We start from the raw sequence: 57671 nt of genomic DNA on the forward strand, positions 1-57671 counted from the left end.
GACGTCGCGATTCAACCGCCCCTTGTCCCGCAGCGGCCGATCGAAAGCGAATTGCTGATTGAGCATCGCGCCGCCGTAAGCGCGCAGCGCACACCCTTTTCGTTCCAGAAAGCGCAGATCGTTGCGGATCGTCACCGTGGATACCGCAAACTGTTTGCTGAGCTGCTCCACGCGCACGCTGCCGTGCTCGCATAACAGATCGATAATGTGTTCACGTCGCTTTGCGGTATTCACTGGCATGAGCTGCGGTCCTCAGGTTTCCGGCATCGCCGGGGAGAAGATGGCTTTCGCTCTACTGCGCAGGCATTACAGCAAAGCGAAAGCAATGAAATTGTGATCGGGCTTACAGCCCGGTTTTAGCAAAAAAACCGTCAAAAAACCTTTCGAATCGAAACGGATCGAAAAGCCCAAAAGCGGAAGGGAGAAAAAGTGAAATGCCAGGATGGGCGAGAAGCCCGGAGCGCCGAGGTGCGGGCTGCGAGGAAAGCGAAAGCGGCGCCTGGCGCGCCCCGCGCCCTGACTTTTAGTTCACTCAGTGACCAGGATCACATAATGGCAATTATCCTGCGGCCGGTGGGGGTTAACCGCCGCCATCCCGCCGGGCCATCCCCTTGTCAGCGCGCGCCATCTTCCCTACACTTGCGATCGTATACCGTCGATTTGTCGGTACGTAAGCGTTAACGTCAATCAACGCATCATGCCATGCAGCACTGATTGACTGCATGCCCTGGTGCGAGGAACCCATGCCGCAACCCGCTTCACCCCCAGCGTCCACCGCGATCCCGCGTCGCCGATTGCACCGCCCCGTTCTGCTGATCGTCGGCATTATGCTGATCGCGGCCAACCTGCGCGCCGCCCTGACCAGCGTCGGCCCGCTGCTGGAACAGATCCAGCAGCAGCTGGCGTTGTCCGCCACCGCCGCCGGCCTGATCAACTCGCTGCCGCTGATCCTGTTCGCCATCCTCTCGCCATTGACTCCGGCGCTGGCGAAACGCATCGGCATCGAGCGCACCCTGGGTCTCGCCCTCGCGCTGCTGGTCTGCGGCATCGCGCTGCGTTCCCTGCCGCAAGACGCCATGCTCTGGCCGGGCAGCATCCTGATCGGCGCCGCCATCGCCTTCGCCAACGTGGTGCTGCCGACGCTGGTGAAAAGAGATTTCCCGCATCGCGCCGCCGCGATGATCGCCGCCTATGCGGCGGTGATGTCGCTGGTTGCCGCCATCGCCTCCGGCCTGGCGGTGCCGCTGGCTGCCCTGGCCGACCTCGGCTGGCGGTTCTCCTTACTGTGCTGGGGGTTGCCCGCGTTGCTGGCGCTGCTGGTGTGGCTGCCGCAGCTGCGACGCTCAGCCACTCCCGCCGCCAAAGCGCCGCAGCCGACAGAGCCACAGCGCTATCGCTCTCCCTGGGGCAGCGCGCTGGGTTGGCAAGTGGCGATGTTCATGGGGCTGCAATCGATCGCCTTCTACACCATCATCGGCTGGTTCAGCGCCTTTGCCGCCAGCTACGGCACCTCAGCTCAGCAGGCAGGTTTCGAGCTGTTCATTTACCAGGTGGTGGCCATCGTCGCCAACTTTGTCATGGTGGTGATTTTGCCGCGCGCACACGATCAACGGGCGATAGCGCTGGGCAGCTCGCTGCTGATCTTTATCGGCGTCGGGGGATTGTTGGTGCAACCCGCCAGTTCACTGGTGTGGCTGACGTTTGCCGGACTGGGGGCGGGGAGTTCGCTGGTGCTGGCGCTGTCGTTCTTTGGATTGCGCAGCCAGCATCATCATCAGGCGACGCTGCTGTCGGGTATGGCGCAATCCGTCGGTTATCTGTTGGCGGCGCTGGGGCCTACCCTATTCGGCCTGCTGCACGATCTGACGGCAGGTTGGCGTTTGCCGTTGATCGCCCTGCTGTGCCTGACCGTCTTGCAAATGCTGTTCGGCGCGCTGGCCGGCCGCCGCCGCGTGATCAGCTAACGCGGCTGCGCGATGGGGGCCGCGGCGGCTCAGAGTCGGTATCCTGCCATAAGTCTTCAATAAAGGCGCGCTGCTCATCGCTCAGCACCCATGACGGCGGAATTTTGGACTGTGCGCGACGCTCAGCGCCCTCACGGTTTTTAGCCTGCTTCTTGTTCACGAATCGCCTTCCTGCTTAACCTGCTAACTCAGTAACCAGTAAATCACGGCGGCGGTTAACAGCCAGAACAGCCCGCTACCGATAAATACACACAGCCATGCTCTACGTTTGATATCTGATCCATCCTTGCTCACCACAGCGCCCTCAACCAATAGATTAAACCATTCAAACCGTGATTATCGATCTATTTTAACGATCAATAAAGTGGCTTTTTCCTATGGAAATTTAAAAAACAGCTGCCAGCCATAGGCCTGCATCACCGCCTCAGTAAGAACGACACCGTGGATATCACTGTTATCGGCAGGCGATAACTTGTATTGATAGGCGAACGAAGGTGCAGTGTGCCATACCTTGGAAGGTCGAAATTAAACCACTGGTAAATAATTCAACTATCAATTATTTGACTGGCCGTAAGCCAAATCGGCAACAGGCAGCGCTGGAGACGGGGGAGAAAATGAAGCGATGTACTGGGATCATGCGGAGAGAAGCACCGGCCCGTTTTGGTCTCACTCGGGCCGGCGTGAGTTAACCGATTCTGCTGACGGAATCCCGGCTGGCGTGTTCACGTTCGCTGCCGGTCAGCTCACGTAAATGGCCTGAGCGCATCTCAAGCAACCGATCGGCGTGTTCGAAATAGTGATCGTCATGGCTGATGGCAAACACCGTTTTGCCCATCGCGCGCAGCTCCGGCAATAGTTCACGATAGAAAGTGCGCCGAAATTGCGGATCCTGATCCGCGGCCCATTCATCCAACAGCAAGATATCGCGCTGTTCCGCCACCGCCAGCAGCAAAGCCAGACGTTTGCGTTGCCCCTGCGACAGTTGCGGATTGGTCACCCTGGTGCCGTCAAACTGCAGTTTGCTTTTCATATTCAACCGCTCGAGCCAGATGGCGACCAGATCCGCATCCGGTTCGCCGCCTTCCGGCCCTTGCAAGCGATCGAACTGATGAAAATCGGTGAAAATCGCCGAAAACAGCCGCCGGTAGTCCGGCATATCCGCTGCGCTCTGTGCGACGCCATCCAGAACGATATGGCCGCTCACCGGCCGGTACAACCCGGTCAACAACATCGCCAGCGTTGACTTGCCGCTGCCGTTGCCGCCGATCAGAAAGACCAGCTCACCACGCCGCAGCGTCAGATTGAGCGGCCCGACGGCAAAACCGGGCTGCTGTTCCGTATCTGCATAGTGAAAAACCACGTCGCGCAGCTCCAGCGTCTGCCAGGAGCGACCAACGGCGGCAGGAAACGCCGGTTGATACTCGGCCAGGCGCAGCGTCTTCAGCTTGTTAAAGGCCACTTCGGCGCTGACCAGCGTCGGAAACGCTCCGACCGCTTGCAGTAATGGCGTGCGCAAAAACAGCAGCGTCAGTGAATAGGTGGCGGCCACCGCCGAGTCCGCCCATCCCAGACTGTTGGCCATAAAGAACACCAGCCCAATCGCGCCCAACATCATGATGTTTGACCAGTTGAGCGCGCTCAAATGGAAGGTATCGGCGCGAATGATGTGGTGGCGATAAGCTTGCGCATCGGGCTGATAGGCCTGTTCGTACAGCGCCTGCGCCCGCTTGCGGTTCAACGTCAGTTCCTTGCGGCCGTCAATCACCGACTCATAACGATGATAGAGACGTTCTTCCGACTCACGCAAACTGGCCATATGACGATAAACCCGTGATACCAGGCAGCCGCTGCCCACGACGGTCACCGCCACCCAGACTGCCGTGACCGCCAGCATTTTCGGCGATAGCCACCCCAGATAGGCCGCTGCCCCCAGGGTTAAAATCCCCCCTTGTACCAGTTCAGGCAGGCGCACGAAGGCGACGGTGATATTGCGGATATCGCTGGACAGGCTGGCCAACAATGAGGCGCTGCCCAATTGTTCGAGGCGTTCAATATCGGTATCCAAAATGCGCTTCACTAACTGCCCACGCAGGCGATAGACGAAGTAATGGCCCAATGTCGTCAGCGCCAATTGCGAACCCAAGGTGACCGCTATCAACAATGCCAACAGGGCGAGAAACACCGGCAGCACGGCCAAGGCATCGCCGCCGGCGTCCATCAGGTATTGATTGATAAAAGCAATGATACCGATACCTAAGCCGGCGCTGGCCATGGTCAACGCCATGACAGCCAGAAATGGCCAACGATACTGGTGATAAACCACCCGTAGCAGTTCCATGAAAAAACCTCTGAAGTCGCGATCTGGCAGGCATTGTAAGCGGCGTGAGTATGAGATCAAGACGAATTCTCAACACAGTTTATCAAGCACCGTTCTGAGAGAGGCGGTATCCCCGTGGTCATCTGACGGGGGCAAAATTCCCATACGGCTCTTACAGGACGCTCAATATTCGCTGATTAAATAGCTTCCCGAAATAAATTAAATAAACATATATGAATCAAAAAGCCATTCACTTGAAAAATAAAACAATAAAAACCCATGCATTCACAAATGAAATTATTTATTTTCTTTGCCGCCTATTATGTTCCAATGCTTTAATAAAACATCATAATAGAAATCGCCAACATCTAAGACGCAGGAAGGGAAAATGAAAAAAAGGAAATTTCTTAGTCAGGTTGAAATTGAGCAATTGATTGCCGCTGTGAATGAAGGAAAAAATAGCATTCGAGATCGTTGTTTACTATTAATGTGCTTTATTCACGGCTTGCGGGTTAGCGAACTGCGTGCATTGCGCCTTCAGGATATTGACCTTACCTCCAATAGGATCCATATATCCCGGTTAAAAAACGGGTTTTCCGTTCAGCACCCCATTCAACCGCGAGAACGGCAGGCGCTGTTAAACTGGCTGGCCCAACGGGCGAACTATCCTGACGCTGAAGCGCCATGGCTATTCCTGTCGCGCCACGGCGGGCAGATATCACGTCAGCAGCTCTATCGGTTGATGAGAATGTATGGCGAGATGGCCGGCATTAGCGTTCAGGTCCATCCTCACATGTTGCGACATTCCTGCGGTTACGCCCTTGCGGATAAAGGGATCGATACGCGTTTGATTCAGGATTATTTAGGGCACAAAAACATCCAGAATACGGTGATTTACACCGCGACCAACGTAGAGCGATTCCGCACGATCAACATTTAACCTCACGACGAGAATAATTACGCAGCCCCGTCCTCCGTTAAACAACACATCGAGTGCTATGCAATATTCAGATGGGAGAGGCAGCCCGGCACGTCATCAACGGCCTACTCAGCAATATTTTAACGCCGAGCTGCTTTTCATGCATCGGCGCCAGGGATAGGCCACGCTGGGTAAGCTTTTAACGGCAAGCCTGCCGATAAATCATAGCCCATACCGTTTCATTAAAGGTTAGGTGCCTTTTGACCATTTCCCCCCCAATTGCCGCGCAATATTGGCGTGCAGAGAAAACAGTTCGCTGTCATTCTTCACCTGCAGTTTACGCATGGCGCTGCATTTATGCGCGCTGATCGTCTTGATGCTGCGCCGTTGCAACTCGGCGATTTGCCGCAGGCTCATTCCGTTGAACAAAAAGGCCAAGACGTCGCTCTCACAGCGGGTCAACTTTCGCGTTGCCGCCTCCTCTCCGCTAACGGAGGGCGCCAGAAAAGCGCCTATCTGCGGGCTCAACACGCGTTCCCCAAGCAGCACGCGATTAAAAAACTCCGCCACCAGCGGTAAAGCGTCATCTCTGGCTACGATGCTGATATTGGGCTGGTTCAACAGACGCCCCACCTCTTCTGCATTCTGGCAACGGGTATAGACGATCACCCGCAATTCGGGCAACTGCGTGCACAAGGCAAGCAACGTTTCCCTGCCCTGAGCGACCGTTTCATCTTCACCATCCATCTCGCTAATCAGCACGTCAGCCTGCTGATAGACCACGCTATCCGCCACCGCGCGGACGCTGGTTTCCTTTACGACGACTTTTGCCTGGGTTGGCAGCGTTTTTAAAAAACTCGCCAACCCCTCCAGCGTTAATGGGCATCTGTCCATTAATGCTATGTTCAGCGGCTGCTGACGCCATGAATGCATAATCTGCTCCTATGCTTGCTTACCCCAGAGGCATCGCACGCTTGCCTAGCGAACAAAAGACGAACCTTGCGCAGCCATCCATTTCCCCTGAAGATACAATTCCCCATCGCTGTGAAATCCCAACTTCAACATCGCATTGCGTTTATGCGTGCTGACGGTGCGAATATCACGGCACATCGTTAACGCCACGCTGGTCACGCTTTTGCCGGAAAACAACTGGGTCAGCACATCCAGTTCCTTCGCCGTCAGAGGCTTGTCGGCTGTCGCCTCATGCAATTGACGCTGACGCACCCGATGGCTGAAACTGCTGCAGCCCGCCAAGACCTGTTGGACGCAATGAGTCAACGCAATGGCCGGCTCTTGCTTCAACATCAGGCCGCGGATGCCGGATGCGATCAGTTGCCGCAGCAGCCTGGGCTCATCCAATGCCGTACAAATAATTATCGCGGTGTCCGGCGAGCTTTCACGCACATCGGCAATCAGCCTGAAGCCGTCCAATACCAATTCTGATTTGCCGCACAAATCCATCACCAGTAAACGATGCGTGTGCTGAGTGAATAAGGCTCTCAGCGCCACCAGGTTCGTCACCTGTCGAACGTTGTCGGGCTGTAGACCGCAGGACTCAATCAATCGGTTTCTCATCCCCAACGCCGTGAGGGGGCAAGGTTCCATGATAGCCACGGCCCCCGTCGCCGCATTGCCGGCCGCCAAGGTTGTTCCATAGGGATAATTAATATTCATATCATCACCTTAAATCTGTCGTTAACCTTCCATCTAGGGCAGCCCTTTGTCTACTGATAGACGAAAGTGACCTGCAGAGCCCCTTCTATCGAACCGGGCGTTGAACCGCCATTGACGCTGAATGCCCGCGCCCGCAAATTGAATTTGGCTTCATTCGTCGCCCGATTAACTAACTGGGCCATACTCTTGCCATTGCCCAGGTTTGCCCCCTGGCTATTTTGCAATTCAATTTGCACTCGGCGAGAACTGCCGGTGCTTTTGTACAAGCTGGCACCTTCATCCGCAGCCGTTCCGCTGAAGGTCGCGACGACCGACGTGGTGGTGCTTGGGCAGTTTTTTAGCGTCAAAGGGAACTCCACCCACGGGCTAAAGGCACCGGAGGTCGCCAGTACAGCGGCAGAAATATCGTCCCCCAGATTGACCGAAACCGTGCCGTTCGCGCCGTCGATTTCGCAGGGTGCCGCTTTGATGTTGCCGGTAATCACTATTTTTGATACGGCATGCGCCGACGGCATCGCCAGGAGAAACAGGCCCGCCAGCGCCAATTTGCAGCCAATACCGCTAAAAACCTTCCCCATAATCTGCTCCTTCTCGTTTAACGCCGGGCCCCCGGCGTGCTACCGTTGAAAAATCCGTTATTGAATTTCTGCCTGAATGGTCGCCGTTGCATTGAACTGCCCCACGGCAGGAGGTCGGCCGGTGGTGTTGATCGGATATACGCTGATCCGTGAGCTGCCACTCTGGTTGGGATATTGGAAGTTATCGATCGGCAAGCGCCCGCTCTGAGGCCGAATAACATTGCCCTGCATATCCTTAATCATCACGCCAATGTCGCGATTGCTGGTCTTCAGAGCCTCGGGCATGCTGCCGTCCGCCTCACCGCGAAATGACAGGCTGACCTTGACGCCGGCGGAAATATTGCGGCAAGCCAGCGTCAGCGTTCTCTCTTCTGGCGTGACGCCGGACGCCATAGCCCCCTTGGTTTGAATATTCGACGTCAAGATATCGCCAAAATCGATCGTGACCGTTTGCGGACTGATTTCACAGCTCTGCGGCACGGTGACGGTGCCGCTCATGGAGATAGTGGAGACCGGCACATCGCTTTTCACCCCGCTCACCACGGAGACGTAGGTGTCTACCAGGCGGGTGCTGGGGATTGTGGTCACGCCAACGAAAGGGCGGCGGAAATACAGGTGAATTCGCCCGCGAGCACCGCTGTTGTAGGGCGTGCTGGCACAGGATTCGTCATCACCATCCATATCGGTCTTAAAGTTAGACTCATTGGTGAATGGTGCGGCAATAAACGCGTTGCGATACCCCGCAACGAAAACTTCGCTGGCCACGCCCAGGTATTCATTCAACGCGTAATACGTTAATCCCCCGCTGCTGAATACCGGCTCGCTCAGCAGCATTTTGGCGGTGACATAAGACGCCGTACGCGTCTGACATTCGCACTTCACCCGATAAGAACCGGGCAAATTCCAGTTGCCGCCGTCAGCATTCTTAATAATCCGCCCCACCACGTTTTGCGACGGGTCGGTTAAAACCGGGGAAAAAAGGAATGAAAACCCATGGGTCCCCGAAATAGGAACACACTGCCCGAAAGCCGCCTGCACCTGTGGTGCGCCCAACGTTGCGCACGCCAATAGCCCACCGACGATGATCCCTCGTTGAATCGATATTCCTGTCGCCATCATATGCACCTTATAAACACTGCCCGTTAACGAGGCGAATCCCACCGCTCTCGGGCTGATTAGCCAATTGATAGTTGGCCTGACATTGCTGAGCCGCGTCATTGCCCCACTTAACCCGCAACCGCCCGCTATCCGCCAGGCCAGCCAGATAAACCTGGCCGCCATCACCGACGATGGCTGCATTGTCAGAGGGGCTGTTGAGAGTGCTGACGGTGGCGCCGAACGGCACCGGAGCGCCGCTGCGCGTCAGCAAGGTCAGCAACACGCGGGCACCGACGTCCGGATTAAAGCGGGCGCGCACCACGGCGCCGCGAGTTGGGATCACCGTTTGGCTACTCAGCGTCATGTCGACGTCCTCTGCGAAAGATTCACCGTCCAATCCGACGATGTTGCGCCGGTAAGGCGTCAGGTAAGGCACAACCGCATAGCCACGCCAGTCGGTGCTGACTCCGGTCTGGTTCAGGACATTCACCCCTGAAGCACCAGGCGCTTGCACCAGCGCCACCGTATCGCCCAGCGGTTGGGAAAGCGTGATGCCGTTTTGGTGCACCAGAACGCCGCCCTGCACGCCGTAGTTCACCTGCCGGCGATGGCGATCGTAGCCGTACCCCAGGTTCAACTCGGCGAGAGAGCCTTTATAATCCGCCTGAATATTGCCGTTCGCCCCCACATCCCTGCCGGTATAGCCCTGGCTGATGCTGTAGTTCAGATTGTTTCCCGGCAACGCCGTACCGCTCAACCCAAGGTTGTTGCTGGTGGCACCATTGCGACTGGCGTTCATACTGTAGGTGGCGTAGCTGCCCGGTAGCCATTTGCTGAGCGGTACGCTGACGTTGAAAGCCACGATATGGTCACGAATACTGCTGCGATTGCCGTTACTGTCATAACCGTTCTGGTTGAACGTGTAATTCAGCCCGTAACTGACCGCTTCCCAGCTGTTGTTGTAGCTGAGGCTGACAGACTGCGAACGGCGATTGTTATCCCAGTAGTCTTCGTTAAACAGGCTGAGCGACAGCGTTCCTCCCCGCTCCCACAGGCTTTGGCTCATCGTCAGCTCGGCGCGGCTCTTCTTGTGATCGCTATAGACGGCGCTGTTGCCGCCATAGCTCTCCAGCGCCTCCTGCAGGCTATAAAAGCCGCGCGTAGAGTAGCGGTAACTGGCCAAACTAAAGTTGGTGCCGGTTTCAATGAAGTTTTTACCGTAACGCAGACGCCATGATTGCCCCTGTTCCTTCGGCCGGGTTTCCTGCTTGCTCCAGGCTTGGGTGACATCGGCAGACAGCGCGCCTACCGCCCCCATGTTCTGCCCCCATCCCAGCGCCAAAGACTGATATTTACTGGCCGCCTGCACGCCGCCATACAACGTGGCCCCCCAAGGCAAACCGTAGATCCCGGTTGCCTGGCTGAACGGGCGTTCATCAACGCCGCCGCTGTATGACCGGTATTTCCCGCTGGTCAGGCTGTATTTAAACCGCCCTTCGCGCTGCAATACCGGCACCACGGCGTACGGCACCACAAAATGCTGCTCCTGGCCGTCTGCCTCACGCACGTTTACATTCAGGTCGCCGCTGCCACCCGTGGGATACAGATCGGAAATTTCAAACGCCCCCGGCGGCACATAGCTTTGATAAATCACGTAGCCGTTTTGCCGGATTATGATTTGCGCATTCGTGCGTGCGATCCCGCGCACTACCGGCGAGTACCCTTTCATGCTGTCCGGCAGGATATCGTCCTCAGAGGCCAACTGCCCGCCGCGGAACTGCACGCTATCGAACACATCGCTGGATGTTGTGCTGTCACCCAGGGTCAGGCGGCTTTGCAACGCAACGATATCGCGCTGCAGGTAGGTATTGATTGAGCGCCAGGAAGAAGAACCACCGGAGTAATGATTCCAGATCGAATAGTTACGCAGGCGCCAGGCGCCCCAGTTGATGCCCGAGCGCAGATTGAGGTAATAGTTATTGTTGTTTTGCCGTTCGCTGGCGCGCATCTGGCTATTGGCGCCGCTGAAATTGTAATTGACCAACAGCGCCGGTATGCCGGAATCCCATTTATCCGGGGAAACGTAGTCGCGCGCATTCAAGCGCAGCGCCGCCTGCGGGATGCTCAAATTCAGCCTCAACTGATTGAACAGGAATGTCGAAGAGGCTTGTGGAATGGCCTGCGCCAAATTGACGCAACTCTCCCCAGGCACCATCGCCGGAAACATGGCAACCCTCACGCCCAATTCAGCCAATTTCTCAGTACTGAAACAAGGTTGCAGCGTTTGTTTACCGCCGGCCCCTGGCATAAGCCGGAACTCGACGTCGAGGCTGTCTATCTGTTCGCCGTTCAGGTAAAGATCGACCCGATAGTTCCCGGGCGCCTGGCTGCTGTTCTCCTCAAATACGGAGAGATCGGCGCCGCGCAGCGCCGGATTATCGATTTCCAGCAACGCCGGGTTGAAATAATCGCGCGCATAAGCCGTGCCGATCGGGCTCAGCAACGCCACCTGGCAAGATATCAGGCCGGCAAGAACCGATCGCGCCCCTGGTAAACCAATGCAATTCGGGTTATTCATCCTTTTAACTCCCTGTCCCGATTGGCTCGGCCCGACGAAAAGCCAGGTAAGCCGAACACCTGCTCCAGCGTTATTCCGGAGCAAAAAACACGTACCGCAGCCCGGTTATAATGTGCTGGTGAAGGTCTGGCCGGTGCCGCCATAGTCATTGATGATTTGCCAGCTCAGACCGCCTCCTGCGCCATTCGCCGTCGGCAACGGGAAACTGGCGCTCGCCTGCGGCGCTACCATGGTGTTGCCGGTAATGGCGCGGCCATTCAGCTTCAAATTGAAAAAGGTGAGGTAGTAGGGTGAAGGGTTGGTCACCTGCAGACGATCGCCACTGCGCCGCCACGTCACTTTACCGGCCGCCTCCTCCAGATTGCCGGTGAGCCCTTGCGGGCGGTAAATCAACTTGATACGGGTCTTGATGGCGATTTGCAGGGTATTTTCTTTCTTTTCCACCGAGGGGATCGCCTTCACATTCAGCCAATACAGCGACTCTCTGTCCGTCGGTAAATTGCCGCCCGCACGTACCACGCGCAGCAGGTTATTTTGGCCGCCATCCAAGCGAAATAGCGGCGGTGTAATGATAAAAGGCGCTTTCGCGCTATCGCCTTCTTGCGCATCGACCCAGGATTGGATCAGATAAGGCATCGCATCCGGATTACTGATATTCAGAGCAGACTCTTTTTTGCCGCCGTCGTAGATCAGGCGCGTTCCCCCCACTACTACACCGGCCCGTACCGGAGTCCAAAGCGTCATCAGCAACGCCGCCGTCAGCACAAAGTATCCCGCTTTCATTCTCTTTCTTCCCGTTTCCATCACCGATGAATAAGAGCCAGAGAACACGCTCTCTGGCTCATTTTTCTAACTGTTCCGCCGCCGTAACGGCATGGCCTTACTGATAAACGATGGTGAAGTTGGCCGTAGCGTTGGCGCTACCGACGGAAACGTTGTCATAAGCGAAATAGCGCGCAACAAAGCCCAGAACGTTGTCTTTGTTCTCGGCCAGGGTATAGACGCGGGAATCGTTGCCGATATTTAACACGTTGCTGCCGTCGTCCAGCAGTTGCACGCCAATGCCGCCCGCGACCCCGGCGGTGCCGGCGCCGGTCAGTTGCAGCAGCCCGGACTGCCCCTGCACCTGAGTGCCGTCAAAACGCACGGTGGCGCCGGTGACGGTGGCCGGGCAATTTTTCAGCACCAGATTGAACGCCTTGGCACCGGCGGTTTTGGACAGGGTGAACGCATCTTTGGCGATCTTGCCCAGAGCGACCTGCTTGTTTTTGGAATCCGCATCGACGGTGCAAGACTGATCGGTGATGGTGCCAGTAATATTCAGCGCGCCGTCGGCGGCAAATGCAGAAGTGGTAAATGCGGACGCGGTCAATATAGCTACAGCCAACAGATTCTTTTTCATCCTACTTTCCTTAAAATTATGCAAAATGTGCATGGGTTTATTTCCGACATATCCTTAATGTCATTCCTTTTATTTAGTTCCATGAATGGGAAACGTCTTAAGCCAAGTTGATTGATGGATTCTGGCTTATTCACCCAAACGATTCATTTTGAACTAAAGTGACTCCTTTGGATTTTTAAACCAATAAACAGACATTTGTCGGAATTTAAAACCAACCAATTGATGAATAACTGATAAATCAGACTAAAAAACCGAGGTGATAACGCAGTGATTTAAAATCGTGGGGTTTTGAGTAGGATTTTACTTAGATTTCCAGGGATGACACGGCATGCACAAAAAACACAACACATTGTTTTTAAATGATATTTATCTTTATCCTGGAAAGAAGGCATGGGAATATTGACATTGTTTTTACGCGTCCTTACAGTATGTTTCAGTTTAGTTCAAAGTGACTCCTTAACGTTATTAACTTAAATCACACTTACCAAATTTCCTTGAAGCGCTGCGCATTGCTGGCGGTATAAATCACCGTATTCTGGATATTTCGGTGCCCGAGGTAATCCTGAATTAAACGGGTGTCGACACCGCGATCCGCCAATGCAAATCCGCAGCCATGCCGCAGCATGTGCGGGTGCGCATTGACCTCCAATTTAGCCACCTTGCTGTAATGGCGAATCAACCCGTAAATACGTTGACGCGACAGGCGGCCGCCGCGATTGGAAAGAAACAGCCACTCCTGATCTGCCCAGCGGTGCCGCTGACGTTTATCCAACCAGCGCCGCAAACATTGTCTTTCGCGCAGATAAAGCGGATGCACGGTGGAAAAACCATTTTTCAACCGATGCACATAGATATTACCGCCTTCCAGATCGATATCCGACAAACGCCATCCCCCTATTTCACTGGCGCGGCACCCATGAATAAAACACATATAAATCAAACAATAATCGCGTTCTGGATTCTTTCCATGCAGCGTGACCTCAAGCAGTCTCTCCACTTCAGAAGGCGTCAGATGTTTACGATTAGACATACAACCTCATTACTTTGATAGGAAAAATGTGGCTGTCATTTTCCTTTTACATCACCACAATGGACACTCAGGGCAGCCCCTGACATATGGATAGGTTCCTGCATCCAGCGCGGAGTATAACGGATTTGCCGAATGCGAACAGCGCGACAACCGTTATTCTCGCGGCCATCAATCGCCCCTGAGAATCGCTATCGTGAATAATCTGCGCAGCTTTCCGGCCGTATCATAAATAATGAGGCCGCACTGCCGCTATTTTCTTTAGCTTGCATTATCACTTACAAGCGCGATGTAGAGTGAGATTGATAAATTAACCGGCAAAACAAAGAATATTCCTAAAAAATATCGCCACATAATTAACACTCATCATTCATAACATCGCCAAAGGTTGAATAAAAAAACGCCATCCCTGACCATATTAACCTGACGGATAAGCATTAATATTTATGGATATCGATAACTGAGTGAAGCAGGATGCGAAAAGAATGGAATGGACGTTACAACAGACGAAAAACCCAGGCCAGACCCTAGCAAGCGATCGCCTGGGGGGATGAAATTATTGACGGGTTATCAGGTGGCACAATTCGCCGAGGGTCAATTCAGGATGCTCGATAAGCATTTCCGCAGTGAGCGTAATGCCGAATTCTCGCCGAACCAACAACATCAGCTCCATATAATCCAGGCTGTCCAGCCCAAGCTGCTGTAGCGGCATGTCTGCCGACAGCAGCGTTCTCTCCAGCCCTCGGGCTTCATGCAACATGCCGCAAATCGTCTCATATAACCGATGATATTTTTCCATGCGTTCTACCGTTATTCATAGTGATTGCCAAATACCAGCGCCGCATTGGCGCCGCCGAAACCGAAACTGAGGCTCATGACATTACGCAGACGACCATGCCGATGTCCTTCGCGAATATAATCGAGATCGCATGCGGGATCGGTTTCGTGCAAATGGCAGGTTGCCGGCATCATTTGCTGCTGTAACGCTTGCAGGCAGACGATCGCCTCAAAGCTGCCGGATGCGCCAAGCAGGTGCCCGGTATAAGATTTCGTGCTGGAAATCGGTGTGCGATAGGCATCGCACCCCAGCGCCGCCTTGATCGCCTCGGTTTCGTTCACGTCGTTTTGCAACGTAGACGTGCCATGCGCATTGATATAGTCGATTTCATGGCTGCCGAGCCCCGCCTGCTCCAAGGCCCGTCGTAGGGTTTTCACCTTGGCCTGAGGATCCTTCGACGGCGCGGTAAGATCAAAAGCGTCTGAAAAGTTGCCGTATCCTTTGATTTCGCCCAAAATCGTCGCACCGCGCGCTAAAGCCGCTTCCCGTTCCTCAAGGCATAATACGGCGGCCCCTTCCGCCAGGACGAAACCGTTGCGTTCCCGGCTAAACGGGCAGCTGGCTTTGGTGATATCCTTTTGCTCCCGGCTCAACAAACGCAACGCATCCATATTCCAGATCGCGCCGTTGCCGCGCAGCGACTCCGAGGCACCGGCCAGCATCATTGAAGCGCGGCCGCTGCGTATCACCTCAAACGCATCGCCAATCGCGATGCCGCCGGTCGCGCAGGCCGCCGCCGGCGAGCCTTGATAGCCCCGTAGCAACCAATGCTGGCCGCATATGGCGGTCGCGATATTGGGCATCGCGTGAAAACAGCCAAACAGCTGCCCCAATCCGGATTGCAGATAGTCCGCATTGTTTTGCATGATCTCATCCTGGCCGCCCCAGCCACTGCCGATAATCGCTCCGCACTCCAACGACGAATAAAAGTGCGCGGGCCCCACAAAACTGGATGAAAACGCCATTTCGATCGCCTCCGCGGCGGCGGCAAGCGCCAGTCTGGCGAATCTGGGCAAGCGGCGGCTTACCCGTGCGGCAACGCCCTCCAACGGCGGTTCGGCCTCCAGCAAAGCAAAAAAGCGCGCGTGGATCCCCGCCGCCGATTTATCGTGATAACGATAGGCCAGACGGCTGGCCATGATAGCCTGCCAGCTTTGCTGCGCGTTGCCCCCCAGCGCGGTGACGGCACCGTAACCGGTAACCACTACGCGTCTTGTTTTCTCCATGCTTATTCTCCTTGCCCGGATGCGAAAGCCTCGTTGCCGCCCAGCGCCAGCCAGAGTTGCATCGTGGCGTTCAGATAGCGGAATTGCAGTGCCGACAGCGAATTCTCGCTGGCCAACACCGCCTCTTGCGCATCCAGCAGCGTTTGCAGCGCAACGGAACCAGCCTGATATTGATGTCGCGCCAACGCCACGGCTTGTCGACTCATCGCCAGATGCCACCGCTGATTGCCGATTTGCCGCTGTGCTTCCAGGCGTTGTCGCATGGCGTTGTCCACATCGGCCAGCGCACGGTAGACCGCATCGCGAAATTGAATCTCCGCCCGCTGCGCCTGCAACGCCGCTTTGTCGCTGGACAAGCGCATCTTGCGCCATTCGATAAACGGCAGCGTCAACGTGGCGCCCAGCGAGCGCGAAGGTTCACTGAACCACTGGCGGAAAAGTCCGCTGCCGGCATCCAACCCGGCCTCCAGGCTCAGCGCCGGATAAAAACTCAATCTTGCCGCCTCGGCACCGACCAGCGCCGCTCTCAGACGGCGTTCTGCTGCCTGAACATCCGGCCGGCGCGCAATCACCCACGCCGGCTGACGCTGCGCGACAGCTACCTCGTCAAGCGGCAACGAACGCCGTTCGCTATAGCGCAGCAGCGGCGATCGCCCGAACAACAGTGCCAACGAGTTACGCGCATCTTCCCGCTGCCGCTCCAGCTCATGCAGCTGATTCTCTCGCGCCAACAAGCTTTGCTCCGCCTGCAACAGCTCGAATCGGCCAACGTCGCCGGCGGTGTGACGTGCCGCCACCAGCCGCAAAGTTTCACGCGCGATCGCCAGCGCCTGTTGCTGATGGAGGACTTGCTGATTCAAGTCGGCAATCTGCCAGTACCCGCGCGCGGAAGCACCGATCAAGGTCAACGCGGTATTGCGCCGATCCAACTCCGAGGCGACGGCCAGCCATTCGGCCTGTTCACGAATGCGCGCCAGCTTGCCCCATAAATCCAGTTCATAGCTCAGAGAAAGCCCTGCACGGTAGCTTTCCTGCGGCGTAGACGCGCCCCGCAACGCTCGGGTATTGCGGCCGCTCAGGCTGGCGGTGAAATCCGGCGTCAAGTTGCCCTCCGTTAATCCGGCCTCCAACATGGCCTCGCGCCACTGCAATCCGGCCAGCGCCAAATCCTGATTCGCGATCAACACGCCATCGATCAGCGAGGAGAGTTGCGGATCATTGAAGTTTTCCCACCAGGCGACGCCCGCCCGCAGCGAACCGGAACGCTCATCGACCACGCGCCACTGCGGCGGCAGCGACGGTGGCGCCGTGGCGTCGATCGGCCGCCCTCCGCAGGCGCTCAGCGACAGCATCACCAGCCCGTAAACCCAAAGTCGGCTCATTCTCGCGCCAGCGCCTCCACCGGCTGCAGGCGCGCGGCGGTGCGAGCCGGAAAGAACCCGAACCCGACACCGATCAACGCCGAAAATCCACAGGCCAGGAGCAACGGCGGCCAGGTAAAGATCATCGTCACCTGCGGCGCCAATCCGCTCAGAACCCCTTTGACCAGCGCGGCGCAGGCGATCCCCAATACGCCTCCCAAGCTGCAGATCACCACCGCCTCAATCAAAAACTGCCGCATAATGTCCTTCTCGGCGGCGCCCACCGCCATTCGAATACCGATCTCATGGGTCCGTTCCGTCACCGAGACCAGCATGATGTTCATCACCCCCACACCGCCCACCAGCAGCGAGATGGCGGCAATCGCGGTAATCAGCAGTTGCATGGAGCCTGAGGCGCGCTGAATGGATTGCGTCAGCTGATCGTCGGTCAACGTGAAGAAATCACGCCGCCCGTGTTCTACGATCAAACGCCGGGTCGCATCCCGTCCTGCCTCTTCCAGCGTCAGTTTTTCATTCACTCGCATCACAATGGATTCCAGCGGCATATCGCCGGCGATGCGGCCGGTCAGGGAGGTATAGGGCAGCCAGGCAAGCGGTTGAGAGCCGGCGTATTGAGCGCCGCGGCGCTGCGCGACGCCGATCACCCGATAAGGCACGCCCGCGATCAGCACTACCGCGCCTATAGGGTCTTGCCGGGAAGCAAACAGCGCCTGTTTCAGCAAGGGATCAATCACCGCTACCGGTGCGCGCTCACTCAGATCCTGCGCGGTAAACAAGCCGCCGGAAAGCAGGCGAATGCCCTGCGTGCGGAAATACCCTTCGCCGACGCCCATCACGGCAAGCGGCACCTGTTTGCCTTCGCGAACGGCCAGCAGTTGGGTGCCGATCACCGGCGAAACGCTGTCGACGTAAGGCAGCGCAGCCAATAATGCGGCATCCCGCTCGCTCAGCGAGCGCGCAAGGTCGGGCCGCGGTTTCTCCCACCCGAGGCCTGGGCGAATCTCCAGCGTGCTGGTGCCAAGCTGGCTGATTTCCTTGAGAATATTACGCCGCGTGCCTTCTCCGATGGCGATGGCGGAGACCACCGCCGCAATGCCGATAATGATGCCGAGCATCGATAGCAATGCCCGGACCCGGTGCCCCAGCAATGCCCGCCAGGCCATGCCGACGGCCTCTTTCAACGCCGCGCCCGGCGCCATGCGTTTCAGCGGCGCCGCCAGCGGTCGTTCGAACGTAGAAAGATGTCGGGAGGCTTCATGGCGACGATCCGCCACGATCTCGCCGTCGCCGATCTCAATGATCCGCCGCGCCTGTTCGGCGATCCGCCGATCGTGTGTCACGATGACGACGGTATGCCCGATAGCGTTCAGCTCGTGCAAAATGGTCATTAACGCCTGACCGCTGGCGCTATCCAGCGCACCTGTCGGTTCGTCGGCCAAAATAATTTCCGCGCCGTTCATCAGGGCTCGAGCAATACTGACCCGCTGCTGTTGCCCACCGGAGAGCTGCGCCGGACGATGACCGCCGCGCTGCGCCAACCCGAGCCGGGCCAGCAAATGCGCTGCCCGCAGGCGGCGTTCGGCGGCCGGCATGGCGGTATACAACGCCGGGATCGCCACATTCTCACCGGCGGTCAGATAGGGCATCAGGTGATAGCGCTGGAAGATAAAGCCGATATGCCGGCTGCGAAGCTGCGCCAGGCGATCGGCGTCGGCTTGCCCAATAGCCACCCCGTTGATGTGCACGTCGCCCTGAGAAGGTTTGTCCAGACAGCCGATGATGTTCATCAACGTCGATTTTCCGGAACCGGAGGCGCCGACGATAGCAACCATTTCCCCCCGTTGAATGCTCAGGGAAACGCGCTTGAGGACCGCAATTTTCTGCTCCCCCGCCTGAAACTCGCGCGAGACGTTATCCAACGCAATGATGGGAGCGGTGTTAACTGACATCAGCGCCCTCCTCCACATCAGGCTGTTGCTCCAGCAGCACCTGCTCTCCTGCGTTCAGCCCTTCCAACACTTCGGCATAGCGGCGATCGCGGGTACCGATACGCACGCGGCGCACCACCGTTTGCCCGCCTTCCAGCACCTTGACCTGATAGCTTCCTTCATCCAATGCCGCGCCCAGCGCAGCCATCGGTACCCGCACCACCCCCTGTGCGCGTTCGGTCATGATGAATACCTGCGCCGTCATCGAGGTGCGCAATCGACGCTCGCCGTTGGCGACGGCAAACACGCCGTTGTAATACACCGCCGCCGTTTGCTGGCTTGAATTCCTGCCCAGCGGGTCGGTTTCCAGCGCCTCCGCCGGCGCCTGCTGTATCGCGCCCATCGCTCCCTCATAGCGGCGGCGGGGATCGGCGGCGACGTAAAACCACAGCGGCTGCCCCGTCTTCACCTGCAAGATGTCATTTTCCGATATGCGGGTATGCACCATCATCGTATCCACGTCTGCCATCACCAAAATGGTCGGCGCGCTTTGCGACGAGACGATGGTTTGCCCTTCCTGGGTGACGATGCCCAGCACCTCGCCGTCGATAGGGGCGGTAATACGGGTAAAAGCCAGATTGGCCCTGGCGGTTTCCTGCGCCACTTCGGCCTGGACGATCTGCGACTCGTTCACTTTCAACTGCGCCAGTTGCGCGTCGTGCTGCGCCTGCGCTTTTTCCAAATCGCTGGCCACGCCGGCGCGGTCTCGCGCCAGCGCTCTTTGCCGCTTCAGCTCCAGCTGGTACTGCTTCAGCTGTGCCTGGCTCGCCAGTTTCTGCGCCTGTGCGCTGCGTAATTCAGCCTGTGACTTGCGCAGTTCGTTAAGCTGCAGCGTCGGATCGATCTCGGCCAACAGCTGCCCCTGGATCACCCTGTCACCCTGTTTGACATACAGTTTTTTCAACTGCCCGTTGACCTGCGCGCCCACGTTCACCTGCCGAAGCGGTTTCAGAATCCCGGTCGCCAACACGCTTTTTTCGATGTCACCGCGCTCAACGCGCGCCGTTTGCGGTGGTTGCGTGTCAGGGGGCCGATTCAGCAACGACAGCCCGCCAAGCAACGCCGCCAAAACGACCATCGCCAACACCACTCGCCGCCAGCGTCTCTTTCCGGGCACCTCACTCCACCTCTGCACAATCATTCATCCTGGCGTCGTCGGTGGGCTCAGCCACCAGCCGCCCCTGCGACATGCGCAAGACCCGATCGAATAACGGCAACAGCCGCGGATTATGGGTGACCGTCACCAGGGTTTTACGGTTTTCACGGCAATGCGCCACCAGAGCCGACATCACCGCCGCCGCGGTCTTTTCATCCAGATTCGCCGTCGGTTCGTCCAGCACCAACACCGGGCAACGGCTGTACATGGCGCGCGCCAGCAACAGACGCTGCCGCTGCCCCAGCGACAGCCCGGCATGGCTCTCCCGCACCAGGGCGTTCACGCCCCCCGGCAGCTGCGCCACCGCGTCCGCCAGCCCCAAACTGCGCAACGCCTGTTCCACCTGCCGTTGCTGGCCCGGCGCCGACGGCGCGAACAGCGTGATGTTCTGCAACACCGAGGCGTTGAACAGAATGTCCTCCTGGCTTTGCAGGAAGAACAGCCGCTGCGCGGCGGCACTTGCCAGTACGCGCCCATCCAGCGTCAGCTCCCCCTGCTGCGGCGTCAGCAGGCAGGCGAGCACCTTCAGCAACGTGCTCTTGCCCGCGCCGGAACCGCCGCAAATGGCGATGCACTCGCCACGCTCCAGCGTCAGCGACAAATCGCGCAACACCGGTTGACCGGCGTCGTAAGCGAAGGCCACCCCCCGATACGCCAACCGCGCGGCAAAATGGCTCACGCTTTCGTCCGCAGACTGGGCCCGAGCGGATACCGCAGGAAACAGATCCCGCGCGCGTTCATCGATGACGTGCAGCTGGTTTTTCTGCAAAACGGCAAAAAAGATCTTGCTGCTGTACGAAGTAAAGATTTCGCGCAAAAAGCTGTAGGCGAAGAATGCCCCCAGACTGAGTTCGCCCTCCTTGAGCAGCGGCAACGCCAGCAGCATGAACAACACCATCTCCAGACTGCCGATCAGCTGGTAAATGCTGCCTTTTATCTGTTCATAGATCTTTTGCTGCTGCAGGCAATTGAACAGCGAGCGGGCATGTTCGGCGAACCCTTCCTGCCGCTGGCCGGCCAGGCCGGCTGATTTGATGGTCGAAAACCCCTGGATGGTTTCCAGGATGAAGTCATTTTGCACCGCGCCTCGCACCTGCAGCTGCTGGGTGTAATGCCGATCGCGGTAGATGGCCCATACGCTGACCGCCCCCATCAGCAGCACGCCGACAACCGGCACCAGCGCCAGCATCGGGCTCAGGTAGCACATCACCGCCAGCGCGATGGCGCCGATGATCCAGTCGGTGCGCAGGCCGTTGTCCAGTTCGATTTTCTGGCCGGCGGCCATCTGCCAGCTGGTGAAACGGCTGAAGATCTCGCCGGGGGCGCGCTTGCTGAAGAAATTGAGTGAGTTTTCCAGCAGGCGAGAAAAACCGGCGGCGCCGTGCAACAACACGAAATTTTTGATGAAGCGTTCGGTGAGGGTGCGCGCAATCAGCGCCAACGCCGTGGACGCCACAAACGCCAGCAGATAATAGGCGTAGGGGAACGCGACCTCGCCGGCCATGGCGAACACCTGATTGATCGCGCTGGCGACCATCATCGGCATGATGAACAGCGTCAGTGAGATAAAAAACGTCATCGCCGCCAGGCGATAGATGCCGGCGATGCCGGCGGTATCCTTCAGGCTTAAGCTGGCGAAAGCGCTGCGGCGGTGGCTGCGCCGGGCCGGGACGGTGGCCAGCAAATCATCGCGATCCAGCACCAACGCATAACCGCTGATTTCTGCTTTCAGAGCGGCGTACGGCAGCAACTGCTGCCCCAACGCCGGGTTCATTACGCACACGTACCCCCCCTGGCGATACGCCAATAACACATAGTGGCCCGCGCCGTAATGCAAAATGGCCGGTAACGGCAGCGCCGCCAGATCCCGGTGCTCGAACGCCACCGGATAAGCCGGTAGCGCCAGCTCTCCCAAAATGGCGCACAGCGTCGCCAGCGAAGTGCCGTGCTGCGAAGCGGGATAACGCTCCCGCAGCTCCGTCAACGGTGCGCGAATGCCCTGAGTTTCCGCCAGCATGGCGATGCAGGCCAGCCCGCACTCATTGATTTCGCTCTGCAAGACCGGCGTAGGAAGGGTATTTTCCATACGTTGTGATATCCCTGACTTATTCGTTAATAAAAAATAAAGAGTGCGAATGCCATAGCAGCCAATCATCCGCATGCCGCCGGAGGGTTCGCTCGACGATCGCCGGCATGGCGCGGCCGACCCGATCTGCGGCGACAGGTTCTTCAATGTGAATGCGGATGCCGCGATCGAAATAAAGCGAATAGAACACCACCTGAGCCTGCAACGCCCGGGACAGCCGAACGATGCCGCTGTGCAAATGCGCCGGCCGGCCGAACAAATGACAGGCCAATTTGGCCGCCACATCCTGATTGCTGTGCAGGGTGTAATCCGGCGTGATGTCGGGGAAGAGGATGATGTTGCGCCGATGTTCCGCCGCTTCCAGCATCGCCTGCGACAAGGTGCCGGCGATGTGCCGCGGGTCGTCGTGAATCGAGCAATAGTCGAGCCGCTGCCGCCATTCGTCTTCCGGCGATCGCCGCGCAAACGCCTGCACATCGCCGGAAACGATCACCGTGGCCCGCCCGGGATAAACGCCCGCGCCGACCAGCGTCGCCAACACGTCGGAGACCGTATGCATCGGCGCCAGCAGCACCGGCACGCCCGCGCGATGCAGCGGTTCCACGACCTGATCAAGCTGCGCGGAACAGTGCGCCAAATGCTTCATCAGCGCCGCATTGCGGGCAGAGACCGCCGCCATGTCGAGCCACTGCCGCCGCTGCATCAGCCAGGCGAAGTCCAGCTTGCCTTCACCCAACAGGCTTTGGCGGTTCGCCAGCGCTACCGCATGCCGGTGGCGAAAGCGGCGCTGCGGCCTGCTTCCCCTCAACCGCCGGCGCACCGCCAGCCACAGGCGATAGTCCACGCGCCGCAGCAGGGCACACGTCAGGCGGTTGCCCATCCCGGCACCGGCAGCCGATAAGCGGGCCATCGCGTCCAGGCCGTTGCGCCAGGCCAAATACCCCCGAACCGCGAGCAGGCGCATCAGGGGACCAGCGGTTTATCGTGCTGCAACAGCGACAGCAGCTGCCGGCTGAAAGCGGAAAACTCGCGATCTTGCAGCGCCAGCCATTTGCGATTGACGATAAAACTGGGGGTCGCGTTGATCTGGTAATAGCGGCTTACCGCCGTCATATGCGCCAACAACGCCTTGACCCGCTCTGACTCTCTGGCCTGCCGATAGGCAGCCTCATCGATACCGTTGGCCGTCAGCCAGGCGCTGAGCTGCTTGTCGTCCGCCAGGTTGAGGTTTTCTTTGATAATGGCGCGATAAGCGGCGGGGCGATGCTGTGCTTCGATCCCCATGATCGTCAGCGTGGCGAACAGGGGCGCAAAGGCCGCCATGCCGGCTTGACTGTCGTCGCTGAGGTGCAAGCGCACCAATTTGGCGCCCGCCGGCAAACGTTTTTCCAGCTCTGCCACGCCGCTTTCGTTGACTTCACAATAGTGGCAGGCGTAAGAGAAGACTTCGACAATGGTATTATCGTCTTGCAACGGGCTTTGTTCGATTTTTTCCGGGGAGATAAAACTCAGGCTTTCCGCCTCCGCCGGTTGCATGACGTAATGTTGAAAATAAAATGCGGTCAAAAAAGAAGAGGCAAAAATAATAACGAGCGTGTAGCCGATAAAAAGCAAGGGACGTTTATACATAACGGACGCATCCTGCGTATATATTAATATTCACCCGGCAGAGTGAATACATGAAAAAGAGTTAATGCCGTAAATAATGAGAACGTAAGACGACTTTTTCGCCGGTATCAGGCGGGACAGCGCGAACGCTGCCCGCCTGCCCACCGCTAATCTAAATGCAGGGGGTCAACCCGCATCAGCTTGGCGTGGTTGGGTTAGACGGGCAGCTTGCTACCGGCGCCGGGTAATAAGACTTCTGTACGCCACCGAATTTGTTCGCACAGGTTTTCACCAGCTGGCAGGTGCGGTTGTTGCCGCTGCCCACCCAGGCAAATTCCTTGGTACAAACAAAAGTACCGCCGACGATGTTTTCCGCTTCTGACAGATTGATTTTTTTCATTACAATATCCTTATTTATATTAAAACATAAACACACTACCCATTACCCTGTCGGCAGACAGAGCAATCCTTCAATACATTTCAAAACTATTTAACCAATAACAATGAGAGCGCTTCGGGAAAAAGCATAGCCATCCCAAACGAGCAGATCAATACAATTATTTACACTGCAAGTTAAAGTTAATCGAATAAGTAACGCTCGATTACAGGACTATTCCAATTTAAATAAGACTAAAAACAAGAAAAGTAGACTAAAACCGGTTACAGCAAGAAAAATAAAAAAGGATAATTCTCAGTAAAATGAAAAAACAAATAAGAAAAATTCAGATCCGACCAGTTGGTGACGACGTGCGACACGCTGAAAAGATTGCTTCCTGGCGCGCCGGATTTACACTGGGACAAAAGGACTCTCACTCTACAGGATGCCCATGCTCGCCACCCACGAATACGCCAACGACCTGATTCTGTTCGCCCTGATCGTCGACTGCGGCTCGTTCAGCAAGGCCGCGGAGAGCGCCGGCATCACCAGCTCGGTGGTCAGTAAACGCATCGGGCGGCTGGAAAAATCGCTGGGCGCCCGTCTGCTGTACCGCACCACGCGCAGCCTGACGCTGACCGAAAGCGGCCAGGCGCTCTACCAGCAGGCCAAAGAGATTGGCGCCAAAGTGCAGGAGGCGCTGTACGCCGTCAGCGAAAAGAGCGAAGAGTTGACCGGCACCATTCGCATGTCGGTGCCGACCATTTCGGGCGAGCTGCTGCTGAGCGAGAGCGTGGCGGAATTTTGCGCTCTGCATCCCAGCCTGAAAGTCGAGATGCGGCTGGAAAACCGCTTTGCCGATCTGGTGGAAGAAGGCATCGATCTGGCGATCCGCACCGGCACCATGCCGGATTCGAGCCTGATTGCCCGGCCGATCTTCGATTCCCGCTGGGTGATCGTCTGCTCGCCGGGGTATCTGGAAAGCCACCCGGAACCGCGCTGCGCCGAAGACCTGCTCGGCCACAACTGCCTGACCTACACCTATCAGGAGAGCGGCACCGCCAACTGGCTGATGAAGCGGCCGGGGCGCAACGACATCTACGAGCTGCAGGTTAACGGCAACCTGTCGGCCAACAATGCGCGGGCGATCCGCAAAGCGGTGATCGGCGGCCACGGCATCGCCATGGTGCCACGCTGCATGGTGTATGAAGATTTGCAGGACGGCAAACTGACGGAGATCCTGGCCGGCCACTGCGGCAAGGTATTGGGCATTTACGCCGTCTATCCTTACACCCGCAATCTGCCGTTAAAAACCCGTCTGCTGATCGAGCATATCATCGGTTCCTACCAAAATATCAGCCACTATTTTTGAATTGTCCTCGCTGATTATTTCCCCGCGGCCGCAAAAGGCCGCGGAGATTACGGCATTTTTGGACATAATCTATTGAACATTACCGCTTAATTAATGTGAACCTGCGCATTCATCACACAATAATACTTTCTATCAATCTGATTTTTAAGCAGTTAATTCACCCCTTCTATCGGCAATGTTTCCACGGCCGGCGCCGTTCGCCGATGTTAAAAAAAATACCGCATGGCATCGTCGTCGACGTTGTGATTAGAATGAAATGTTGCGCTAATTAACCTTTCAGCTACATATCTCTGCCCATAAAAATAATAACCCTGAGGATCTTATGCCCCTGTTTTTCAGTATTGCGCCCATCGTCCTGCTGATTTGGATGATGACCAAAAGGAATGGCGTGCCCTCTTATCTCGCCCTGCCGCTGACGGCCGCCGTGGTCTACGCCGTACAGCTCCTGTGGTTCGATGCCTCGCTGCGGCTGCTGCATGCCAATATCATCACCGCGCTGGTATCGACGCTGACGCCGATCACCATCATCGCCGGCGCCATCCTGCTCAACAAACTGATGCAGGTAAGCGGCGCGGAGAACGTAGTGCGCCGCTGGCTGGAAACCATCAGCCCCAATCCCGTGGCCCAGCTGATGATTATCGGCTGGGCGTTCGCCTTTATGATTGAGGGCGCCAGCGGCTTCGGCACCCCGGCCGCCATCGCCGCGCCGATTCTGGTCGGGCTGGGCTTCAACCCGCTGCGCGTCGCCCTGCTGACGCTGGTGATGAACTCGGTGCCGGTCTCCTTCGGCGCCGTGGGCACCCCCACCTGGTTCGGCTTTGCCAACCTCGGCCTGTCGGACGCCAGCCTGCTGGAGATCGGCCGGCAGACCGCGCTGATCCATTTTGTCGCCGGCTTCGTCATTCCTCTGCTGGCGCTGCGCTTTATCGTTTCCTGGCAGGATATCCGCCGCAACCTGCCGTTTATCCTGCTCAGCGTGCTGAGCTGCACCCTGCCCTATCTGCTGCTGGCCCAGGTGAACTATGAATTCCCGGCGCTGGTCGGCGGCGCCATCGGCCTGGCGCTGTCGGTGCTGCTGGCACGCGGCGGCATCGGCCTCGCCCGCAGCGACAAACCGCAGAGCGCCGGGCAGGCGGTGCCGTTCTTGCAGGTGGTCAAGGCCATGACCCCAACCCTGCTGCTGATTGCTATCCTGATAGTGACGCGCATCCATCAGCTGGGCCTGAAGGCGCTGCTCAACAACACCGCGCTGCTGTGGCAGGAAAACCTCGGCTGGCTCGGGGAGCTGCGCATCAGCCGGGCGCTGATCGTCGAACTGCAGCAGGTGCTGGGTACCTCCGCCGCTGCCGGCTACAAAACGCTGTATGTCCCGGCGCTGATCCCGTTCCTGCTGGTGGTGCTACTGTGTATTCCGCTGTTCCGCCTGAATGGCGACCAGGTGCGGCAAATGTTCAGCGAAACCGGCGGGCGCGTCGCACGGCCCTTTATCGCCCTGTTCGGCGCGCTGGTGATGGTCAACCTGATGATGCAGGGCGGCGACAACGCGCCGGTGATCCTGATCGGCAAAGCGTTGGCGGCGCTGACCGGCGAGAGCTGGCTGCTGTTCTCGTCGTTCCTCGGCGCGCTGGGCTCGTTCTTCTCCGGTTCCAATACCGTCTCGAACCTGACCTTCGGCGGCATTCAGCAGTCGATCGCCCAGAGCAGCGGCCTTGACGTCAATCTGACGCTGGCCTTGCAGTCCGTCGGTGGCGCCATGGGCAACATGGTGTGCCTGAACAACATTATCGCCGTCTGTTCGATCCTCGGGATCGGCAACGCCGAAGGCAAAATCATCAGAAAGACCGTGCTGCCGATGCTGGCGTACGGCGGGATTGCGGCCGGTATGGCAGCGATCCTCACGCTCTGACTGAACACTCGTTATCGCAAGCAAGACAAGAAGGTAAACACTATGATCATCTCCGCGTCAACCGACTACCGGGCCGCCGCCCAGGCCAAACTGCCACCGTTTCTGTTTCACTACATCGACGGCGGGGCCTACGCGGAGCATACGCTGAAGCGCAATACCGCAGATCTGGCCGATATTGCCCTGCGCCAGCGCGTGCTGCGCAATATGTCCGAACTCAGCCTGCAGACCACGCTGTTCGGCGAGCAGCTGGCGATGCCGGTGGCGCTGGGGCCGGTGGGGCTGACCGGCATGTACGCCCGCCGCGGCGAAGTACAGGCCGCGCGCGCCGCGGCTAAAAAAGGCATTCCGTTCACGCTGTCCACCGTGTCGGTCTGCCCGATCGAAGAGGTGGCGCCGGCGATCGATCGGCCGATGTGGTTCCAGCTCTACGTGCTGAAAGATCGCGGCTTTATGCGCAATGCGCTGGAGCACGCCAAGGCCGCCGGCGTGAAAACGCTGGTGTTCACCGTCGACATGCCGGTGCCCGGCGCCCGTTACCGCGACGCCCACTCGGGGATGAGCGGCCCTAATGCCGCCCTGCGCCGCGTGCTGCAGGCGTTTGCGCATCCGCAGTGGGCCTGGGATGTCGGCCTGCTCGGCAAGCCGCACGATCTGGGCAACGTCTCGGCCTACCGCGGTAAACCGACCAGCCTGGAAGACTACATCGGCTGGCTGGGTGCCAACTTCGATCCGTCGATTTCCTGGAAAGATCTGGAGTGGATCCGTGAATTCTGGGACGGCCCGATGATCATCAAAGGCATTCTCGATCCGGAAGACGCCAAAGACGCGGTGCGCTTCGGCGCCGACGGCATCATCGTCTCCAACCACGGTGGCCGCCAGCTGGACGGCGTGCTGTCGACCGCGCGCGCCATGCCGGCGATCGCCGACGCGGTGAAAGGCGACATTACCCTGCTGGCCGACTCCGGCATCCGCAGCGGCCTGGACGTGGTGCGCATGATCGCGCTGGGCGCCGACAGCGTGCTGCTGGGCCGCGCCTTCGTCTATGCGCTGGCGGCGGCCGGCGAAGCCGGGGTGGCTAACTTGCTGGATCTGATCGACAAGGAAATGCGCGTCGCCATGACGCTCACTGGCGCGAAAACCATCGCGGAAATCAACGCCGGATCGCTGGTCAGAAACGCCTGAATCAAAGCGGCTGCACGCCTTCCGGGTAGGCGTTATAGCTCATCTTGCTGATGAAGGCCCCGGCCGGTGACACCAACACCCGGCCGGCGGCGTCCAGCCCGAGGAAGGTGCCGGTGCAGCGCCCGGAAATAAAGTCGAAGAAGAACACCGAGCACACCGGGATGATCTTTTCCCGGAAGGTGAACAGGAACATCTCGTCCTCAAACTTGTAGTAGGTGGCGTAGTCCATGTCGCCGTGGCCGAATTGTTCGCCGCGCAGATTTTGCCAGGCGTAGCGCTCGGTGTTGACATAGAAATGTTCGTAATAGTGGTTGGGGCTGTAGACATTCAGCGTGCGATAGCCGATAAGCTCGCGGGTCAGATGCGGCGCGACGCCACCCGGCGTGGCGCCGACAATCCGGCCGACGTGGAAGCTTTGCTTGAGGCGGGATCCCTTTTCCACCGCCTGTTCCGGCAACAGCGTGCTGCGCACCAGCAGCGCCCGGCCGCTGTCACGATTGAGTACCAGCGTCAGGCACTCGTTGCCCGGCGACTGCAGCGGAATATTGAAGAAATAGCGCGCGGCGGAGGTTTGCACCTCTTCGTAAGCGTCCTCGCCGCTCTCCCCGCCCCAGGCCCACAGCACCCGCTGCCGATCGGCGCTGAAGCGCAACGTGATTTCCCCGCTGCTTTCAAAAGCGATCTGCAGCGTTTTGCCGCGCCAATCCTGAGTGCCCGGCAGCCGGTTAGTGTCGATACCGCGCGCAAAATCGTCGTAATTCTTCCAGTCCGGTTCGGCATTCTGATTCAGTACGGATTGTTCTGCTGACATCTTCGCTCTCCTTGATTGAATGGGATGAAAACCGCCTCAAACGTCGGCGACGCCCGCCGGTTTCACCGCTCTGCGGCTCACCACCGCAGGTGCAGTTTCATCGAGAAAACAACTCAGTACGCCGGCGCACACGGCGCCGGTAGCCGCCAGCCACATCACGCTGACCAGCCCATAGCGATCGGCGATCAGCCCGGCGATAAACGGCGCCAGACAGCCGCCAATCACCTCGCCAATCCCCATCACCAGCCCCAACGCGGTGGCGATGCGGGCCGGCGACACCGTTTCAGACGGGATGGTGGCCATAAACAGCGTGAAGCAGCCAAGGCCGGTATAAGACAGGAACACCAGCACGCCCAGCAGCCACGGGTTATCGACGTAGCTGAGGAACAGCGGGCAGCACACCGCCAGCAGCGAAAAGAAGATCAGCGTCGGCTTGCGGCCAAGGCGATCGGAAATCGCCGGCACCGCCACGCCCCAAAACACCCAGGCGGCGCCGATGGCGCTCATGATGCCGCCCATCGTGCCCTCGCTGAAGCCGCGGTCGGTCACCAAAAAGTTGGGGGTGAAGGTAATGATGATCATGAACCAGGTGACGAACACGCAGGAGATCAGAATGCACAGCGCTACGTTCTTGATTTTAAACAGCTCGCCGTAAGCGCCTTTGTTCGCCGCCTTGTCGGCCGCCGGCGCGGCGCTGAAAGCGGGATCCTTCTTGCCGTTCACATAACGATAGATCAGCCACGCCAGAATGATGCCCGGCACGGCGGTCAGGTGAAACGCCATGCTCCAGCCCCACTTCTGCGCCAGATAGATGATCAGCGGCGGCGCGATAATACCGCCCAACAATCCCGGCGCCGCCCCCTGGATCAGCCCCATATTGAAGCCGCGGCGCTGCGGCTGCGATTTTTCCACCATCAGCGATTGCGCGATCGGCAGCACCGGCCCTTCGGCGATCCCCATCAGCCCGCGGAAGATCAATAACATGGCAAAGCCGCTGACCAGCCCCGACAGCGCGGAGAACAGCGAAAACACCAGGATCGACAGGATCAGCATCGGTTTGCGGATATTAAAGCGATCGGCAATCGCCCCCAGCCCCGCGCCAGATAGCGCCCAGGTCAATGCCAGCACCGCCGACAGCGTGCCAAGATGCACGTTGCTCAGCTTCAAATCGGCGGCAATCATCGGAAACAGAAAAGAGATGGTCAGACGATCGACGAACACGCAGCCGAAAACGAAAAACAAAATGATCAGCAATCGGTTCTCTTCGCTCAATCGCGAGCGCTGTCCTGGCGAATTATTCATAGCGTCATTGGTCCATAAGTTAACTTATAAATGGCGAGCGGCCATGGCATAAGTCGGTTAAGCGCTCGGCCAAGAGAGATATTGGCCATCGGTCACGATAACAACTCATTAACATGTTAATGATATAAACTTATCTCAAGCTACGGGCATGTCAAACAGCCGTTGAAAACGGCGACGGAGAGGCAATTCAGGTATTTTTCACAGAACGCGAATGACATGAAAATAAATCAACATCATGTTTTTAATGATTTAAATAAAATTAAACGGCACTTTTTACTTTTATCGAAAAAGCCAAAACGCGCTGATTTATAAACAGGTTAATAAATAAAACTTAACTCCTGCTTATAAATGGACGGTATTTCCCTTTTCATCAGCCGCATTACCCCGTCCTCTTTATTATTTGAATCCGTTTGCTTTATAGCGGCTATAACGAGAACTATTAACTCCATTGTGTTAATCAATAATCACGCAATGACATTATCAATGCTGAATGATAATAAAAGCGCAGGCCGTGACAGGAATCACAAACAGACCGCCCCTTAACGCCCTGGTAGCGGGTTATTACCGGCGCGGCTAGCTTATGCCAACTCGATCCAACCCCGGATGGGAAAACAACGGCATGATAAGCGGCAGGCAACCAGCAAGGAGATGAATATGACGACAGCATTGACAAAAGCCGGTTTCTGGCGCAAAACCGCCGACTCTTCATCGCTGCGTGAGCCGCGCGTGCTGATTCGGGTCTACGTTGGCGAAGGCGAAATCGACCGCGCCATCGCGTTTTACGAGCAGCTGCACGGCGTAACGGCGGACATGCGCTTCGATTTTCCCGAACATCGGCTGGTATTGGCGGCGGTGGGGCCGTTTCTGATCCTGGAAGGGGCGGAAGAGCAGTTGCGCCCTTTCCGCAGCACCGTCGGCACGCTGCTGGTCGATGACATTTATCCCTACCACCAGCGGCTGCTGGCCGCCGGCGCCGAGATTTTCTTCGGCCCGGTGGAGGTGCCCACCGGCGCCTGTTTCAATGCGCGCCTGCCGGACGGCACGATTGTCGAGTACGTGCATCACCGGCCGCGCGCGGGCGAATAAACCGCCTCAGGGCAGCGCCGGCTTCATGGCGTAACGGCGCAGATCCTTGCGCAGGCTGATCATGTACAGCACGATCACCGCCGAGAAAGGCAGGCCGCACAGCACCACCGCGGTCTGCATCGCGCTGAAACTGCCGGCGTACAGCAAGCCGGCGCATACCAACGTGGTGACCGCTGCCCAGAACACGCGCAGCCAGGCCGGCGCGTCATCATGGGCGGAGCCGCCCTGGCAGGAGAGGTTGGCTATCATCAGCGTGCCGGAATCGACCGGCGTCAAGAACAGCACGAAGCTGATCACCACCACAAAGCCGGCGGTCAGTTGGGTATAGGGCAAGTATTCGAACAGCTTGAACACCGCCATCGGCGGATCGCTTTGCGCCACCTGCCCCAGGATCGCCTGCCCGCCTTCCAGCACCAGACTGATGGCGGTATTGCCGAAGATCGACAGCCACGCCAGCGTGAAGCCCAGCGGGATCAGCAGCACGCCGAAAATCAGTTCGCGAATGGTGCGCCCTTTGGAGATGCGCGCGATGAACAGCCCGACGAACGGCGCCCACGCCACCCACCAGGCCCAGTAGAACAGCGTCCAGGCACCCTGCCACTGGCGCGCCTTGCCGTACAGATACATATCGAAGCTGCGGCTGACCAGCGAGGTGAGATAATCGCCGAGGTTCTGCAACATGCCGTTCAGCAGGTTCAGCGTCGGCCCGGCAAAAAACACGAACAGCAGCAGCAGGCACAGGAAGCCGACGTTGATGTTCGACAGCATGGCGATGCCCTTCTCGACGCCGGTGACCGCCGCCAGCGTGGCCACCACCATCATCACCACGATCAGCGCCAGCAGCACGCCGGTGCTTTGCGGGATGTCGAACAGATAAAACAGCCCGGAGTTCACCAGCAGCGCGCCGATCCCCAGGTTGGTCACCATCGAGATCACCGTCACCAGAATGCCGAAGCTGTCCACCAGATGACCGACACAACCGTGGGTGCGCTCGCCGAAGATCGGGTATAGCGCAGAGCGCAGCGCCAGCGGCAGGCCGCGGCAATAGGCTAAATAGGCCAGCGCGGTGGCGATCAGCGCATACAGCGCCCAGCCGTGCAGCCCCCAGTGCAAAAAGGTCAGCGCCATCGCCTGTCGCGCCGCCTGCACGGTGCCGCCGCTGCCTTCCGGTGGCGACAGAAAGTGATCCAGCGGCTCATAGGCGCCGTAGTACACCAGCGCAATGCCGATGCCCGACGAGAACAGCATCGCCACCCACGAGGGATAGCTGAACTGCGGCGGCTCGTCATCCTGGCTGAGGCGAATATGGCCGAAGCGCGACAGCGCCAGCCAGAACACGAATGCCATGCAGGCGACCATCAATAACATGTAGTACCAGCCGAATACGTCGGCGACCCAGCTTTGCGCGGCGTTCAGCCACAGTTTGCTGGCGGAGGGGAACAGAACGACCAGCGTTCCCAGCAGCAGGATCACCGCCGCCGAGCCGAAAAATACCGGAACATTCAATCTGACAGGTTCTTCGTCAAGCGATGGGGGAGTTTTTGTTGTCATTGGCAGGCTTCCATGATGCGAAAGACAGACGATTTCAATGCAACTTTTAGTTAACATATTATCGCCATTTATTTGACATTTTCGCAGCATATAGAGTATTGATTGACCGTTCAATCAATCAAATCCAAAGTGTGATTGGCCTATCAGTTGAGGAAAATATGTACCGAAGAGACATTCCGGAACAGCGTAAGGAGCAGTTGATTAACGCCGCCTTCGAGACCATTAACGTCGTCGGGCTGGCCGGCGTCACCCTGTCTCAGGTGGCGAAAGAAGCCGGGCTGTCGACCGGCATCGTCAGCCACTATTTTGGCGATAAAGAGGGGCTGCTGAGCGCCACCATGCGCAAAATCCTGCGCGACCTGCGCGATGCAGTGGCCGAGTGCCGCGCGCAGGCGGCAAGCGACAGCCAGTCACAGCTGTTCGCCATTATCCAGGGCAACTTCCACCCCAGCCAAACCAATGCCGTGTCCATGCGCGCCTGGCTCGACTTCTGGGCCGCCAGCATGCATCAGCCGGTGCTGCGCCGCCTGCAGCGCGCCAACGATCGGCGGCTCTATTCCAATATTTGCAGCCAGTTCCGCCGCGAGCTGCCGCTGCCGCAGGCGCGCGACGCGGCGCGCGGGCTGGCGGCGATGATCGATGGGCTCTGGCTGCGCGGCAGCCTGGCCGGCGACGAGACTGACCTGAAGCAGGACTGCCGCATCGCCTGCGACTACGTGATACAACGGCTCAAGGCCGCGCCATCGGCGGCGTGACCGCCTCCGTCAGTGTGGCTCCTGCTCTTCGCTGTACTGGGTTTGCCACATCGCGGCGTAGCGGCCGTTCGCCGCCAGCAGCGCCTCGTGCCCCCCGCGCTCGACGATCTCCCCCGCCTCCAGCACGATGATTTCATCGGCGTCCACCACGGTGGAGAGCCGGTGGGCGATCACCAGCGTGGTGTGGTTGCGGCTTACCTCGCGCAGGTGCCCCTGGATTTCGCGCTCGGTCTGGGTATCCAGCGCGCTGGTCGCCTCGTCGAACACCAGGATGGCCGGATTTTTCAGAATGGTGCGCGCGATCGCCACCCGCTGCTTTTCACCGCCCGACAGCTTCAGCCCGCGCTCGCCCACCCGGGTGTCGTAACCGTCGGGCAAACCGACGATAAAATCATGGATATGCGCCAGCCGCGCCGCCCGCTCGATTTCTTCATCGCTGGAGCCGGTTTTGCCGTAGCCGATGTTGTAGCGCAGCGTATCGTTGAACAGCACCGTATCCTGCGGCACGATGCCGATCGCCTGCCGCAGGCTGGCCTGGGTCAGTTGGCGAATGTCCTGGCCGTCGAGGGTAATGGCGCCGCCCTGCACGTCGTAGAAACGGAACAACAGGCGCGACAGCGTGGACTTGCCCGCGCCGGAGGCGCCAACCACCGCCACCGTGTGGCCCGCCGGAATGGTAAAACTCACCTGCTTGAGGATCGGCCGCCGCGTGTCGTAACCGAAGCTGACCGCGTCGAACCGCACTTCGCCGCGATCGAGACGCAGCGGCTGCGCATCCGGGCTATCGACGATCTCACGCTTTTCCTGCAGCAGATCGAACATGTTCTCCATGTCGATCAGCGCCTGGCGCACCTCGGAATAAATAAAGCCGAAGAAGTTCAGCGGCTGATACAGCTGCAGCAAATAGGCGTTGACCAGCACGAAGTCGCCGACCGTCATCCTCCCCTGGGTAATGCCCTGCGCCGCCATGGCCATCATCACGATCAGTCCGATCGAAATAATGGCGGTTTGCCCCAGGTTGATCGCCGTAAAACTGAATTGGTTCTTGATGGCGGCATATTCGTACAGCCGGCGCGACAGGTCGAAACGCTCGGCCTCGAACTCTTCATTGCCGAAGTACTTCACGGTCTCATAGTTCAGCAGGCTGTCGATGGATTTGCTGTTGGCGTCGGCGTTGGCCTTGTTGAGCTCGCGGCGAAAGCGGGTGCGCCAGCTGACCGCCAGCACGGTAAACAGGATGTAGCAGCCGACCGTCGTCAGGATCGCCAGCGCGAACCAGCCGTTCAGCATGTGCCACATGATCGCCGTGACCAGCGAGAGCTCGAACAGGATCGGCACGATGGAGAACAGCAGCCGCGACAGCACCGTGGACACCGCCTGAGTGCCGCGCTCGATGGACAACGACAGCCCGCCGGTCTGGCGCTCCAGATGGAAGCGCAGGCTCAGCGCATGCAGCTGGCGAAACACCCGCACGCCCAGCAGGCGCGTGGCGTTCTGGCTGACGTGAATGAACATCACGTTGCGCAGTTCCTCAAACAGCGCGCCGCCCACCCGCGCCACGCCGTAGGCGACGATCAGCCCCAGCGGCACCGCCAGCATTTTCGCCGTCTCACCGCTCAGCGCATCGACCATCGCTTTGTAGGCCAGCGGCACCAGCGTGGTGCTGACCTTGGCCGCCACCATGAACACGAAGGCCACCACCAGATACGCGCGCAGCCGCGGGTTGTCTTTCGGCCACAGGTAGGGCAGCAGGAATTTCAGCAAACGGGAACGATCCATCATGTAATATTCATCTTCTCGGTCGGGATCGCGGCGCACGGCCGCGCGGGGGTTATGAGTTTGGCCTGGCCGGCGGCGAACACCGCAGCCATCCCGTTTTCCTGCGGCGGCAACTCAGCATCATCCGTCAGGAGAAGCGGCGGCGGCTCGGGCAAAGTTCAGGCATGGAGGAGACAATCACATGACCCAGACGTATGCAAAGCGCTTTGCGCAGGTCTTTGACTATATCGACCGCCACCTGGACGAGGCGCTCACCGTCGAAAAACTGAGCGAAGTGGCCCACTTTTCGCGCTTTCACTTTCAACGCCAGTTTAGCGCGTATTGCGGCATCTCGGTGTGGCGTTATATCCAGTGGATGAGGCTCAAACGCGCCTCGTACCGCCTGGCGTATAACCCGCTGGAGCCGGTGATTGACATCGCGCTGGACGCAGGTTTTCAAAACCCGGAGTCCTTCAGCCGCGCCTTCAAACAGGCGTTCAGCCAAACGCCAAGCCAGTTTCGCAAACGGCCGGCCTGGATCGATTGGCAGCAGCGCTTTCCCGAGCCGAAACACACAAGGAAACAACCCATGAAGGTAGACATTGTCGACTTCCCGGCCACGCCAGTGGCGATGATCGAACATCGCGGCCCGTCCGCGCTGGTCAACGAAACCGCCTCACGCTTTATCGAGTGGCGTAAAACCAGCGGCCTGTCGCCGGTCAGAAGCAGCCGCACTTACGGCATCGCACCGCACGATCCGGCCACCACCGAAGCGCAGGACTTCCGCTTCTTCATTTGCGGCGAGGTCACTGCGCCGATCCCCGAAGACAACGCCTTCGGCGTGGTGAACAGCACGCTGCCGGCCGGACGCTGCGCGGTGCTGCGCCATCACGGCTCGCTGGATGGGCTGTCTGAAAGCGCTCGTTATCTCTACAGCGAGTGGTTGCCGAACAGCGGCGAGGAACCGCGCGATTTTCCGCTCTATTTCCACTACCACAACTTTGTGCACGAGGTGGCGGAATATGAACTGGTGACCGATCTTTACCTGCCGCTGAAGTAACAAAAGTCAGGCTCCTCACGGAGCCTGACTGACGTCAACAAGACGGCGACGAACCCTGCGGCGGCAGATAACGCTGCGGATCGAGCGCAGTGGCGCGGTAGCGGATCTGGAAGTGCAGGAACACCGAATCGGTGCCGGTGCTGCCCATGGTGCCGATCTTCTGCCCCGCCTTCACATCCTGGCCGTTGCGCACCAGCGTGGTGTCGTTGTGCGCATAGGCGGTAATGAAGTCCTCACCGTGCTTAATCATGATCAGATTGCCGTAGCCACGCAGCTGGTTGCCGACGTACACCACTTTGCCCTTGGCGGAAGCGTAGATCGGCTGGCCGCGCTTGCCGGCGATATCGATGCCCTTGTTGCCGCCGTCGGAATTGGAGTACGCCTGCACGATCCGACCGCTGGTCGGCCAGCGCCAGCAGCGGGAAGCGCCCGGCGGCGGCGTTTGTTTGACGATTGCGGCGGAAGACGACTTTTTACGGCGCGTAGCGGCGGTTTTGGCCGGCGCGCTGCCGCTCAGCCGCAGTTTCTGCCCCACCTCGAGGCTATAAGGCGGACGAATTTTGTTGATTCTGGCCAGCTCGCTGACTTCACTGTCGGTGATCCAGGCGATGTAATACAGCGTATCGCCCCGTTTGACGGTATAGGTTTTGCCGGAATAACTGCCCTTCGGCAGTTTGTCATAGTCGCGGTTATAGGTGTTTTTGCCCGAACACCCGGCCAACAGCAGCCCCAATGCCAAACACACCGCCACGCGGCGCCACCCTGCCAGTTTGCTTCCTGTGCTCAAATCCTGTCCCCAGTCGTCGTTTCGGTTCTGATACGCGTCAGCCGCACAGTGTAACATTTGCGCCGGGTCAGTCAAAAACCCCCAGACGGTCTATGCTAAACAGGTAAGGATGACTGATTAATTACCCAACGACGAAATGGAGTACTGTCATGTTGAACCTCGACCGCAATAATCTGCCCCTCCTGAGCGAAGAGCTGCTCAAAAAGCAACGCACCACCCTTTTGATCATCGCCTTCCTGCTGCTGGCGGGCGGCATACTGTGCCTGGTCAATCCTTTCGCCTCCGGCGCGGCGCTGAGCATCGTGGTCGGCATCCTGCTGCTGTTGAGCGGCGCCGGGCTGATTATCGCCATGATCGCCAACCGGGCGCAGAATACCTGGCCGATGATCGGCGGCATTCTGCTGGGCGTGGCCTACCTGATTATCGGCTATGTGTTCATCGCCAGCCCGCTGGCGGGCATTCTGGCGCTGGCGGTGTACCTCGCCGTGCTGTTCGCGCTCGGCGGTATCGCGCGCCTGGCGGCGGGCTACATGCGCCGCGGGCTGCCGGGCAACTGGCTGCAGTTCGTTATCGGCGTGCTCGATTTGATCATCGCCTGGATGCTGATCGGCTCAGGCCCGGCGGCATCGGTCACGCTGGTGACGGCGATCGTCGGCATCGAGATGCTGGTCAGCTCCTTTGCGCTGTTCCAGGCGGCGAATCTGTTTAAAAAAAGCTAACTCAGTAGCCGCCGCTCTCTTGAGCGGCGGCTTTGGATATCACGCCAATAAAAATTCCCTAGGGCATTCTTATTGCGTAACGCCATTCCCCTATCTTTGAACCTATACCGTCGAGAGAACGTGTATGGATGCCAAAGTATTGATTATCAAAAATAACTGCATAACCAACCTGCTCGGTAGAAAACGAGACAAAGCAATAAACGTGGTCAAATTCCTTGGGGTGGCCAATCGGCCCGGAGACACAAATATCTCCCGGCGCCAGACTCGCACGGTGGGTTATCTTCTGCCATCCCTGCTCTAGAGCCCATTCAACGAAGTAATCAACATTGATAGACTGCATGCTGCCAAGTTTCGGATAAGGCAAGCCACAGATCTTAAGGCAACTAACCTGGTGTGCAACGCAGGCATTGCTTGTCGCGGTAGGGCTGTATTCCGGCACAAACCAGTCTTCTACCGCTTCCCGGATTGAACGGTAATCTTCTTTAAACATCCCGACAAACCGCTCAGCGCTGCTGTAAAAATGATCATCCCACACCACGGCATCAGCCAGTTGCGCGACAAACGGTGCATCTATCGTGACCTTTGTTTTGGGCAGCAGTTGCAATATCAGAGCAAGTTCCTGAGTATCACTATATTCTTTAACATGACTTTCTCCCGATTTCGACGAGATAACTACCGTCGGCGTTCCCTTTCCATTACTACCTAACATAACACCTGAGATATCTTCGATTTTCATCGGCAAACTAAAAGGCAAATTTTCCTTGAACAACTCTCGACCATATGCCTGGATCGTTTCAAAACTCACCGTGGCCCCCAAGCTTGCAGAGCCTGCAATGATCTCATAGGTCACTCCATACCCGATCCCTCTGATTATTTTTTTCTTATTTTTACTCCATGGGTTAACGCCAAGCGCTTCAACTGCGGCAATGGAAGCCTCTCCGATAGACTCTTTTCCACCGACGTCTGCACAGATTGCATAGATATGACTATCTCTATAATTTATTTTAGCCATATCCCCCATATTTACAGCGACTCCGGTGATCTTCTTCCAATTACCTGGAATAACAAAATAAGGAATAATTCGCGCATTGACATAATCTCCCTCACCTCGCCAACCATTTCCTCTTCTTAAGCTGGTTTCCTTTTGACCTGTCGGATCGATTTCCTCCGCATCAGGACTACCATCGGCATCCGTATCTGCATCGGCAATAATTAAAATATGGCCATCATCTTTAATCATAACAACAGGATCTGGCATGACCGGCTCACCTGGAGAAGTCCGGCTATTTTTCCATGAGTGGGTGATGACATTTGACATAATGTTACCCTCGGTGAAAGCATGGAGCCAAATGATATATATTACCGACAAGCATAAAGACATACATAATAAATTATGACGGTTTGTCGGCCATATTAATTCGGCAGATTTTTATTTTCAACTTCACAGAATCGATAGCTAACTCTTTGTCTTCTTTACTGTAAAACTTATACCCCTGAATCGTTGCGACACCCAACAACCTTGCTTTGTTTTGTTGTTCTTTTTTAATGGCCTCCGCCAGTGCATCAAGATTAGGCGTGATTAATTCAACACCCGCCAGCCTGATTTCCAATTCATATACCACCCCCCCCAGATTTTGGTAAAGATAATTTCCCACATCAGTATAGTATGCCTTATTATTATCAATAATTAACGCAACATCCTGGTCTAAAAGGTTGATAACTTCATACATGTAATTAGCCGATGCCGCAGCCGTCTTGTAATTATAGATTTGCGCCGCATAATTATAATGACCAGAAAAATATTATCGCCAACAGCAATGCCGCCACTGTACATCGCCGTCGTCACTGAACCACTTGCGGCAGAAATTACAGCGACGAGAGTGCCCAAAAAACCCACTTCATTATACCCATAGGTTTGTTGATAAAGACTTATGTATTTTTCTCGCCATAAGTTACGATAAACTAAAGCGATTTTTTTAATGTTATCAATCTTAGGATATTTTTCTGCCGAGACCGGCCATGGTGCGGGCCGAGGTTGTTCTACCGGGATCGGATAAGGGCTGGTACAGCCAGAAAGCATCCACGCTAATGATAATGAGGCTAATGGATTATTCATATTCCAAGCTCACAATACAGACACTTATTTATAAAAATAGCTCAGCACTTTTTTTCCTCCACTTTTCTAGTTATAGACTTTTACTTTGAAGTTTAAATCTAAAAAATCAACGCCCGCCTGATATTTTGTTCTTCACAATGGTTTACCTATGCATAAAAATCTTGGATAAAATATCTTTGACCACCGTTCCTTTTCACTAAAGTTAAAAAATTCAATATAATAAAGCAGACCTCTGCCCTGACGGAAAATCGCCAATAGATATGATAGTCTTGTGCACACCATTCGATAATTTGTCCTCTTATCCCTCCCCCCTCATCTGACGGGCAGTGTTCTATCATGCCCCCACTCCTTAGCCAGGTGTAAACCAAGCTTGATTGGGATGCTCTTGTAAGAATGACGTTTACCTCTCATTACCACCGAAAAACGCGTTGATGCAACCGTTCCCTCTCCGCGTTCACCCCACTTTACGACCGCCGTCACACCTCGCCACCGCCAAATTGCGTTGGTTATAGAGTCGTCTACAATTCAATCGAATTACCCCCTACAACATCAGAAATTATTATTATTAGAGGTGATTATGTTACAGAAACACGAAAACGTAATAAGTATGACTGTACTAAGCCCGCAAGCCACCCAACAACTGATGCCTTCGTTTTCCTCCTTGCCCCACACGCAACACGCCGACGGCAAATATCGCCTGCGCCGTTATTCGGTCGTTAAATACCTCAACCCCAACGTCGCCGAAGTGGGGCCACGCACCTTCATGCAGTCCGATCAGATCAACCATTTCCAGGGCAACGTGGTGCGCCGCTTCGAGCCTATCGACAGCGCCGTACTGCAGAGCGCCGGCATGGCGGAGATGTGCAACCTGTTTGCAGAAAGCAACGAGCTGCCGGAAGGCGCCGAGATTGAGATCCATCAGATGCGCGTGGTCGCCATCGAGAAAGACACCCAGGTGGCGCCGGAAGGCATTCACCAGGACGGTTTCGACCATATCGCGATGATCGCCATTCACCGGCACAACATCGTCGGCGGTGAAATTATGCTGTACGACGACAGCCACCACGATCCCTTCTTTAAAAAAGCGCTGGCGGACGGTGAGGCCGTGCTGCTGGCGGACAGCAAACTGTGGCACAACGCCACGCCGATCAACGCCGTGAACCCAACTGAGGAAGGCCATTTGGATCTCTTCGTCCTCACCGCGCGGGGAGAGAAAGCATGACCTTTACGCCCGAGCTCGCCCGACGCCAGTTCAGCGCCCTGTCTCAGCAAATCGACGGCAAACCGGCGATCTTTTTCGACGGCCCCGGTGGAGCGCAGGTTTCACGGGGCGTGCTGGAAAAAATGACGGACTACCTGGGGAAATACAACGCCAACCTGGGCGGCCACTACTTCTCCAGCCGGGTCACCGGCGAGGTGATGGGCCAGGCGCGAGAATCGGTGCGCGCCTTGTTAAATGCGCCGTCGCCCGACAACATTGTCTTCGGCATGAACATGACCACGCTGACTTTCCATCTCAGCCGCATCATCAGCCGCGACTGGCAGGCCGGCGATGAGGTCATCGTCACCGCGCTCGATCACTACGCCAACGTCTCCAGCTGGCAGCAGGCCGCCGCCGACAAAGGAGCCGTGGTGCATCAGATACCGCTGGAGAGCGCAGACTGTTCTCTCGACGCCGCAAAGGTGTGTGAACGCATCAACGCCAACACTCGCCTGGTGGCGGTCAGCTACGCCTCCAACGTCACCGGCAGCATCGTCGATATCAAAACCATCGTCGAAGCCGCGCATCGGGTCGGCGCGCAGGTGTATGTCGACGCCGTGCACTATGCGCCGCACAACCTGATCGACGTGCAGGCGCTGGGCTGTGATTTCCTGGTGTGCTCCGCCTACAAGTTCTTTGGCCCGCACGTCGGCATGGCCTACCTTGCGCCGCAGTGGCTGCAACGCCTGCGGCCATATAAAGTCGAGCCGGCCACCGACGTCGGCCCCGGCCGTTTCGAGACCGGCACGCAAAGCTTCGAGGCGCTGGCCGGCGTCGCGGCGGCGATCGACTATCTGGCGCAGTGGGGCACGCCCGGCGCGCCGTTAAGGCAGCGTTTGCAGGAGAGTTTCGCCGCCTACCACAAGCATGAAGAGGCGCTGTGCCGCCACTTTTTGCAACGGCTGCAGCAACTCGACGGCGTGCGGCTCTACGGCCATTCACAGGCGGACAGCGCGCGCCGCACGCCAACCTTCGCCCTGACCTTCAGCGGCCAGACGCCTGATGCGATCGCCCGTCATCTCGGGCAGCACAACATCTGCGCCGGCAGCGGGCATTTCTATGCGCTGGGCCTGATCCAGCAGTTGGGGTTACAGGACGGCGGCGTGCTGCGCATCGGCATGATGCACTACAACACCCAGAGCGAAATAGACACGCTGTTTAAAGTGATCGCCGAAGATATCCTCAGTTAACTCGCCACATCGGCCCGCTCACCTTATTGAGCGGGCTGCACAGCGCCACATCTTTCGCAGGCCATATCGGTCAAACAACAGACGCCTTCACCAACGCTGCCCATCGCACAACGCCGGGGGTAGAATACAGAGGATTTTATTTTAGAAATGGATTTTTACTTTGCGAAAATATGCAGTTATCGCCGCCGCGTTGATGATGTCTTCCTGCGCCACGCCGGAGAAATGGGAAGCGCAAACGGCAACCCCGACGCCCCTGGAAGCGGCCAGAGCCAGCTGCCGGCAAGCAGCTGAACAGCGCTATCCCGTCAGCCTGTCTTTGCACGCCAGCTCACCGGCCTTCTCCTCCATGACTATCAACGGCACGGAAATCCCCAACGCCGGTGGCGGCGCCTTTCCCTCGGACAGCAATGCAATGCGCAGAACAGAACACGTTAATGCCTGCATGAAATTGGAAGGATGGGAAAATAAAAATAAGGTGACGGGGTTATTGGCATTTTTATTTAACTAACGGCAACACGGAATAACTCGGAATTACCGCACTCAGGCAGCGGTAATTCCGCTCTATTGACCGACACCGACAGCCTGACTATTTTGCTACGATATAACAGGTTACACCTCTCCTCCATTCAGGGCGATAATCAAACAAATGGAATAAATCAATTTATGAGTGAGAAAGACACCCCCCTAAAAAATCCGCAAAGCCATATCAACAAAGCGGTATTCTTCACCTCTGCAGTCCTCATTTTTCTTCTGGTCGCGTTCGCCGCCTTTTTCCCCGACGTCGCTGACAAGAACTTCAAACTTCTGCAGCAACAAATCTTCACCAACGCCAGTTGGTTTTATATTTTGGCCGTGGCGCTGATTTTGCTCAGCGTGACGTTTCTGGGGCTTTCCCGCTACGGCGACATCAAACTCGGCCCCGATCATGCGCAACCCGATTTTCGCTACCACTCATGGTTTGCCATGCTGTTTTCAGCGGGGATGGGCATCGGCCTGATGTTCTTCGGCGTGGCAGAACCGGTAATGCACTATCTTTCGCCGCCGGTCGGCACGCCCGAGAGCGTCGAGGCGGCCAAACAGGCCATGCGCCTGACCTTTTTCCACTGGGGGCTGCACGCCTGGGCGATCTACGCCATCGTGGCGTTGATTCTGGCCTTCTTCAGCTATCGGCATGGCCTGCCGTTGACCCTGCGCTCTGCGCTTTATCCGATCATCGGCGACCGCATTTATGGCCCTATCGGCCACGCCGTCGATATCTTCGCGGTCATCGGCACCGTATTCGGGGTCGCGACCTCGCTGGGTTATGGCGTGTTGCAGGTCAACGCCGGGCTTAACCACCTGTTTGGCGTGCCGATCAACGAAACCGTTCAGGTGATATTGATCGTGGTGATTACCGGGCTGGCCACCATTTCCGTGGTTTCAGGGCTGGAGAAAGGCATACGCTTTCTGTCGGAGCTGAACCTTGGCCTGGCGCTGTTGCTCCTGGCCTTGGTCTTGCTGTTGGGGCCAACCGTTCTGCTGTTGAAATCCTTTGTGGAAAATACCGGCGGCTATCTGTCCGAGTTGGTCAGCAAGACGTTCAACCTGTATGCCTATGAGCCGAAATCCAGCAACTGGTTAGGCGGATGGACGCTGCTCTATTGGGGGTGGTGGCTCTCCTGGTCGCCTTTCGTCGGTATGTTCATCGCACGAGTTTCCCGCGGCCGAACCATCCGCGAATTTGTCACGGGCGTGCTGTTCGTCCCGGCCGGCTTCACCCTCATGTGGATGACGGTGTTCGGCAACAGCGCCATTTACCTCATCATGGAAAAGGGCGCGACAGACCTCGCCGCTACGGTACAGCAAGACGTGGCGCTGGCGTTGTTTAACTTCCTGGAGCATTTCCCGTTCTCCAGCGTGCTTTCGTTTATCGCCATGGCGATGGTTATCGTCTTTTTCGTCACCTCCGCCGATTCCGGCGCCATGGTCGTGGATACGCTGGCTTCGGGCGGCTCCAGCAACACGCCGGTTTGGCAACGCATTTTCTGGGCGTCGCTGATGGGCATCGTCGCCATCGCCTTGCTGATCGCCGGGGGGCTCAGCGCGCTGCAAACCGTCACCATCGCCAGCGCATTGCCGTTCTCGGCCATCTTGCTGATATCCATTTACGGCTTGCTTAAGGCCCTGCGTCGCGATCTGACCAAGCGCGACAGCCAAAATATGGCCACCATCGCCCCCACCGCCGCCCGCAACCCCATTCCCTGGCAGCGCAGGCTGCGCAATATCGCCTATCTGCCAAAACGCTCGCTGGTTAAGCGCTTTATGGACGAGGTCATCCAACCGGCCATGACGCTGGTGCAGGAAGAGCTGAGTAAACAAAACACGCTCAGCAGCATCAACGCCACTGCGGAAGACCGCATTCGTTTCGAGGTCGATTTGGGCGATGAGCTTAACTTTATCTATGAAGTCAGACTGCGCGGCTACAGTTCGCCGACGTTCGCTCTGGCCGGGCTGGATAACGATGAACAGCAAGCCGAGCAGCACAAGTATTATCGCGCGGAGATCTACCTGAAAGAAGGCGGCCAGAACTACGATGTCATGGGCTGGAATCAGGAGCAGTTGATCAACGATATTCTTGACCAGTACGAGAAACACCTGCATTTCTTGCATCTGGTTCGCTGAATGCCGACATGCCGTCCCCAGGGGCGGCATTTTTTTGCCCCGCTTTCTTCACCACAGTGCTGATGATGCGGTTGGAATGGCGGACAAACAGAAACAGCGCTTTATGAGCAAAGGATTGGTTCGGGATAACGTTTCGAAGAATCAGGATGTTTCAAGAGGGAGTGCTGGAGCGGGTGAAGGGAATCGAACCCTCGTATGCAGCTTGGGAAGCTGCCGTTCTACCATTGAACTACACCCGCATCGGTGTGCGACAGGCATTATAACCGGTTATCGGCGGCGGGCAAGCGGAGATGGCGTGTAACTGTCGATGTTTTAAGCGGTTAAGTCCGGTGGGCAAAAAAAACCGGCGCAGTTGCCTGCACCGGTGGTTTCACGCTAAACGGAATTATTTCTGTGGGCGCATCGCCGGGAACAGAATCACGTCGCGGATGGTGTGGCTGTTAGTGAACAGCATCACCATGCGGTCGATACCGATGCCCAGACCGGCGGTCGGCGGCAGGCCGTGCTCCAGCGCGGTGACGTAGTCTTCGTCGTAGAACATCGCTTCGTCGTCGCCGGCGTCTTTGGCGTTCACCTGATCGGCGAAGCGCTGCGCCTGGTCTTCGGCGTCGTTCAGCTCGGAGAAGCCGTTGCCGATTTCACGGCCGCCGATGAAGAACTCGAAGCGGTCGGTGATTTCCGGGTTAACGTCGTTGCGGCGCGCCAGCGGCGACACTTCAGCCGGGTACTCGGTGATGAAGGTCGGCTGAATCAGATGGCTTTCCGCCACTTCTTCGAAGATCTCGGTCACGACGCGGCCCAGACCCCAGCTCTTCTCAACCTTGATGCCGATGGATTCGGCGATGGCCACCGCTTTACCCATGTCGGCCAGGTCAGCCAGATCGGTTTCCGGGCGGTATTTCTTGATCGCCTCGGTCATGGTCAGCTTTTCGAACGGCTTGCCGAAGTCGAACACTTCGTCGCCGTACTGCACCTGAGAGGTGCCCAGCACTTTCTCGGTCAGGGTGCGGAACAGCGTCTCGGTCAGCTCGATCAGGTCTTTGTAATCCGCGTAAGCCATGTAGAGTTCCATCATGGTGAACTCTGGGTTGTGACGCGGAGAAACGCCTTCGTTACGGAAGTTACGGTTGATTTCGAACACGCGCTCAAAGCCACCAACTACCAGACGCTTCAGATACAGTTCCGGCGCGATGCGCAGGTACATATCGATATCCAGCGCGTTGTGGTGCGTGATGAACGGACGCGCGGACGCACCGCCCGGGATCACCTGCATCATCGGGGTTTCGACTTCCATGAAGCCGCGTTCCACCATGAAGTTGCGGATAGCCGACATCACCTGAGAACGCACCTTGAAGGTGTTGCGCGATTCTTCGTTGGCGATCAGGTCCAGGTAACGCTGGCGGTAACGGGTTTCCTGATCCGCCAGGCCGTGGAATTTGTCCGGCAGCGGGCGCAGCGCTTTGGTCAGCAGACGCAGCTCGGTGCAGTGGATCGACAGTTCGCCGGTCTTGGTTTTGAACAGCTTGCCGCGTGCGCCGAGGATATCGCCCAGGTCCCACTTCTTGAACTGGTCGTTGTACACGCCTTCAGCCAGATCGTCGCGCGCGACGTACAGCTGGATGCGGCCACCCACGTCCTGCAGCGTGACGAAGGATGCCTTGCCCATAATGCGACGGGTCATCATGCGGCCGGCGACGGTCACCTCTACGCCCAGCGCTTCCAGCTCTTCGTTGTCTTTATCGCCGTACGCGGCGTGCAGTTTGTCGGAGGTGGAGTCACGACGGAAGTCATTCGGGAACGCAATGCCGTTCTCGCGCAGGCCGGCCAGTTTCTCGCGGCGGGACTGCAGTTCGTTATTGAGATCCAGCGCCTGATCGGCGCCCTGTACTTGTTGTTCAGACATTTCTATTCCTCATAACCCGGCTTTCAAACTTGCCTCAATGAATTTATCCAGGTCGCCATCCAGTACGGCCTGCGTGTTACGCGTTTCGACGTTGGTGCGCAAATCCTTGATGCGGGAGTCATCCAGCACGTAAGAACGGATTTGGCTGCCCCAGCCGATGTCGGACTTGTTGTCTTCCATCGTCTGCTTATCAGCATTTTTCTTTTGCATCTCAAACTCGTACAGCTTGGCTCGCAGCTGTTTAAACGCTTGATCCTTGTTCTTATGCTGAGAACGATCGTTCTGGCACTGCACCACGATGTTGGTTGGCAGGTGAGTAATACGTACGGCGGATTCGGTTTTGTTGACGTGCTGACCGCCCGCACCGGAGGCGCGGTACACGTCGATACGCAGATCCGCCGGGTTGATTTCGATATCGATATCGTCGTCGACTTCCGGGTAGATGAACACCGAGCTGAACGAGGTGTGGCGACGGCCGCCGGAGTCGAACGGGCTCTTGCGCACCAGGCGGTGAACGCCGGTTTCAGTGCGCAACCAGCCGAACGCGTAATCGCCGATGATCTTGATGGTGGCAGATTTCAGGCCCGCGACGTCGCCGTCGGACTCTTCGATCACTTCGGTCTTGAAGCCCTTGGCTTCGGCCCAGCGCAGGTACATGCGCAGCAGCATGCTGGCCCAGTCCTGCGCTTCGGTGCCGCCGGAGCCGGCCTGGATATCCAGATAGCAGTCGGCGCTGTCGTATTCGCCGGAGAACATGCGGCGGAATTCCAACTGATCCAGCTTGCTCATCAGCTGATCCAGCTCGGCGACCGCTTCGTTGAAGGTCTCTTCATCGTCGGCTTCCACCGCCAGTTCCAGCAGCCCGCCGACGTCTTCGCCGCCCTGCTCCAGCTGATCGATGGTTTCAACGATGGCTTCCAGCGCGGCGCGCTCTTTGCCGAGCGCCTGTGCGCGCTCCGGCTCGTTCCACACGTCCGGCTGTTCCAGCTCGGCGTTGACTTCTTCTAGGCGTTCCTTCTTGGCATCATAGTCAAAGATACCCCCTAAGAACCGCAGTCCGCTCGGACAGGTCCTGAATTCGGTTTTTTACCGGGTTAATTTCAAACATGGTTTCGTTCTTTTACGTTGATGTCGTCGATGGCGGAATGCCATTGGAACCGCTAATTCTAACGGATCCGGGCGGCAGTTTATAGCGAGTTGGTCAGTTTTTGTGGCGATCGGGAAGGATGCGGGGGATTGGAGAGCCCAATCCCCGAATTGTGTTCAATTTCGCCTCAGCGCGGCCAAAGATGCTGGATCAGCAGCTGCACGTTGCGGTTGCCGCGAAACTCGTTGACGTCGAGCTTGTAGGCCAGTTCGACCTCGCGCACGCTGCTGTCCGGCCACAGCGTGGTGTCCACGTTGAACGCGATACCGTCGAGCAGCGGGCCGCCGCCGAGCGGTTCCACCATCAGCTTCAGGTGTTTCTCGCCCACCAGCCGCTGCTGCAGAATGCGGAACTTGCCGTCGAAGGTCGGTTCCGGAAACGCCTGGCCCCAGGGGCCTCCCTCGCGCAGCAGCTCCGCCGTCGTCAGCGACAGCTCCTGCATCGCCAGTTCGCCGTCAGACCAGATCACCCCTTCCAGCATCGCCGGATCGAGCCATTCCCCCACCAGCTCGCCGAAGCGCTGGCGGAACTCGTCGAACCGGGCCTCTTCCAGCGACAGCCCGGCCGCCATCGCGTGGCCGCCGAACTTCATCATCAGGCCGGGGTTCAGCATATCCAGCCGCTCCAGCGCGTCGCGCATGTGCAGGCCAGGCACCGAACGGCCGGAACCTTTCAGGATGCCGTCGCCCGCCGGCGCGAACGCGATCACCGGGCGGTGGAAACGCTCTTTGATACGTGAGGCGAGGATACCCACCACGCCCTGGTGCCATTCCGGGTGATACATCGCCAGCCCGTAAGGCAGCTCGGTACTGGTGCGCTCCAACTGGTCGCACAGCTGCAGGGCTTCCACCTGCATGCCCTGCTCTATCTCCCGTCGCGTCTGGTTCAGCGCGTCGAGATCGTTGGCCAGCATGCGCGCCTGCGCAATGTCGTCGCTCAGCAGCAGCGCCACGCCGATCGACATGTCGTCCAGCCTGCCAGCGGCGTTAAGACGCGGGCCGAGGGCGAAACCGAGATCGTTGGCCGCCAGCTGGCGGGCATCGCGGTTGGCCACCTCAAGCAGCGCGCGGATGCCCGGTCGGCATTTGCCGGCACGGATGCGGTTTAACCCCTGATACACCAGAATGCGGTTGTTGGCGTCCAGCGGCACCACATCGGCCACGGTGCCGAGCGCCACCAGATCCAGCAGTTCCGCCAGATTGGGCATCGCCAGCGCGCGCTGTTCGAACCAGCCGCTGTCCCGCAGCCGGGCGCGCAGCGCCAGCATCAGGTAGAACGCGACGCCCACCCCGGCCAGCGATTTGGACGGGAAGGCGCAGCCGCGCAGGTTGGGATTGACGATCGCTTCGGCCGCCGGCAGGGTCTCGCCCGGCAGGTGGTGATCGGTCACCAACACCTGCATGCCCTTGGCGTGCGCCACGTCGACGCCGGCGTGGGAGGAGATGCCGTTATCGACGGTGACGATCAGCTCCGCGCCGCGCGCCGCCGCCTGCTCCACCACCTCGGGGCTCAGGCCGTAGCCGTCTTCGAAGCGGTTCGGCACCAGGTAGTCGACGCTGGCGCCGCCCATGCTGCGCAGCGCCAGCACCGTCAGTGCAGTGCTGGTGGCGCCGTCGGCGTCGAAATCGCCCACCACCATGATGCGGCGGCCGTCGGCCAGCGCCTGTTGCAGCAGGCTGACGGCGTCGTCGATGCCGTCCAGCTGTTGCCAGGGCAACATGCCCTTGACGCCGCGTTCCAGCTCTTGCTCAGCCTGCACGCCGCGCAGGGCGTAAAGCCGGCGCAGCAGCGGCGGCAAACTGGCGGGCAGATGCGTGTCGTCCGCCGCCGGGCGGCGGCGTAGTTGCGTTTTAATACTCACCGGCGATTAACCACCGGCTTTGGTGGCGGCCTGGTGCGCATCCAGCATGGCGGCCATCTCTTTCGGCCCCTGATAGCCCGGGATCATCATGCCGTTTTCCAGGATGATCGCCGGCGTGCCCTGAATGCCGAACTGCACACCCAGTTCGTAATGCTTGCTGATGTCGGTTTTGCAGGTCGCCGGGGAGATGGCGTCGCCCTTCATGGCGGCGTCGAACGCCTTGGCCTTGTCGGCGGTGCACCAGATCGACTGCATGTCTTTCTCAGCCTGAGAGGCCAGCCCCTGGCGCGGGAACGCCAGGTAGCGCACGGTGATGCCCAGATCGTTGTACTCTTTCATCTGCTGGTGCAGCTTGTGGCAGTAACCGCAGGTGATGTCGGTGAACACGGTGATCACGTGTTTCTCTTTCGGCGCCTTGTAGACGATCATCTGATCTTTCAGCGCGTCCATCTTGCGGCCCAGCAGTTGGTTGGTCACGTTGACCGGCTCTTTGCCGCTGACGTCGAACAACGGGCCCTGCAGGATATGCTTGCCGTCTTCGGAGGCGTACAGCACGCCGCTGTCGGTCAGCACGGTTTTCAGTCCATTGACCGGTGAAGGCTGCACGTCCGCCTGCTGGATGCCCAGGCTGGCGAGCGCTTTTTTGATCGCCGCGTCATCGGCATGGGCGGCGCCGGTCACCGAAGCCACCAGCAGTGAGAGCAGCATTAAACCTTTTTTCATTGTTCCAATCCTTTCGAACCCGCCGCTCAGGCGCGCGGGTGATGCTGTTGATGTAGCTGTTTCAGTCGTTCGGTCGCTACATGAGTATAAATTTGCGTGGTAGAGAGATCGCTGTGCCCTAACAACATCTGTACGACACGGAGATCGGCCCCATGGTTCAGCAAATGGGTGGCGAACGCGTGCCGCAACACGTGCGGCGACAGACGCTCGCTGTCGATGCCCGCAAGGATGGCATAGTGTTTGATGCGATGCCAGAACGTCTGTCGGGTCATTTGCTGGCAACGGGTGCTGGGGAACAGCACGTCCAGCGTCTGGCCGTTGACCAGCCACGGGCGGCCGTGCTCCAGATAATTTTCGATCCAGTAGACCGCCTCTTCGCCCAGCGGCACCAGCCGCTCCTTGTTGCCCTTGCCGATCACCCGCACCACGCCCTGGCGCAGGCTGACGTCGCTGATGCTCAGCCCCACCAGTTCGGAAACTCGCAGCCCGGTGGCGTACAACACTTCGAGCATCGCCTTGTCGCGCAGTTCCAGCGGCTGATCGACGCAGGGCGCCTGCAGCAGCGCATCGACCTGCGCCTCGCTCAGATCCTTCGGCAAACGCTGCGGCAGCTTGGGAGACGCCAGCTGCGCGGTGGGATCGTCGGCGCGCAGCTTTTCGCGGTACAGGTACTGAAACAGGCGGCGCATGGCGCTCAGCAAACGCGCGGAGCTGGTGGCCTTGTAGCCGCCGTCCACCCGCTCGGCGAGAAACGCCTGCAGATCCAACGCCTGCGCCTGCAGCAAGGCGGTGTTTTGCTGGCCAAGCCAGGTGCCCAGCGCCTGCAAATCCAGCCGGTAGGAGGCCAGCGTATTTTCCGCCAGATTGCGCTCAAGCCACAGCGCATCCAGGAATTGTTCAATCAGCGCATGGTCTTGCTGTTGCACGCGGTCCTCTCTTTGTTGCATTTCCACCCGCGCCATTATGCCTTAAGCCGACGCAAATCAGGTATACTCGCTGCAATTCTCTAAACGGCAACGTAACGGTTTACACATGAAGATTGGTCTGTTTTACGGCTCCAGCACCTGCTACACCGAGATGGCGGCAGAAAAAATCCGTGAGATTCTGGGTGAAGACCTGGTCGACCTGCACAACCTGAAAGACGTCTCTCCCAAGCTGATGGAGGACTATTCCATACTGATCCTCGGCATCCCGACCTGGGATTTCGGCGAACTGCAGGAAGACTGGGAAGCGATCTGGCCGCAGCTGCCGGCGCTGGATCTGAAAGGCAAAATCGTCGCCATGTACGGCATGGGCGATCAGCTCGGGTACGGTGAGTGGTTCCTTGACGCGCTGGGCATGCTGCACGATCACATCGCGCCGCTGGGCGTGCAGTTCATCGGCTTCTGGCCAACCGAGGGCTTCGAGTTCACCAGCCCCAAACCGCTGAGCGCCGACGGCAAACACTTCGTCGGCCTGGCGCTCGATGAGGTCAATCAATACGATCTGAGCGAAGAGCGCCTGCAGCAATGGTGCGAACAGATCCTGCTGGAAATGGAGCCGCTGCTGTAGCCGCTATCGGGCGCTCAACGCGCCCGATTTCCCCCGCTTATTTCCACAGACGGAAGCGTGGTTCGTCTTCGCCGGCCGGCGTCTCCTTTGCCAGACGCGCCGGATCGGCCACCTGATACCAGTCCAACTTGCGCGTCAACAGCATAATGCCCGCCAGAATGGCGAACAGCAGCCCCGCCCCCAGCACCAACGCATTGTCCTCCGACTGCAGCAGCAAATAGAGCACGCCGTACAACAGCAATAGGCTCGCGGCGAACAGCGCACCGCGCAGCTTGCCGCGCAGCACGGCGCTCAGGTAGAAGCCGATCAGTCCGCTGCAGGCGATGCTGGCCGCCAGGTAAGCGAGAGCGAATCCCAGGTGTTCGGAGAAGGCCAGCAGAATCAGGTAGAACAACACCAGCGCCGCGCCGACCAGCAGGTATTGAATCGGGTGCACCCGCAGCCCGGTCAGGGTTTCGAACAGGAAAAACGCCATAAACGTCAGCCCGATAAACAGCAGCGCGTATTTGACCGCGCGCTCGGTCAACTGATAGTGATCGACCGGTTCGACCAGGCTGGCGCTGAAGGCCGGCAGCTTGTCCTCGTCGATAATGCCATCGTCGTAATGGAACGCACTGTTGATGTTGTTGGCGAACCAGGTGCTGCGCCAGCGAGCGCTAAACCCTTGCTCCGTCACCTTGCGTTCGTCCGGCAGGAAGTTGCCGAGGAAATTCGGGTGCGGCCAGTTGCTTTGCAGCTGCAGCTCGCTGCTGCGCCCCAGCGGCACCAGTGACAGGCTGCTGGTGCCCGCCAGCGTCAGGGTGAAGTCGGCGCTCAGCCCCGCTTTTTGTTGCAGCGCCGCCAGCGTCAGCGGTGCGTGGATCCCCTGGCGCAACGATCCCACGCCGGTGCCCGGCTCAAACGCCACCGGCTGCGGCGTTGCCAGCGGGGAAATGCTCTTGATGCCGCGAGAGTCGCTCAGCGCCACCAGCAGGAACGGCTGGCCGACGGTCACGTTGGCGCGTTGCAAATCCGCCAGCTCCGGCTGGCCGAAACGCACCTTGAAGTTCAGCGGCCCCTGGTAAACCTGCGTCTGATAAATGCCCAACTTGCGCACTTCCACATTCGGCGCCCCCTGCACCTGAAGCGACTCCGGCAGCAAATAGCGGTGATGCTGCACCCGCTGCACCACCGTTTGCCCTTTCTCGTCTTTTTTTTCTTCTCGTTCAACATAAGGAATTACAATCAACGGGCCGAGCACGCGCTGCGCCCCGCTGGTGCTTTCGCTCACCTGCCCGACCACGCTTTGCCGATAGCCGCTGCGTTCGTCGATCACGCTCATCAGTTGGGCGATGGGGATCAACATCACCACCATCAATCCCAGCAGCGTGGTTATTTTCCAGAAAAGTACCGATTTCATCATGCTCGCTCCTCGTAGGTAATGAGGCCACGATAAAACCCGCAGGTGAAATCAGAATGTGGTTATGTGAAGGGAAGGTGAAGTCACAGCGATAACCTGAACGTCGCTTCCACCCCGTGCGGCCGGCGGTTGCGCAGGTGAATGCCGCCATGATGCAGACGGGCGACCTCCTGCACGAAGTTCAGCCCCAGCCCGCTGCTTTTTGGCCGTTCGGCGCGCGGCAACGAATAAAAGCGCTCGAACACCTTATCGAACGCATAGTCAGGAATGCCGCTGCCGTCGTCGCAAACGCTGATGCAGTAATGCTGTTCCCGCCGTTCTCCTCGCACGCTGACGCAACCGCCCGGCGGGGTAAAGTCGATCGCGTTGTCCAGCAGGTTGGTCAGCGCCTGGCTGATCAGCAACGCATCGCCGTTCAGCGTCACCTCCGCCAGCGCCTCCAGCCGCAACCTGACGCCGCGCTGCGTCGCCTGCGCCTCTTTACCCGCCACCGTCTGGTCGATCAACGCCGCGATCGCGATGGGCGCAGTCTCCATTTCTGGCCGGCTCTCCAGCCGCGCCTGCACCAGCAGTTTATCCACCAGTTGCTGGATGCGTGCGCTTTGCTGCTCGATATTGGTGAGAAAACGCCGGGCGGTTTCCGGCGGCGGCAGCTCCTGCAATAGCTCCGCCGCGCCCCTGATCGCCGCCAGCGGGCTTTTCAGCTCATGCGTCAGGGCATGCGCATATTGTTCGATATAGGCTTTGCCTTCCAGCTTCAGGCGCATGCTCTCCAGCGCCTGCGCCAGCTGGGTCAGTTCCCGGCCGCCCACTTTGGGCAATGGCGCATTTTCGCCCTGCGCCACCCCATCGGCATAACGCACCAGCCGGCCTATCGACCGGTTGATCCACCAGACGAACACCGCCCCGATCAGCAGAGCGATCCCCAGCAGCAACGCGCCGGCCCACAGAATGCGCCGTTCGCTGCGCTTGATCACCGGCGCCATGGTGCTGTTGGGTTTACCCACGGTGAGCACGCCGATAATGCGCCCTTGTTCTATCACCGGCGCGGCCACATACATCACCGAACTGTTTTCATCCTGCGGGTCGCTGCGGGTGCTGCGGGCGCCGTACTGGCCGCGCAGCGTTCGATAAACGTCATTCCAGCGCGAATAATCCTGCCCCTGCGCGCGGCCGGCGGAATCGAAGATGACCCGGCCCTGGGCATCGGTAAGATAGACGTGGTATTCACTGCGGTCCTTGCGGATGCCGGAAATGTTGGCGCCGATCGGCCGCTGATTCAGCTGCGTAAACGCCTGCGCCAGTTGGCCATGCGCCGCATCGCCGCGCTGCATGTCCTGACGGGCGATCTGCGCCAGCAGGTTGGCGGTGTCCACCAGCGTGCCTTCGGTAGCGCGCCGCACGCCGGGCTTCACTTCCTGGACGAAAATGCTCAGCACGAAGTACCCGGCCACCGCTACGATCAGAAAGTACCCCAGCAGCAGGCGCAGGCCAATTTTCATGGCTGGCGGCTCACGCTGTAGCCCAATCCGCGGTGGGTGTGGATCGGCGGTTCACCGGGTTCAACCGCACGCAGCTTGGCGCGCAGCGTTTTGATGTGGGTATCGACGGTGCGATCCAGGCTTTCTTCCGCCTGCGCCCAAACGCTTTCCATCAGTTGCTGCCGCGAGAACACCCGTCCAGGCGCCAACAGCAGCGTCTTCAGCAGCAGGTATTCGTAACGGGTCAGCGGCAGCGGCCGCTGATGGTAGGAGATGGTGGCCGCGTCTTCGTCGAGCGCGAAAGCGCCGAAATGGTAGGGCGCGCTCTGCTGCAGGCGCTGCTGCTTGTGCAGGCGACGCAAAATGGTGCGCACCCGCGCGCTGACCTCGCGAGGAGAGAACGGCTTGGCGACATAGTCGTCAGCGCCGATCTCCAGCCCGATCAGGCGATCCACTTCATCACTGCGGGCGGTGAGAAACAGAATCGGCAGGTCGGCCGCCTGAGCCAGCAGGCGGCGACACAATTCAAAGCCGTTGATATCCGGCAAACCGACATCGAGGATAGCGAGCGCGGGCGCGCCTTGCGCCAGCGCCTGCAACGCCGGTTCCGCGCGTTCGAACCAGCGCACCGCGAAGCCTTCGCTCTCCAGCGTGTAAACCAGCGTATCGGCAATGCTGGGTTCATCCTCCACCAACCAGAGTACGGGTTTCATCAGGGATCCTCGCCGTCACCCGCCGGCGGATACAGCAACAGCTGCCGCAGGTGGCGCCACTCCTCTTTGCTCATGCAGTCGGAAGCCAGCCACAGCCGGCGGCGCTTTTTGCCCTCCATCGGCAGCAGCGTCAGCAGCATGCCGTAACCCGGCATCCACGGTTTTTTCGCCAGCCGCCACTCGCGGCCGTGCCAGCTGAAGCGCCGGTCCGCCAGCAGCCGCAGCTCGCCCTGCGCCGCGGCGATGCGCTTCTGGCTGCGAATGCACTGAAACACCACCAGCGTCAGCAGCACCAGCCAGAGCGGGCCAAAACCTTCCGGCCAGGGCGAAATCAGGATCAGCAGGATCAACACGCCGTGGGTCAACAGTGAAAACAGCTGGGTGCGCCAGGAAATGCGGATATCACATCGCCACTGGGCCACGGTCTTTATTTCGCGTTTGGATCAGGGTCACCATTCTCTGCAGCTCGCCGTCCTGCGGCGCGCCATGATTCATCAGCCAGTTGAACAAATCGGGATCGTCGCACTCCAGCAGGCGGATAAACAGCGCCTTGTCCGCGTCATTCAGGCTGTCGTATTCGTACTCGAAGAACGGCATGATGGAGATGTCCAGCTCGCGCATGCCACGGCGGCAAGCCCAGTGAATTCGTGCTTTGTTGTTAATATCCATGTTGTTATGACTCACCTCTTTTCAGCGCGGCAGCGCCAGCGCAGGGTTCAAATGACACACTGTATGGCAACGCCGTCGCAATATAATTCCATCAGCCGGGGATCTGTCTGCAAGGGTGCCCTGGCCGCAAGCCTATAGAGTAACAATTTGACATACACGCCGGGAAGGCGCTTTGCTGCGGAAAGCGTAATAAAGCGCAAAATGCCAAAAAAAGCGCCCCCCGGCGCCGCGGCGCGAATAACAGTTTGCAAAGCCCGCCGCCTCTTTTACCATGGGTTCAATACCCTTCAGGTAAGCTAAACGTTGAGCAGGAACTTACTATGGCGCATAACATTCCATTCCCACCCCGTCAGCCCTCCGCTTCCACCCATCTGCCCCTCACGCTGATCTCGCTGGAAGATTGGGCGCTGGTGACGCTGAACGGGCCGGACACGGTGAAATATCTCCAGGGCCAGGTGACGGCGGACATCGACGCGCTGGCGGCCGATCA

Annotated in this window: 53 protein-coding genes and 1 tRNA gene (2 of these 54 cut by a window edge); 15 read left to right on the forward strand and 39 right to left on the reverse strand. The window is 58.2% G+C overall.

Annotation, left to right across the window (positions count from 1 at the left end; translation table 11 throughout):
* A protein-coding gene (gene agaR / locus ACJ8HH_RS22080; RefSeq protein ID WP_033649488.1) for a transcriptional repressor AgaR crosses the window boundary here: on the reverse strand, positions 1-240 show its 5' end (the start). Its footprint begins 534 nt before the window's first position; the window shows 240 of its 774 coding nt (coding positions 1-240); the start codon lies at positions 238-240; its stop codon lies beyond the left edge, outside the window.
* A 503-nt stretch (positions 241-743) separates the two neighbouring features.
* Between agaR and ACJ8HH_RS22085 the strand changes: the two genes are divergently transcribed.
* Positions 744-1964, forward strand: coding sequence for a CynX/NimT family MFS transporter (locus tag ACJ8HH_RS22085; protein ID WP_039567332.1), 1221 nt, complete (start codon positions 744-746; stop codon positions 1962-1964).
* Between the two features lie 183 nt (positions 1965-2147).
* On the opposite strand, the gene ACJ8HH_RS22090 is transcribed toward ACJ8HH_RS22085, so the two are convergent.
* Positions 2148-2261, reverse strand: coding sequence for a YmiA family putative membrane protein (locus tag ACJ8HH_RS22090; protein ID WP_049232362.1), 114 nt, complete (start codon positions 2259-2261; stop codon positions 2148-2150).
* Between the two features lie 388 nt (positions 2262-2649).
* Positions 2650-4302, reverse strand: coding sequence for a multidrug ABC transporter permease/ATP-binding protein (locus ACJ8HH_RS22095; protein WP_060427150.1), 1653 nt, complete (start codon positions 4300-4302; stop codon positions 2650-2652).
* 367 nt (positions 4303-4669) lie between these two features.
* On the opposite strand from ACJ8HH_RS22095, the gene ACJ8HH_RS22100 reads away from it, so the two are divergent.
* Positions 4670-5221 carry a tyrosine-type DNA invertase gene (locus ACJ8HH_RS22100; RefSeq protein ID WP_033649485.1) on the forward strand — a complete coding sequence of 184 codons (552 nt, stop codon included), beginning with the start codon at positions 4670-4672 and terminating at the stop codon, positions 5219-5221.
* A 228-nt stretch (positions 5222-5449) separates the two neighbouring features.
* On the opposite strand, the gene ACJ8HH_RS22105 is transcribed toward ACJ8HH_RS22100, so the two are convergent.
* The 17 genes from ACJ8HH_RS22105 to ACJ8HH_RS22185 form a co-directional block, all read right to left on the reverse strand.
* Positions 5450-6133 carry a response regulator transcription factor gene (locus tag ACJ8HH_RS22105; protein WP_033649484.1) on the reverse strand — a complete coding sequence of 228 codons (684 nt, stop codon included), beginning with the start codon at positions 6131-6133 and terminating at the stop codon, positions 5450-5452.
* 45 nt (positions 6134-6178) lie between these two features.
* Positions 6179-6874: a response regulator transcription factor gene (locus ACJ8HH_RS22110; RefSeq protein ID WP_033649483.1), complete on the reverse strand. Its 696-nt coding sequence runs from the start codon at positions 6872-6874 to the stop codon at positions 6179-6181.
* A 50-nt stretch (positions 6875-6924) separates the two neighbouring features.
* A complete protein-coding gene (locus ACJ8HH_RS22115; protein ID WP_033649482.1) occupies positions 6925-7452 on the reverse strand; it encodes a fimbrial protein in 528 nt (175 codons plus the stop codon).
* Positions 7453-7509: 57 nt separating this feature from the next.
* Positions 7510-8568: a fimbrial protein gene (locus tag ACJ8HH_RS22120; RefSeq protein WP_223479863.1), complete on the reverse strand. Its 1059-nt coding sequence runs from the start codon at positions 8566-8568 to the stop codon at positions 7510-7512.
* A 10-nt stretch (positions 8569-8578) separates the two neighbouring features.
* Positions 8579-11128, reverse strand: a complete 2550-nt coding sequence (locus ACJ8HH_RS22125) for a fimbria/pilus outer membrane usher protein (protein ID WP_060427151.1) — start codon at positions 11126-11128, stop codon at positions 8579-8581.
* A gap of 105 nt (positions 11129-11233) precedes the next feature.
* Positions 11234-11911, reverse strand: a complete 678-nt coding sequence (locus tag ACJ8HH_RS22130) for a fimbrial biogenesis chaperone (protein WP_033635793.1) — start codon at positions 11909-11911, stop codon at positions 11234-11236.
* 97 nt (positions 11912-12008) lie between these two features.
* A complete protein-coding gene (locus ACJ8HH_RS22135; protein ID WP_033635794.1) occupies positions 12009-12530 on the reverse strand; it encodes a fimbrial protein in 522 nt (173 codons plus the stop codon).
* 481 nt (positions 12531-13011) lie between these two features.
* Positions 13012-13560, reverse strand: coding sequence for a tyrosine-type DNA invertase (locus ACJ8HH_RS22140; RefSeq protein ID WP_033635795.1), 549 nt, complete (start codon positions 13558-13560; stop codon positions 13012-13014).
* A gap of 553 nt (positions 13561-14113) precedes the next feature.
* Entirely contained in the window at positions 14114-14356 is a 243-nt protein-coding gene (locus tag ACJ8HH_RS22145) for an acyl carrier protein (protein ID WP_033649480.1), read from the reverse strand.
* An 11-nt stretch (positions 14357-14367) separates the two neighbouring features.
* Positions 14368-15621: a beta-ketoacyl-[acyl-carrier-protein] synthase family protein gene (locus ACJ8HH_RS22150; RefSeq protein ID WP_048321910.1), complete on the reverse strand. Its 1254-nt coding sequence runs from the start codon at positions 15619-15621 to the stop codon at positions 14368-14370.
* 2 nt (positions 15622-15623) lie between these two features.
* Positions 15624-17003 carry an efflux transporter outer membrane subunit gene (locus ACJ8HH_RS22155; protein ID WP_060452051.1) on the reverse strand — a complete coding sequence of 460 codons (1380 nt, stop codon included), beginning with the start codon at positions 17001-17003 and terminating at the stop codon, positions 15624-15626.
* Positions 17000-18952, reverse strand: a complete 1953-nt coding sequence (locus ACJ8HH_RS22160; RefSeq protein ID WP_060452052.1) for an ABC transporter permease — start codon at positions 18950-18952, stop codon at positions 17000-17002. The genes ACJ8HH_RS22155 and ACJ8HH_RS22160 overlap by 4 nt, the downstream gene beginning before the upstream one ends.
* The gene (locus tag ACJ8HH_RS22165) at positions 18942-20132 is read right to left on the reverse strand and encodes an efflux RND transporter periplasmic adaptor subunit (protein ID WP_060452053.1); all 1191 of its coding nucleotides are present in this window, start codon (positions 20130-20132) and stop codon (positions 18942-18944) included. Before ACJ8HH_RS22165 ends, ACJ8HH_RS22160 begins: the two co-directional genes overlap by 11 nt.
* Positions 20110-22233 carry a peptidase domain-containing ABC transporter gene (locus ACJ8HH_RS22170; protein WP_060452054.1) on the reverse strand — a complete coding sequence of 708 codons (2124 nt, stop codon included), beginning with the start codon at positions 22231-22233 and terminating at the stop codon, positions 20110-20112. The genes ACJ8HH_RS22165 and ACJ8HH_RS22170 overlap by 23 nt, the downstream gene beginning before the upstream one ends.
* 19 nt (positions 22234-22252) lie before the next feature.
* On the reverse strand, positions 22253-23197 hold the full coding sequence (locus ACJ8HH_RS22175) for an ABC transporter (RefSeq protein ID WP_049212607.1): 945 nt from the start codon (positions 23195-23197) through the stop codon (positions 22253-22255).
* Positions 23197-23862, reverse strand: coding sequence for a DsbA family protein (locus ACJ8HH_RS22180; RefSeq protein ID WP_060452055.1), 666 nt, complete (start codon positions 23860-23862; stop codon positions 23197-23199). The genes ACJ8HH_RS22175 and ACJ8HH_RS22180 overlap by 1 nt, the downstream gene beginning before the upstream one ends.
* Before the next feature lie 175 nt (positions 23863-24037).
* Positions 24038-24241 carry a DUF4762 family protein gene (locus ACJ8HH_RS22185; protein ID WP_033635804.1) on the reverse strand — a complete coding sequence of 68 codons (204 nt, stop codon included), beginning with the start codon at positions 24239-24241 and terminating at the stop codon, positions 24038-24040.
* Positions 24242-24668: 427 nt separating this feature from the next.
* On the opposite strand from ACJ8HH_RS22185, the gene ACJ8HH_RS22190 reads away from it, so the two are divergent.
* The 3 genes from ACJ8HH_RS22190 (at position 24669) to lldD (ending at position 28677) form a co-directional block, all read left to right on the forward strand.
* Positions 24669-25589, forward strand: a complete 921-nt coding sequence (locus ACJ8HH_RS22190) for a LysR family transcriptional regulator (RefSeq protein ID WP_033654085.1) — start codon at positions 24669-24671, stop codon at positions 25587-25589.
* Positions 25590-25911: 322 nt separating this feature from the next.
* Positions 25912-27495, forward strand: coding sequence for an L-lactate permease (locus ACJ8HH_RS22195; protein ID WP_060452056.1), 1584 nt, complete (start codon positions 25912-25914; stop codon positions 27493-27495).
* Positions 27496-27537: 42 nt separating this feature from the next.
* Positions 27538-28677, forward strand: a complete 1140-nt coding sequence (gene lldD / locus ACJ8HH_RS22200; RefSeq protein WP_060452057.1) for an FMN-dependent L-lactate dehydrogenase LldD — start codon at positions 27538-27540, stop codon at positions 28675-28677.
* Between the two features lies 1 nt (position 28678).
* On the opposite strand, the gene ACJ8HH_RS22205 is transcribed toward lldD, so the two are convergent.
* Entirely contained in the window at positions 28679-29488 is an 810-nt protein-coding gene (locus tag ACJ8HH_RS22205; RefSeq protein WP_033649468.1) for a MoaF C-terminal domain-containing protein, read from the reverse strand.
* Positions 29489-29524: 36 nt separating this feature from the next.
* Positions 29525-30742 (reverse strand): MFS transporter, encoded by a 1218-nt coding sequence (locus ACJ8HH_RS22210; RefSeq protein ID WP_080281317.1) that lies wholly within the window; start codon positions 30740-30742, stop codon positions 29525-29527.
* Positions 30743-31444: 702 nt separating this feature from the next.
* Between ACJ8HH_RS22210 and ACJ8HH_RS22215 the strand changes: the two genes are divergently transcribed.
* A complete protein-coding gene (locus tag ACJ8HH_RS22215; RefSeq protein ID WP_033649466.1) occupies positions 31445-31876 on the forward strand; it encodes a VOC family protein in 432 nt (143 codons plus the stop codon).
* A 6-nt stretch (positions 31877-31882) separates the two neighbouring features.
* Here ACJ8HH_RS22215 and ACJ8HH_RS22220 read toward each other — a convergent pair whose 3' ends face one another.
* Positions 31883-33427 (reverse strand): BCCT family transporter, encoded by a 1545-nt coding sequence (locus ACJ8HH_RS22220; protein WP_442520247.1) that lies wholly within the window; start codon positions 33425-33427, stop codon positions 31883-31885.
* Positions 33428-33585: 158 nt separating this feature from the next.
* Here ACJ8HH_RS22220 and betI point away from each other — a divergent pair, with 158 nt between their 5' ends.
* Positions 33586-34182, forward strand: a complete 597-nt coding sequence (gene betI / locus ACJ8HH_RS22225; protein WP_033649464.1) for a transcriptional regulator BetI — start codon at positions 33586-33588, stop codon at positions 34180-34182.
* 9 nt (positions 34183-34191) lie between these two features.
* On the opposite strand, the gene ACJ8HH_RS22230 is transcribed toward betI, so the two are convergent.
* Positions 34192-35961 carry an ABCB family ABC transporter ATP-binding protein/permease gene (locus ACJ8HH_RS22230; protein WP_039567921.1) on the reverse strand — a complete coding sequence of 590 codons (1770 nt, stop codon included), beginning with the start codon at positions 35959-35961 and terminating at the stop codon, positions 34192-34194.
* A gap of 181 nt (positions 35962-36142) precedes the next feature.
* On the opposite strand from ACJ8HH_RS22230, the gene ACJ8HH_RS22235 reads away from it, so the two are divergent.
* A complete protein-coding gene (locus ACJ8HH_RS22235) occupies positions 36143-37000 on the forward strand; it encodes an AraC family transcriptional regulator (RefSeq protein WP_060429286.1) in 858 nt (285 codons plus the stop codon).
* Positions 37001-37034: 34 nt separating this feature from the next.
* Here ACJ8HH_RS22235 and actS read toward each other — a convergent pair whose 3' ends face one another.
* Entirely contained in the window at positions 37035-37787 is a 753-nt protein-coding gene (gene actS / locus ACJ8HH_RS22240; RefSeq protein WP_033635813.1) for an amidase activator ActS, read from the reverse strand.
* Positions 37788-37936: 149 nt separating this feature from the next.
* On the opposite strand from actS, the gene ACJ8HH_RS22245 reads away from it, so the two are divergent.
* Positions 37937-38506: an HdeD family acid-resistance protein gene (locus tag ACJ8HH_RS22245; protein WP_033635816.1), complete on the forward strand. Its 570-nt coding sequence runs from the start codon at positions 37937-37939 to the stop codon at positions 38504-38506.
* A 58-nt stretch (positions 38507-38564) separates the two neighbouring features.
* Here ACJ8HH_RS22245 and ACJ8HH_RS22250 read toward each other — a convergent pair whose 3' ends face one another.
* The 3 genes from ACJ8HH_RS22250 to ACJ8HH_RS22260 form a co-directional block, all read right to left on the reverse strand.
* On the reverse strand, positions 38565-39824 hold the full coding sequence (locus ACJ8HH_RS22250; protein ID WP_060452073.1) for a glycoside hydrolase family 75 protein: 1260 nt from the start codon (positions 39822-39824) through the stop codon (positions 38565-38567).
* A 73-nt stretch (positions 39825-39897) separates the two neighbouring features.
* Positions 39898-40236 carry a hypothetical protein gene (locus ACJ8HH_RS22255; RefSeq protein ID WP_039567316.1) on the reverse strand — a complete coding sequence of 113 codons (339 nt, stop codon included), beginning with the start codon at positions 40234-40236 and terminating at the stop codon, positions 39898-39900.
* Positions 40212-40622, reverse strand: coding sequence for a hypothetical protein (locus ACJ8HH_RS22260; protein WP_139291242.1), 411 nt, complete (start codon positions 40620-40622; stop codon positions 40212-40214). The genes ACJ8HH_RS22255 and ACJ8HH_RS22260 overlap by 25 nt, the downstream gene beginning before the upstream one ends.
* A gap of 607 nt (positions 40623-41229) precedes the next feature.
* On the opposite strand from ACJ8HH_RS22260, the gene ACJ8HH_RS22265 reads away from it, so the two are divergent.
* The 4 genes from ACJ8HH_RS22265 (at position 41230) to ACJ8HH_RS22280 (ending at position 45734) form a co-directional block, all read left to right on the forward strand.
* Positions 41230-41844 (forward strand): 2OG-Fe dioxygenase family protein, encoded by a 615-nt coding sequence (locus tag ACJ8HH_RS22265; protein ID WP_223182037.1) that lies wholly within the window; start codon positions 41230-41232, stop codon positions 41842-41844.
* Positions 41841-43073, forward strand: coding sequence for a cysteine desulfurase-like protein (locus ACJ8HH_RS22270; RefSeq protein ID WP_060452058.1), 1233 nt, complete (start codon positions 41841-41843; stop codon positions 43071-43073). Before ACJ8HH_RS22265 ends, ACJ8HH_RS22270 begins: the two co-directional genes overlap by 4 nt.
* 160 nt (positions 43074-43233) lie before the next feature.
* Positions 43234-43581 carry a hypothetical protein gene (locus ACJ8HH_RS22275; RefSeq protein WP_049194800.1) on the forward strand — a complete coding sequence of 116 codons (348 nt, stop codon included), beginning with the start codon at positions 43234-43236 and terminating at the stop codon, positions 43579-43581.
* 155 nt (positions 43582-43736) lie between these two features.
* A complete protein-coding gene (locus ACJ8HH_RS22280; protein ID WP_060388376.1) occupies positions 43737-45734 on the forward strand; it encodes a BCCT family transporter in 1998 nt (665 codons plus the stop codon).
* A 165-nt stretch (positions 45735-45899) separates the two neighbouring features.
* Here ACJ8HH_RS22280 and ACJ8HH_RS22285 read toward each other — a convergent pair.
* The 6 genes from ACJ8HH_RS22285 to xerD all read right to left on the reverse strand — a co-directional run bounded on the left by ACJ8HH_RS22285 (position 45900) and on the right by xerD (position 52294).
* Positions 45900-45973: transfer RNA gene (locus ACJ8HH_RS22285), tRNA-Gly, on the reverse strand.
* Between the two features lie 146 nt (positions 45974-46119).
* On the reverse strand, positions 46120-47637 hold the full coding sequence (gene lysS, locus ACJ8HH_RS22290) for a lysine--tRNA ligase (RefSeq protein ID WP_033649459.1): 1518 nt from the start codon (positions 47635-47637) through the stop codon (positions 46120-46122).
* Between the two features lie 9 nt (positions 47638-47646).
* Positions 47647-48745, reverse strand: a protein-coding gene (prfB, locus tag ACJ8HH_RS22295; protein WP_096242572.1) for a peptide chain release factor 2 whose coding sequence is annotated in 2 segments (ribosomal slippage) — positions 47647-48669 and positions 48671-48745 — 1098 coding nt in all. Because the reading frame shifts where the segments join, the coding sequence is not laid out codon by codon here.
* 166 nt (positions 48746-48911) lie between these two features.
* Complete coding sequence (gene recJ / locus ACJ8HH_RS22300) at positions 48912-50645, reverse strand: single-stranded-DNA-specific exonuclease RecJ (protein WP_033649458.1); 1734 nt, start codon at positions 50643-50645, stop codon at positions 48912-48914.
* Between the two features lie 6 nt (positions 50646-50651).
* Positions 50652-51368, reverse strand: coding sequence for a bifunctional protein-disulfide isomerase/oxidoreductase DsbC (gene dsbC / locus ACJ8HH_RS22305; RefSeq protein ID WP_033649457.1), 717 nt, complete (start codon positions 51366-51368; stop codon positions 50652-50654).
* A 26-nt stretch (positions 51369-51394) separates the two neighbouring features.
* Positions 51395-52294, reverse strand: a complete 900-nt coding sequence (xerD, locus tag ACJ8HH_RS22310) for a site-specific tyrosine recombinase XerD (protein ID WP_033638574.1) — start codon at positions 52292-52294, stop codon at positions 51395-51397.
* A gap of 106 nt (positions 52295-52400) precedes the next feature.
* Between xerD and fldB the strand changes: the two genes are divergently transcribed.
* A complete protein-coding gene (gene fldB / locus ACJ8HH_RS22315; protein WP_033635825.1) occupies positions 52401-52919 on the forward strand; it encodes a flavodoxin FldB in 519 nt (172 codons plus the stop codon).
* A 37-nt stretch (positions 52920-52956) separates the two neighbouring features.
* On the opposite strand, the gene creD is transcribed toward fldB, so the two are convergent.
* The 5 genes from creD to sdhE all read right to left on the reverse strand — a co-directional run bounded on the left by creD (position 52957) and on the right by sdhE (position 57181).
* On the reverse strand, positions 52957-54321 hold the full coding sequence (creD, locus tag ACJ8HH_RS22320; RefSeq protein WP_041036554.1) for a cell envelope integrity protein CreD: 1365 nt from the start codon (positions 54319-54321) through the stop codon (positions 52957-52959).
* Positions 54322-54401: 80 nt separating this feature from the next.
* Positions 54402-55820, reverse strand: a complete 1419-nt coding sequence (gene creC / locus ACJ8HH_RS22325) for a two-component system sensor histidine kinase CreC (RefSeq protein WP_033649455.1) — start codon at positions 55818-55820, stop codon at positions 54402-54404.
* A complete protein-coding gene (gene creB, locus ACJ8HH_RS22330) occupies positions 55817-56512 on the reverse strand; it encodes a two-component system response regulator CreB (protein ID WP_033649454.1) in 696 nt (231 codons plus the stop codon). Before creB ends, creC begins: the two co-directional genes overlap by 4 nt.
* Entirely contained in the window at positions 56512-56934 is a 423-nt protein-coding gene (locus ACJ8HH_RS22335) for a protein YgfX (RefSeq protein WP_033649453.1), read from the reverse strand. Before ACJ8HH_RS22335 ends, creB begins: the two co-directional genes overlap by 1 nt.
* Positions 56915-57181, reverse strand: coding sequence for an FAD assembly factor SdhE (sdhE, locus tag ACJ8HH_RS22340; RefSeq protein ID WP_004931679.1), 267 nt, complete (start codon positions 57179-57181; stop codon positions 56915-56917). Before sdhE ends, ACJ8HH_RS22335 begins: the two co-directional genes overlap by 20 nt.
* 320 nt (positions 57182-57501) lie before the next feature.
* Here sdhE and ygfZ point away from each other — a divergent pair, with 320 nt between their 5' ends.
* Positions 57502-57671, forward strand: partial view of a tRNA-modifying protein YgfZ gene (ygfZ, locus tag ACJ8HH_RS22345; RefSeq protein WP_033649452.1) — the 5' end (the start) only. 823 nt of this gene lie beyond the right edge of the window; only the first 170 of its 993 coding nucleotides appear in the window; it begins with the start codon at positions 57502-57504; its stop codon lies beyond the right edge, outside the window.

It is taken from the genome of Serratia sp. CY32780 (genome assembly GCF_052169135.1).
GTDB classification, from domain to species: Bacteria; Pseudomonadota; Gammaproteobacteria; order Enterobacterales; family Enterobacteriaceae; genus Serratia; species Serratia sarumanii.

Coding starts and splice junctions, on each gene's coding strand:
- ACJ8HH_RS22145 (WP_033649480.1), bottom strand. CDS start 14,356: ATGGAAAAATATCATCGGTTATATGAGACGATTTGCGGCATGTTGCAT.
- ACJ8HH_RS22220 (WP_442520247.1), bottom strand. CDS start 33,427: ATGACAACAAAAACTCCCCCATCGCTTGACGAAGAACCTGTCAGATTG.
- ACJ8HH_RS22215 (WP_033649466.1), top strand. CDS start 31,445: ATGACGACAGCATTGACAAAAGCCGGTTTCTGGCGCAAAACCGCCGAC.
- ACJ8HH_RS22235 (WP_060429286.1), top strand. CDS start 36,143: ATGACCCAGACGTATGCAAAGCGCTTTGCGCAGGTCTTTGACTATATC.
- ACJ8HH_RS22160 (WP_060452052.1), bottom strand. CDS start 18,952: ATGTCAGTTAACACCGCTCCCATCATTGCGTTGGATAACGTCTCGCGC.
- ACJ8HH_RS22140 (WP_033635795.1), bottom strand. CDS start 13,560: ATGTCTAATCGTAAACATCTGACGCCTTCTGAAGTGGAGAGACTGCTT.
- ACJ8HH_RS22115 (WP_033649482.1), bottom strand. CDS start 7,452: ATGGGGAAGGTTTTTAGCGGTATTGGCTGCAAATTGGCGCTGGCGGGC.
- fldB (WP_033635825.1), top strand. CDS start 52,401: ATGAAGATTGGTCTGTTTTACGGCTCCAGCACCTGCTACACCGAGATG.
- ACJ8HH_RS22085 (WP_039567332.1), top strand. CDS start 744: ATGCCGCAACCCGCTTCACCCCCAGCGTCCACCGCGATCCCGCGTCGC.
- ACJ8HH_RS22130 (WP_033635793.1), bottom strand. CDS start 11,911: ATGAAAGCGGGATACTTTGTGCTGACGGCGGCGTTGCTGATGACGCTT.
- ACJ8HH_RS22245 (WP_033635816.1), top strand. CDS start 37,937: ATGTTGAACCTCGACCGCAATAATCTGCCCCTCCTGAGCGAAGAGCTG.
- creB (WP_033649454.1), bottom strand. CDS start 56,512: ATGAAACCCGTACTCTGGTTGGTGGAGGATGAACCCAGCATTGCCGAT.
- ACJ8HH_RS22195 (WP_060452056.1), top strand. CDS start 25,912: ATGCCCCTGTTTTTCAGTATTGCGCCCATCGTCCTGCTGATTTGGATG.
- ACJ8HH_RS22125 (WP_060427151.1), bottom strand. CDS start 11,128: ATGAATAACCCGAATTGCATTGGTTTACCAGGGGCGCGATCGGTTCTT.
- dsbC (WP_033649457.1), bottom strand. CDS start 51,368: ATGAAAAAAGGTTTAATGCTGCTCTCACTGCTGGTGGCTTCGGTGACC.
- lldD (WP_060452057.1), top strand. CDS start 27,538: ATGATCATCTCCGCGTCAACCGACTACCGGGCCGCCGCCCAGGCCAAA.
- ACJ8HH_RS22180 (WP_060452055.1), bottom strand. CDS start 23,862: ATGTATAAACGTCCCTTGCTTTTTATCGGCTACACGCTCGTTATTATT.
- ACJ8HH_RS22135 (WP_033635794.1), bottom strand. CDS start 12,530: ATGAAAAAGAATCTGTTGGCTGTAGCTATATTGACCGCGTCCGCATTT.
- ACJ8HH_RS22260 (WP_139291242.1), bottom strand. CDS start 40,622: ATGAATAATCCATTAGCCTCATTATCATTAGCGTGGATGCTTTCTGGC.
- ACJ8HH_RS22150 (WP_048321910.1), bottom strand. CDS start 15,621: ATGGAGAAAACAAGACGCGTAGTGGTTACCGGTTACGGTGCCGTCACC.
- lysS (WP_033649459.1), bottom strand. CDS start 47,637: ATGTCTGAACAACAAGTACAGGGCGCCGATCAGGCGCTGGATCTCAAT.
- ACJ8HH_RS22230 (WP_039567921.1), bottom strand. CDS start 35,961: ATGGATCGTTCCCGTTTGCTGAAATTCCTGCTGCCCTACCTGTGGCCG.
- ACJ8HH_RS22095 (WP_060427150.1), bottom strand. CDS start 4,302: ATGGAACTGCTACGGGTGGTTTATCACCAGTATCGTTGGCCATTTCTG.
- ACJ8HH_RS22190 (WP_033654085.1), top strand. CDS start 24,669: ATGCTCGCCACCCACGAATACGCCAACGACCTGATTCTGTTCGCCCTG.
- ACJ8HH_RS22155 (WP_060452051.1), bottom strand. CDS start 17,003: ATGAGCCGACTTTGGGTTTACGGGCTGGTGATGCTGTCGCTGAGCGCC.
- sdhE (WP_004931679.1), bottom strand. CDS start 57,181: ATGGATATTAACAACAAAGCACGAATTCACTGGGCTTGCCGCCGTGGC.
- creD (WP_041036554.1), bottom strand. CDS start 54,321: ATGATGAAATCGGTACTTTTCTGGAAAATAACCACGCTGCTGGGATTG.
- ACJ8HH_RS22205 (WP_033649468.1), bottom strand. CDS start 29,488: ATGTCAGCAGAACAATCCGTACTGAATCAGAATGCCGAACCGGACTGG.
- ACJ8HH_RS22175 (WP_049212607.1), bottom strand. CDS start 23,197: ATGCGCCTGCTCGCGGTTCGGGGGTATTTGGCCTGGCGCAACGGCCTG.
- betI (WP_033649464.1), top strand. CDS start 33,586: ATGTACCGAAGAGACATTCCGGAACAGCGTAAGGAGCAGTTGATTAAC.
- ACJ8HH_RS22165 (WP_060452053.1), bottom strand. CDS start 20,132: ATGATTGTGCAGAGGTGGAGTGAGGTGCCCGGAAAGAGACGCTGGCGG.
- ACJ8HH_RS22265 (WP_223182037.1), top strand. CDS start 41,230: ATGACTGTACTAAGCCCGCAAGCCACCCAACAACTGATGCCTTCGTTT.
- ACJ8HH_RS22170 (WP_060452054.1), bottom strand. CDS start 22,233: ATGGAAAATACCCTTCCTACGCCGGTCTTGCAGAGCGAAATCAATGAG.
- ACJ8HH_RS22120 (WP_223479863.1), bottom strand. CDS start 8,568: ATGGCGACAGGAATATCGATTCAACGAGGGATCATCGTCGGTGGGCTA.
- ACJ8HH_RS22100 (WP_033649485.1), top strand. CDS start 4,670: ATGAAAAAAAGGAAATTTCTTAGTCAGGTTGAAATTGAGCAATTGATT.
- ACJ8HH_RS22255 (WP_039567316.1), bottom strand. CDS start 40,236: ATGTATGAAGTTATCAACCTTTTAGACCAGGATGTTGCGTTAATTATT.
- creC (WP_033649455.1), bottom strand. CDS start 55,820: ATGAAAATTGGCCTGCGCCTGCTGCTGGGGTACTTTCTGATCGTAGCG.
- ACJ8HH_RS22280 (WP_060388376.1), top strand. CDS start 43,737: ATGAGTGAGAAAGACACCCCCCTAAAAAATCCGCAAAGCCATATCAAC.
- ACJ8HH_RS22105 (WP_033649484.1), bottom strand. CDS start 6,133: ATGCATTCATGGCGTCAGCAGCCGCTGAACATAGCATTAATGGACAGA.
- ACJ8HH_RS22110 (WP_033649483.1), bottom strand. CDS start 6,874: ATGAATATTAATTATCCCTATGGAACAACCTTGGCGGCCGGCAATGCG.
- ACJ8HH_RS22250 (WP_060452073.1), bottom strand. CDS start 39,824: ATGTCAAATGTCATCACCCACTCATGGAAAAATAGCCGGACTTCTCCA.
- ACJ8HH_RS22270 (WP_060452058.1), top strand. CDS start 41,841: ATGACCTTTACGCCCGAGCTCGCCCGACGCCAGTTCAGCGCCCTGTCT.
- ACJ8HH_RS22185 (WP_033635804.1), bottom strand. CDS start 24,241: ATGAAAAAAATCAATCTGTCAGAAGCGGAAAACATCGTCGGCGGTACT.